Source organism: Mesorhizobium atlanticum, from assembly GCF_003289965.1.
GTDB classification, from domain to species: Bacteria; Pseudomonadota; Alphaproteobacteria; order Rhizobiales; family Rhizobiaceae; genus Mesorhizobium; species Mesorhizobium atlanticum.
Genome location: NZ_QMBQ01000002.1, coordinates 900,381 through 956,799, shown reverse-complemented (window position 1 = coordinate 956,799; position 56,419 = coordinate 900,381). Strand labels below are relative to the sequence as shown.

55 protein-coding genes (2 of these 55 only partly in view) are annotated in these 56,419 nt (G+C 65.0%); 23 read left to right on the top strand and 32 right to left on the bottom strand.

Annotation, left to right across the window (positions count from 1 at the left end):
- From DPM35_RS09645 to DPM35_RS09635, 3 genes are all read right to left on the bottom strand, one after another.
- Positions 1–345: the 5' end (the start) of an ABC transporter permease gene (locus DPM35_RS09645; RefSeq protein ID WP_112127012.1), read on the bottom strand. 1,779 nt of this gene lie to the left of the window's left edge; only the first 345 of its 2,124 coding nucleotides appear in the window; its start codon is at positions 343–345; the stop codon falls past the left edge of the window.
- Positions 346–423: 78 nt separating this feature from the next.
- A complete protein-coding gene (locus DPM35_RS09640) occupies positions 424–1,449 on the bottom strand; it encodes a sugar ABC transporter substrate-binding protein (RefSeq protein ID WP_112127011.1) in 1,026 nt (341 codons plus the stop codon).
- A gap of 87 nt (positions 1,450–1,536) precedes the next feature.
- The gene (locus DPM35_RS09635; RefSeq protein ID WP_112127010.1) at positions 1,537–2,523 is read right to left on the bottom strand and encodes an ABC transporter permease; all 987 of its coding nucleotides are present in this window, start codon (positions 2,521–2,523) and stop codon (positions 1,537–1,539) included.
- Between the two features lie 670 nt (positions 2,524–3,193).
- Here DPM35_RS09635 and DPM35_RS09625 point away from each other — a divergent pair.
- Positions 3,194–4,195, top strand: a complete 1,002-nt coding sequence (locus tag DPM35_RS09625; RefSeq protein ID WP_112127009.1) for an ornithine cyclodeaminase family protein — start codon at positions 3,194–3,196, stop codon at positions 4,193–4,195.
- Positions 4,192–5,688: an HAL/PAL/TAL family ammonia-lyase gene (locus DPM35_RS09620; protein WP_112127008.1), complete on the top strand. Its 1,497-nt coding sequence runs from the start codon at positions 4,192–4,194 to the stop codon at positions 5,686–5,688. Before DPM35_RS09625 ends, DPM35_RS09620 begins: the two co-directional genes overlap by 4 nt.
- 18 nt (positions 5,689–5,706) lie before the next feature.
- On the opposite strand, the gene DPM35_RS09615 is transcribed toward DPM35_RS09620, so the two are convergent.
- The 13 genes from DPM35_RS09615 to DPM35_RS09550 all read right to left on the bottom strand — a co-directional run bounded on the left by DPM35_RS09615 (position 5,707) and on the right by DPM35_RS09550 (position 17,867).
- Positions 5,707–6,510 carry a 3-methyl-2-oxobutanoate hydroxymethyltransferase gene (locus tag DPM35_RS09615; RefSeq protein WP_112127007.1) on the bottom strand — a complete coding sequence of 268 codons (804 nt, stop codon included), beginning with the start codon at positions 6,508–6,510 and terminating at the stop codon, positions 5,707–5,709.
- A gap of 29 nt (positions 6,511–6,539) precedes the next feature.
- Positions 6,540–6,854 carry a MocE family 2Fe-2S type ferredoxin gene (locus tag DPM35_RS09610; protein WP_112127006.1) on the bottom strand — a complete coding sequence of 105 codons (315 nt, stop codon included), beginning with the start codon at positions 6,852–6,854 and terminating at the stop codon, positions 6,540–6,542.
- A gap of 26 nt (positions 6,855–6,880) precedes the next feature.
- Positions 6,881–7,978 carry a fatty acid desaturase family protein gene (locus tag DPM35_RS09605; protein WP_181591979.1) on the bottom strand — a complete coding sequence of 366 codons (1,098 nt, stop codon included), beginning with the start codon at positions 7,976–7,978 and terminating at the stop codon, positions 6,881–6,883.
- Positions 7,979–7,991: 13 nt separating this feature from the next.
- Positions 7,992–8,906 carry a sugar phosphate isomerase/epimerase family protein gene (locus DPM35_RS09600; protein WP_112127004.1) on the bottom strand — a complete coding sequence of 305 codons (915 nt, stop codon included), beginning with the start codon at positions 8,904–8,906 and terminating at the stop codon, positions 7,992–7,994.
- Between the two features lie 51 nt (positions 8,907–8,957).
- Positions 8,958–10,046 carry a Gfo/Idh/MocA family protein gene (locus DPM35_RS09595; RefSeq protein WP_112127003.1) on the bottom strand — a complete coding sequence of 363 codons (1,089 nt, stop codon included), beginning with the start codon at positions 10,044–10,046 and terminating at the stop codon, positions 8,958–8,960.
- Positions 10,047–10,130: 84 nt separating this feature from the next.
- Positions 10,131–11,198: an ABC transporter ATP-binding protein gene (locus DPM35_RS09590; protein WP_112127002.1), complete on the bottom strand. Its 1,068-nt coding sequence runs from the start codon at positions 11,196–11,198 to the stop codon at positions 10,131–10,133.
- Positions 11,198–11,986: an ABC transporter permease gene (locus DPM35_RS09585; protein ID WP_112127001.1), complete on the bottom strand. Its 789-nt coding sequence runs from the start codon at positions 11,984–11,986 to the stop codon at positions 11,198–11,200. The genes DPM35_RS09590 and DPM35_RS09585 overlap by 1 nt, the downstream gene beginning before the upstream one ends.
- Positions 11,986–12,855, bottom strand: coding sequence for an ABC transporter permease (locus tag DPM35_RS09580; RefSeq protein ID WP_112127000.1), 870 nt, complete (start codon positions 12,853–12,855; stop codon positions 11,986–11,988). Before DPM35_RS09580 ends, DPM35_RS09585 begins: the two co-directional genes overlap by 1 nt.
- Before the next feature lie 28 nt (positions 12,856–12,883).
- Positions 12,884–13,948 (bottom strand): ABC transporter substrate-binding protein, encoded by a 1,065-nt coding sequence (locus DPM35_RS09575; protein WP_112126999.1) that lies wholly within the window; start codon positions 13,946–13,948, stop codon positions 12,884–12,886.
- A gap of 39 nt (positions 13,949–13,987) precedes the next feature.
- Positions 13,988–14,962: a PfkB family carbohydrate kinase gene (locus DPM35_RS09570; protein ID WP_112126998.1), complete on the bottom strand. Its 975-nt coding sequence runs from the start codon at positions 14,960–14,962 to the stop codon at positions 13,988–13,990.
- A complete protein-coding gene (locus DPM35_RS09565) occupies positions 14,959–15,990 on the bottom strand; it encodes an ADP-ribosylglycohydrolase family protein (protein ID WP_112126997.1) in 1,032 nt (343 codons plus the stop codon). The genes DPM35_RS09570 and DPM35_RS09565 overlap by 4 nt, the downstream gene beginning before the upstream one ends.
- A 2-nt stretch (positions 15,991–15,992) precedes the next feature.
- Positions 15,993–16,718 carry a GntR family transcriptional regulator gene (locus tag DPM35_RS09560; RefSeq protein ID WP_042647561.1) on the bottom strand — a complete coding sequence of 242 codons (726 nt, stop codon included), beginning with the start codon at positions 16,716–16,718 and terminating at the stop codon, positions 15,993–15,995.
- 378 nt (positions 16,719–17,096) lie between these two features.
- Complete coding sequence (locus DPM35_RS09550; RefSeq protein ID WP_112126996.1) at positions 17,097–17,867, bottom strand: IclR family transcriptional regulator domain-containing protein; 771 nt, start codon at positions 17,865–17,867, stop codon at positions 17,097–17,099.
- Positions 17,868–17,973: 106 nt separating this feature from the next.
- On the opposite strand from DPM35_RS09550, the gene DPM35_RS09545 reads away from it, so the two are divergent.
- From DPM35_RS09545 to pcaF, 3 genes are read left to right on the top strand one after another with little or no spacing between them, the layout of a single operon-like run.
- Entirely contained in the window at positions 17,974–18,831 is an 858-nt protein-coding gene (locus tag DPM35_RS09545; RefSeq protein WP_112126995.1) for a CoA transferase subunit A, read from the top strand.
- Entirely contained in the window at positions 18,828–19,622 is a 795-nt protein-coding gene (locus DPM35_RS09540; RefSeq protein ID WP_112126994.1) for a CoA-transferase subunit beta, read from the top strand. The genes DPM35_RS09545 and DPM35_RS09540 overlap by 4 nt, the downstream gene beginning before the upstream one ends.
- Entirely contained in the window at positions 19,623–20,828 is a 1,206-nt protein-coding gene (pcaF, locus tag DPM35_RS09535; RefSeq protein WP_112126993.1) for a 3-oxoadipyl-CoA thiolase, read from the top strand.
- Between the two features lie 13 nt (positions 20,829–20,841).
- Here pcaF and pobA read toward each other — a convergent pair whose 3' ends face one another.
- From pobA to pcaD, 6 genes are read right to left on the bottom strand one after another with little or no spacing between them, the layout of a single operon-like run.
- Positions 20,842–22,014, bottom strand: coding sequence for a 4-hydroxybenzoate 3-monooxygenase (gene pobA, locus DPM35_RS09530; protein WP_112126992.1), 1,173 nt, complete (start codon positions 22,012–22,014; stop codon positions 20,842–20,844).
- The gene (locus DPM35_RS09525; RefSeq protein ID WP_112126991.1) at positions 22,014–23,066 is read right to left on the bottom strand and encodes a 3-carboxy-cis,cis-muconate cycloisomerase; all 1,053 of its coding nucleotides are present in this window, start codon (positions 23,064–23,066) and stop codon (positions 22,014–22,016) included. Before DPM35_RS09525 ends, pobA begins: the two co-directional genes overlap by 1 nt.
- An 11-nt stretch (positions 23,067–23,077) precedes the next feature.
- On the bottom strand, positions 23,078–23,692 hold the full coding sequence (gene pcaG / locus DPM35_RS09520) for a protocatechuate 3,4-dioxygenase subunit alpha (RefSeq protein WP_112126990.1): 615 nt from the start codon (positions 23,690–23,692) through the stop codon (positions 23,078–23,080).
- Entirely contained in the window at positions 23,692–24,444 is a 753-nt protein-coding gene (pcaH, locus tag DPM35_RS09515; protein ID WP_112126989.1) for a protocatechuate 3,4-dioxygenase subunit beta, read from the bottom strand. The genes pcaG and pcaH overlap by 1 nt, the downstream gene beginning before the upstream one ends.
- Positions 24,437–24,841 carry a 4-carboxymuconolactone decarboxylase gene (gene pcaC / locus DPM35_RS09510; RefSeq protein ID WP_112126988.1) on the bottom strand — a complete coding sequence of 135 codons (405 nt, stop codon included), beginning with the start codon at positions 24,839–24,841 and terminating at the stop codon, positions 24,437–24,439. The genes pcaH and pcaC overlap by 8 nt, the downstream gene beginning before the upstream one ends.
- The gene (gene pcaD, locus DPM35_RS09505; RefSeq protein WP_112127129.1) at positions 24,834–25,646 is read right to left on the bottom strand and encodes a 3-oxoadipate enol-lactonase; all 813 of its coding nucleotides are present in this window, start codon (positions 25,644–25,646) and stop codon (positions 24,834–24,836) included. Before pcaD ends, pcaC begins: the two co-directional genes overlap by 8 nt.
- Before the next feature lie 92 nt (positions 25,647–25,738).
- Between pcaD and pcaQ the strand changes: the two genes are divergently transcribed.
- From pcaQ to DPM35_RS09465, 8 genes are all read left to right on the top strand, one after another.
- Complete coding sequence (gene pcaQ, locus DPM35_RS09500; RefSeq protein ID WP_112126987.1) at positions 25,739–26,656, top strand: pca operon transcription factor PcaQ; 918 nt, start codon at positions 25,739–25,741, stop codon at positions 26,654–26,656.
- 182 nt (positions 26,657–26,838) lie between these two features.
- Positions 26,839–28,155, top strand: a complete 1,317-nt coding sequence (locus DPM35_RS09495; RefSeq protein WP_112126986.1) for an ABC transporter substrate-binding protein — start codon at positions 26,839–26,841, stop codon at positions 28,153–28,155.
- 85 nt (positions 28,156–28,240) lie between these two features.
- The gene (locus DPM35_RS09490; RefSeq protein ID WP_281004589.1) at positions 28,241–28,915 is read left to right on the top strand and encodes an ABC transporter ATP-binding protein; all 675 of its coding nucleotides are present in this window, start codon (positions 28,241–28,243) and stop codon (positions 28,913–28,915) included.
- On the top strand, positions 28,912–29,640 hold the full coding sequence (locus tag DPM35_RS09485) for an ABC transporter ATP-binding protein (protein WP_112126984.1): 729 nt from the start codon (positions 28,912–28,914) through the stop codon (positions 29,638–29,640). Before DPM35_RS09490 ends, DPM35_RS09485 begins: the two co-directional genes overlap by 4 nt.
- Positions 29,637–30,533: a branched-chain amino acid ABC transporter permease gene (locus tag DPM35_RS09480; protein ID WP_112126983.1), complete on the top strand. Its 897-nt coding sequence runs from the start codon at positions 29,637–29,639 to the stop codon at positions 30,531–30,533. The genes DPM35_RS09485 and DPM35_RS09480 overlap by 4 nt, the downstream gene beginning before the upstream one ends.
- Positions 30,530–31,591, top strand: a complete 1,062-nt coding sequence (locus tag DPM35_RS09475) for a branched-chain amino acid ABC transporter permease (RefSeq protein ID WP_112126982.1) — start codon at positions 30,530–30,532, stop codon at positions 31,589–31,591. The genes DPM35_RS09480 and DPM35_RS09475 overlap by 4 nt, the downstream gene beginning before the upstream one ends.
- Before the next feature lie 2 nt (positions 31,592–31,593).
- Complete coding sequence (locus DPM35_RS09470) at positions 31,594–32,379, top strand: coniferyl-alcohol dehydrogenase (RefSeq protein WP_112126981.1); 786 nt, start codon at positions 31,594–31,596, stop codon at positions 32,377–32,379.
- Positions 32,380–32,414: 35 nt separating this feature from the next.
- Entirely contained in the window at positions 32,415–33,860 is a 1,446-nt protein-coding gene (locus DPM35_RS09465; protein ID WP_112126980.1) for an aldehyde dehydrogenase, read from the top strand.
- A 192-nt stretch (positions 33,861–34,052) separates the two neighbouring features.
- Here the strand turns inward: DPM35_RS09465 and DPM35_RS09460 are convergent, their stop codons facing one another.
- From DPM35_RS09460 to DPM35_RS09440, 5 genes are all read right to left on the bottom strand, one after another.
- Positions 34,053–34,907, bottom strand: coding sequence for a sugar phosphate isomerase/epimerase family protein (locus DPM35_RS09460; RefSeq protein WP_112126979.1), 855 nt, complete (start codon positions 34,905–34,907; stop codon positions 34,053–34,055).
- A gap of 1 nt (position 34,908) precedes the next feature.
- Positions 34,909–35,685, bottom strand: coding sequence for an ATP-binding cassette domain-containing protein (locus tag DPM35_RS09455; protein ID WP_112126978.1), 777 nt, complete (start codon positions 35,683–35,685; stop codon positions 34,909–34,911).
- A complete protein-coding gene (locus DPM35_RS09450; protein WP_112126977.1) occupies positions 35,682–36,668 on the bottom strand; it encodes an ABC transporter permease in 987 nt (328 codons plus the stop codon). Before DPM35_RS09450 ends, DPM35_RS09455 begins: the two co-directional genes overlap by 4 nt.
- Before the next feature lie 113 nt (positions 36,669–36,781).
- Entirely contained in the window at positions 36,782–37,771 is a 990-nt protein-coding gene (locus tag DPM35_RS09445) for a sugar ABC transporter substrate-binding protein (protein WP_245431481.1), read from the bottom strand.
- A gap of 77 nt (positions 37,772–37,848) precedes the next feature.
- Complete coding sequence (locus tag DPM35_RS09440; RefSeq protein WP_112126975.1) at positions 37,849–38,910, bottom strand: LacI family DNA-binding transcriptional regulator; 1,062 nt, start codon at positions 38,908–38,910, stop codon at positions 37,849–37,851.
- Positions 38,911–39,057: 147 nt separating this feature from the next.
- Between DPM35_RS09440 and DPM35_RS09435 the strand changes: the two genes are divergently transcribed.
- The 8 genes from DPM35_RS09435 (at position 39,058) to DPM35_RS09400 (ending at position 48,068) form a co-directional block, all read left to right on the top strand.
- Positions 39,058–40,089 (top strand): hydroxyacid dehydrogenase, encoded by a 1,032-nt coding sequence (locus DPM35_RS09435; RefSeq protein WP_112126974.1) that lies wholly within the window; start codon positions 39,058–39,060, stop codon positions 40,087–40,089.
- Between the two features lie 240 nt (positions 40,090–40,329).
- The gene (locus tag DPM35_RS09430; RefSeq protein WP_112126973.1) at positions 40,330–41,544 is read left to right on the top strand and encodes an ROK family transcriptional regulator; all 1,215 of its coding nucleotides are present in this window, start codon (positions 40,330–40,332) and stop codon (positions 41,542–41,544) included.
- Positions 41,541–42,794, top strand: a complete 1,254-nt coding sequence (locus tag DPM35_RS09425) for a M20 family metallopeptidase (protein ID WP_112126972.1) — start codon at positions 41,541–41,543, stop codon at positions 42,792–42,794. The genes DPM35_RS09430 and DPM35_RS09425 overlap by 4 nt, the downstream gene beginning before the upstream one ends.
- A 35-nt stretch (positions 42,795–42,829) precedes the next feature.
- Positions 42,830–43,891 carry a substrate-binding domain-containing protein gene (locus tag DPM35_RS09420; protein ID WP_112126971.1) on the top strand — a complete coding sequence of 354 codons (1,062 nt, stop codon included), beginning with the start codon at positions 42,830–42,832 and terminating at the stop codon, positions 43,889–43,891.
- Between the two features lie 64 nt (positions 43,892–43,955).
- Positions 43,956–45,017, top strand: a complete 1,062-nt coding sequence (locus tag DPM35_RS09415) for a substrate-binding domain-containing protein (protein ID WP_112126970.1) — start codon at positions 43,956–43,958, stop codon at positions 45,015–45,017.
- Between the two features lie 43 nt (positions 45,018–45,060).
- Entirely contained in the window at positions 45,061–46,032 is a 972-nt protein-coding gene (locus DPM35_RS09410; protein WP_112126969.1) for an ABC transporter permease, read from the top strand.
- A 12-nt stretch (positions 46,033–46,044) separates the two neighbouring features.
- Positions 46,045–47,244 (top strand): alanine racemase, encoded by a 1,200-nt coding sequence (locus DPM35_RS09405; protein WP_112126968.1) that lies wholly within the window; start codon positions 46,045–46,047, stop codon positions 47,242–47,244.
- An 86-nt stretch (positions 47,245–47,330) separates the two neighbouring features.
- The gene (locus DPM35_RS09400; RefSeq protein ID WP_112126967.1) at positions 47,331–48,068 is read left to right on the top strand and encodes an ATP-binding cassette domain-containing protein; all 738 of its coding nucleotides are present in this window, start codon (positions 47,331–47,333) and stop codon (positions 48,066–48,068) included.
- A gap of 20 nt (positions 48,069–48,088) precedes the next feature.
- Here DPM35_RS09400 and otsB read toward each other — a convergent pair whose 3' ends face one another.
- From otsB to DPM35_RS09380, 4 genes are all read right to left on the bottom strand, one after another.
- On the bottom strand, positions 48,089–48,871 hold the full coding sequence (otsB, locus tag DPM35_RS09395; RefSeq protein WP_112126966.1) for a trehalose-phosphatase: 783 nt from the start codon (positions 48,869–48,871) through the stop codon (positions 48,089–48,091).
- Positions 48,868–50,661 (bottom strand): alpha,alpha-trehalose-phosphate synthase (UDP-forming), encoded by a 1,794-nt coding sequence (locus DPM35_RS09390; RefSeq protein WP_112126965.1) that lies wholly within the window; start codon positions 50,659–50,661, stop codon positions 48,868–48,870. The genes otsB and DPM35_RS09390 overlap by 4 nt, the downstream gene beginning before the upstream one ends.
- A 148-nt stretch (positions 50,662–50,809) precedes the next feature.
- The gene (locus DPM35_RS09385) at positions 50,810–52,972 is read right to left on the bottom strand and encodes an amylo-alpha-1,6-glucosidase (RefSeq protein WP_112126964.1); all 2,163 of its coding nucleotides are present in this window, start codon (positions 52,970–52,972) and stop codon (positions 50,810–50,812) included.
- 153 nt (positions 52,973–53,125) lie between these two features.
- Positions 53,126–54,184, bottom strand: a complete 1,059-nt coding sequence (locus DPM35_RS09380) for a glycosyltransferase family 4 protein (RefSeq protein WP_112126963.1) — start codon at positions 54,182–54,184, stop codon at positions 53,126–53,128.
- A gap of 259 nt (positions 54,185–54,443) precedes the next feature.
- Here DPM35_RS09380 and DPM35_RS09375 point away from each other — a divergent pair, with 259 nt between their 5' ends.
- Positions 54,444–55,649, top strand: coding sequence for an ROK family transcriptional regulator (locus tag DPM35_RS09375; RefSeq protein ID WP_112126962.1), 1,206 nt, complete (start codon positions 54,444–54,446; stop codon positions 55,647–55,649).
- Between the two features lie 3 nt (positions 55,650–55,652).
- A complete protein-coding gene (locus DPM35_RS09370) occupies positions 55,653–56,150 on the top strand; it encodes a peptide deformylase (RefSeq protein ID WP_112126961.1) in 498 nt (165 codons plus the stop codon).
- A gap of 43 nt (positions 56,151–56,193) precedes the next feature.
- On the opposite strand, the gene fghA is transcribed toward DPM35_RS09370, so the two are convergent.
- Positions 56,194–56,419, bottom strand: the end of a protein-coding gene (gene fghA / locus DPM35_RS09365; RefSeq protein WP_112126960.1) for an S-formylglutathione hydrolase. The gene runs 608 nt beyond the window's last position; only the last 226 of its 834 coding nucleotides appear in the window; the start codon falls outside the window, past its right edge; its stop codon occupies positions 56,194–56,196.

Below are 56,419 nucleotides of genomic sequence, written 5' to 3'. Positions count from 1 at the left end.
GGCCAGGGCCAGCCAGATCGACTGCTCAAGGATGAAGAAGACATAGACGGCGGAAAAGCAGGACAGCGCGAAGATCGAGCCGACCGAGAGGTCGATGCCGCCGCCCAGCATCACCACGGTCATGCCGATGACCACCAGCGAGAACTCGCCCAATTGGCGGGTCGATTCCTGCAGCGAATTGAGCTTGAAGAAGCCCGGAATAATCGAGCCGAACACGCCGAGCGTCGCCACCAGCGCCAGGAACGGTATGGCATTGTCGGTCCAGCGCTTGGTCAGGATCTCCCCGACCAGATGATCGGGCACGAGATTGTAGCGCCAGGCCTGAAGGCGTTCACGAAAAGTCATCGGCTGCTGCTGTCATCAATGGGAAAGGGGCGGCCGGAACGATCCGGCCACCGCATGGGTGCTTTCGAACGAAGCGGCTTATTTCGCCGCAGCTTCCGCCTGCAACGCCTTCAGGTCCCAGCAGCTGTCGGGCTTGAGATCGGCCTTCGTCGTCGCCTTCTCCAGCGTGTATATATAAGTGTGCGATGTGCCGGCCGGCTGGCCGCTCTGCAGCAGGAACTTGATGATGGCGTTCATGTCGCCCGACTGGCGGGCAAGATCGGTCATCACCACGGCGCCGTAGGTGCCGTCGTTCAGCTTGTCGCAGTCAGCCGCCTTCTCGCCGCCGCCGGTGGTGACCAGGAACACCTTGCCGTCGAGCTTGGCGTCGCGGATCGCGGCCGAGGCGCCGGTGGCGTCGCCGTCCCAGAAGTCGATGATCGAGCAGATGTCGGGGTGCTGCTGCAGCATCGTCGTCGTCACGTTGCGCGACGTGGTCGCGTCCCAGTTGGAGTCCGGCTTGGCCACCACCTGGAAGTCGGGATGCTTCTCCAACACCTTCATGATGCCGGCATACTGATAGAGGCTCGACGAGTTCGCCTGGTCGCCCTGCACCAGCCCGATCTTCTTCGACGAGTTCTCGCCGCAACCCTTGATCGCCGCTTCGGCCTCGAGCTGGCCGAGCTTGTCCCAGTCGCTGCCGACGAAGGCATCGGCCGGGAAGTTGGCGGGATTGTCGACCAGCAGCACATAGGTGCCGGCGGCCTGCGCCTTCTTCATCAGCTTCGAGTAGGAGTTCAGGTCCGGCGCGTGGATGATCAGAACATCCGGCCTGGTATCGGAAGCGATGGCATCGGTGATCGCCTGCGCGCCGGCATCGACAACCCAGTTCGGGTCGCGAGTCTCGAACGTGCCGCCCCAGGCCTCGACTTCCTTCTTCAGGTAGTGCGCCCAGCCCTGCGCCAGGTCGAACCCCATCGCCAGCGGCACCAGCATGACGCGCTTGCCGTTGAGCGCCTTGGCGTAGGCGGCCGGGCCTGGATCGTCGGCGGCAAAGCTCGGCGCCGCAAAGGCGGTAACGGCGAGCGCCGTGGCGGCGGCCATCAATGTTCTGAGTAGTCTCATGTCACATCCTCTGGTTCGGTTTTCATTGCCGGGCGATCGTCGCGATCGCTCCGGGTACCCGAGAGCAGATGGGCCAGCCCATCGGCTCTAAATGTCGCCCTGCTGCGCGGTCTGTTCGTCGCGCGGATTGATGATGCCGTCGACGATGATGGCGCCAAGGAGGATCGCCGCCTTGATCAGGTTCTGGTAGAGCAGCGGAATGTCGATGATGGTCATGGCATTGAGCAGGATGCCGATCAGTGCCGCTCCGACCAGCACGTTGCGCACCCCGCCCCTGCCGCCCGAAAGGCCGATGCCGCCGATCACCGCCACCAGCACGATGTCGTAGAGCAGCGTCGAATTGACGACGCGCGTGTTGATCGAATGCAGGCTGGCCGCCGTGAGCAGTCCGGCGATCAGCGCCACCACCGCCGAAAGCGCGTAGCGCAGCACCAGCATCGGGCGTACCGGAATGCCGATGTTGCGCGCCGCGACCGGATTGTCGCCGGCGAAATAGATGAAACGGCCCCATTTGGTGTAGCGCAGGAACAGGAAGACCAGGAAGGCCAGTCCGGCGAAGACGAAGACCTCGACGGGGATGTCGAGGAAGCGCACGCCGCCGAGCAGCTCCACCCAATGGCCCTGCGGCACCGGAACGGCATCCTGCGTGATCAGTTGCGAGCGCACATAGCCGAAGACGAAGGAGCCGGTCGCCAAAGTGACGAAGATCGCCGGCACGTCGGCATAGGCGACGAGAAAGCCGTTGAGCAGGCCGATGGCTAAAACGCCCGCCAACACATAGGCGAAGGCCAGCCCGTCCGAGGTGCCGGTGTTGAGCAGTTGCAGGTACCAGGCGACGGACATCGCCATGATCGCGACCGCCGACAGGTCGATGCCACGGCCGATGATGACGAGAGCCATGCCGAGCGCTAGGATGCCCAGCACGGACACCGAGCGGACGATGGCGACCAGATTGTCGGCGGTCAGGAACCCGGGCAGGCCCAGCGCAGCGGCGGCGAACAAGAGGACCGCAATGGCAAAGACAATGCCTTCCTGATTGAGGCGCCTCCAGTTCGGCCAGCCGATCGCGTTCATAGCTTTTGTCTTTCGCCCCGATGGCAAGGCCTTGCCTGCCCTCACCCCGCACGAAAGCTAATCGGCCCAACAGCGGCTCGTCAAATGAATCCGCGTTCAAGAACCGCGCCTCTTCGACTATTTTCCGAGTGGACGCATCGATTGCCGTTTCTGGCGCAATAGACGGAAACTCTTGAGCTTTTTGGTAGTCGGTTGCCCGGATCGCGCGGCCGGCGCAAGAGCTCGTTCGAAGGCCGCGCGGCCGGCGCAATTTGAGTCCGCGAAATGCGTCCGGCGCGACGTCAATTGTTCGTCGGATGGCCTGAAACCTCGGCGCCGGCATTGGCAGCACCAGGAAGCGTAACGCCGCGGCGGGACCGAGCAGGCCGATCGCGACAAAGGTGATTCTGAACTCGACGAGGTCGGGCAAGGCGTCGCCCAGACGATCTGCGACAAGTTGAGGATCGCCGCCGCGATCGCGACGCCGAACAGCATCGATATCTGCTGCAGCATCTAGGAGAGCGTCGCTGCCGAGCTCCGTTGCGGCGCGCCGATGTCGGCGAAGGCCAGCGTGTTGAGCGCATCGAGCGCGCGAGCATAAGCCCGGTCCAGTCCAGAGCTTATCCAACAAACTTCCGTGTCCCGGTTTGGCCTGTTATGGATGAGCCGCGGGGGTGGCCGAGGAAAACGCATGAAGCCCATCTATATCGACTACCTCAATGCTCTCGACATCGAAGCGCTTGCCATGACCGACGCCGAGATCATCGGCGCCGTCGAAGCCGGGCTCGTCGCGCAGGGCAACGGCCAGACCGTTATCGAGCCGCGCGTCCATCTCGAGCCGGATCCCTCCTTCCACGGCCACTTCAACGTGCTGCGCGGCTATGTGGCGCCGCTCGACGCCGCCGGCGTGAAGATCGTCGGCGACTATGTCGACAACTACATGCACGGCCTGCCGTCGGAATTCGGCATCCTCAATCTTTTCGATCCGCGCACCGGCACGCCGCGGGCCATCCTCGACGCCACCGTCATCACCGACATGCGCACCGGCGCGGTCACCGCCATCGGCGCCAGGCATCTGGCTAAGAAATCGTCCAAGGTGCTCGCCCATATCGGCGCGCGCGGCACCGCCTATTGGAACGTGCGGCTGCTCGACCATCTTTTCGATTTCGACGAGATCCGCGTCCATTCGCGCCGGCCCGAAAGCCGCGACAGCTTTGCCGCGAAGCTGGCCGCCGATCTCGGCAAGCCGGTCCTGGCCGTGGCCGACTGGAAAAGCTGCGTCGAAGGCGCGGACATCGTCGTCGAGGCCTCGCGGCTGCCGGAACCGCAACCGCTGCTCAAGACCGAATGGATCAAGCGCGGCGCGCTGGTCGTGCCCTATGGCACGATGAGCGCGGTGGAGCTGTCGCTGACCGACATCATGCAGAAGATCGTCGTCGATGACTGGGGCCAGTGCAAAGGCGGCAAGTTTGGCTCGCTGCGCGCCCATGTCGAGACTGGACGGCTGAGCGAGGCGACGCTGCATGCCGAACTGGGCCAGATCGCGGCCGGCCTCAAGCCAGGCCGGCAAAGCGATGGCGAGACGATCCTGTTCTGGCATCGCGGCCTCTCGCTCTCCGACATCGCGCTCGGCAAGGCCATGCTCGCCAAGGCCGGTGAAAACGGCATCGGCCAGAGGCTCCGCTTCGCATGAGCCCGCTCGTTCTCACCGGCGCCGGCGTCAGCATCGACGATGTCGTTGCCGCCGCGCGCAATGCCTGCAGGGTCGAGGTCACGTCTGCCGTCCTCGAAAAGCTCCACAAGGCGCGTCAGGTCCTCGATGCCGCCGCGGCCGGCGGCCAGCAGATCTATGGGCTGAACACCGGGCTTGGCGCCAATCTCGTCACCGCCGTCGAAGGAGAGGCCAGCGCCTTCCAGCGCCAGTTGATCGAAGGCCGCAGCGCCGCGGTCGGCGAGGCTCTGCCGGTGGCCGCGGTGCGGGCCGCGATGTTTGCCCGAATTGCGATGCTCGCTTCCGGCGGCTCGGGCCTGTCGCCGCGCGTCTTCACGGCCCTGGTCGAGGCGCTCAATGCCGGCGTGCATCCGGTGATGCCGTCGCTGGGTTCGATCGGCGCCGGTGACCTTCTGCTGATGACGGCGATCGCCCGCATGCTGATCGGCGATGGCGAAGCTGAATACCAGGGCCGCCGCATGCCTGCCGCCAAGGCACTCATGATGGCGCGGCTCGCCCCGGTCACCCTCTGGCCGAAGGACGGTCTCTCCCTGATCAACGCCTCGGCTGTTTCCACCGGGACCGGAGCGCTGGCGCTGACCGATGCGCTGTCGGCGCTCGACCAGCAGCAGCAGGCCGGCGCGCTGACGATGGAAGGCATCGGTGCCAACCGCACCATCCTCGATCCGCGCCAGCATCAGGCGCGTCCAGGCGCCTGCCAGCAGCTTGCGGCGAAGGCGCTGCGCGACCTCCTGGCGCGCGAGGAAGCGCTGGCGCCGACCACCATCCAGGATCCATTGTCGATCCGCTGCATGCCCTCGATCCACGGCGCGCTGATCCAGGCGATCGACCATGCCAGACTCACTGTCGAGATCGAGCTCAACGCCGCCGCCGACAATCCGCTGGTGCTTGCCGAGGATGAGCTGGTCATGTCGACCGGCAATTTCCACACCGCCTCGCTGGCGCTCGCCTTCGAGACGCTCGGCCTGGCGATCACGCAATGCGCTGCCGCTTCCGCCGCGCGCTTCGTCCAGCTCACCGGCTCGACCCGTCACGGCCTGCCGAAATATCTCTCGCCGGTCGGCGGCGCCTCGGCCGGCTTCGTGCCGCTGCAAAAGACGGTGACGGCGATCCTGGCCGCGATCCGCCACAAGGCCAATCCGGTGATGCTCGATTTCCTGCCCGTATCCGAGGGCGTCGAGGATCACGCAACGCAGACACCGCTCGCGGTCGCGAAATGTGCGGAGATGATCGTGCTGTGGCGGCGGCTGATCGCCTTCGAGCTGATGGCTGCCGCGCAGGCCGTCGACTTACGCGAGGGGGCCACGCTGGCGCCGGCCACCGGCGCAATCCACGCGGCCGTGCGCTCGCATGTGGCGACACTCAAGGAAGACAGGCCGCTCGGGATTGATTCCGAAGCCCTCTATGCGGCGCTGGCCAGCGGAATCTGGCAAGGTCCGCCGGCTGCAGGCTGACGCTTTTCGACCCTTGGTTCAGGGCTTTGCTCCGACCTTGTTCATGAAGAGGGTGAGCTCGTCCGGATCCATGTGCACGATATGCCTGTCTTCGGGATAGGCGCCGCTGTTGACGTCGGCGACATATTCGGAAAACGCCGCGATGCGCTCCTGCTGCAACCGGTCATATTCGGCGGCAAAGTTGCGATAGACCTTCGAGTGGCGCGGCATGTGACCGCGATTGGCGCCGAGGATATCCTCGGCAAACAGGTATTGCGCGTCGCAGCCCGTGCCTGCGCCCATCGACAGCATGATCAGCGACGTGCGCTCGGAGATCGCCTTTGCCACCTCCACCGGCACCACTTCGATCTCGGCGCCGATTGCGCCGGCGGCTTCCAGCTGCTTGACCGCCTCGAACACCTGCATGGCCGTGTCGGCGGTCTTGCCGACGGCTTTGAAGCCGCCCGTCCAGGTCGCGCGCGAGGGAATGAGGCCGACATGGCCGATCACCGGAATGGCGTCGTCGGCCATGCGCTTGATCGTGGCGTAGCCGGCGCTGCAATAGACCGCGTCGGCGCCGGCCTTGTAGAGCCGGAACGACCAGCGCAGGAAATCGTCCGCCGTGCCGATCTCGTAGAAATTCTCGCCCGGCATGGTGAAGAGGCTGGGGGCCGCGTCGCGGTATTGCGGATTAAGCACCAGTTCCGGCGGCACCGAGACGATGTCGATGCCGGCGCGCTCGGCAGCCTCGGCCTCGTCCAGCGTCAGCACGCGCAGCATGGTCAATTGCCGCTTGCCCTTCATGGCGCGCAGATCGGCGACGGTTGGTCTCTTCCGGCTCATCGGACTTCGGTTCCCTCTATGTGTTGCTGTCAGCCGATATCGATCATCACTTTGCCGGCCTCGACCCGGACCGGATAGGTTTTGAGGTTGACGCAGACCGGCGCGCCTTTGGCCTGGCCGGTCTTGTAGTTGAAGCGGCCATTGTGCTTCGGACATTCGATGATGTCGTCCATCACCAGCCCGTCGGCGAGATGCGCTTTCTCATGCGTGCAGAAACCGTCGGTGGCGAAGAAGGTGTTCTCCGGCGAGCGGTAGATCGCGAAGCTGCGGCCGCCATGGTCGAAGCGGATCACATCCTCTTCATCCACGTCGTCGACCGCGCATGCCTCGACCCAGTCCGCCATCGTCTATCTCCGAGTTGTCGCGGCGCCTATTCGGCGGCCGCGGCCGTTATGTCGAGATCATGGAATTCGCCGCGATAAGGCTTGGCCGTCGGCGGCAATTCGCGCTTGAGGTAAAAATCCTCGTATTTCAGCTGCCTGAGCAGGACCGGCCAGACCTCGCGATAGGCGTGCCACATCGACGGGTTCGCCACCGGCAGATCGTGCTTGATCAGCTCATGCAGCTTCGGCAACGCATGGTAGGGCACCATCGGGAACATGTGGTGCTCCACATGGTAGTTCATGTTCCAGTAGATGAACCGGCTGACCGGGTTCATATAGACGGTGCGCGTGTTGAGCCGATGGTCGGTGACGTTGTCGGCGAGCCCGATATGCTGCAACAGCCCCGTCAGCACCATGTGCCAGGTGCCGTAGAGGCGCGGCAGGCCGATCAGCACCAGCGGTATCCATGATCGAAGCGCGATCGCGACAGCGATCGTCGCGGCATAGACGATCATGTGCCAGCGCGCGGCGATCACCGCTTTGTGCTGCTCCATCTGCGGGATGTAGCTCTTCTCGTCATCCGACAACGTGCCGAAAGCCTGGCGCACCAGCGTCGGCAGCGAATAGCGAAAGTCGAGGATGCCGGTGAAGGCCAAAGCCGCCTTGATGAGGTCCGGCGGCCGCATCACCGCGATCTCGGCGTCGCGGCCGACGATGATGGTGTCGGTGTGATGGCGCGCATGGCTCCAGCGCCACTGCACCGGATTGCGCATCAGCATGAAGGAGGCGATGTGATAAACGACATCGTTCATCCAGCGCGTGCGGAAGGCGGTTCCGTGGCCGCATTCGTGCCATCGCGAGTCGCTCGACGAGCCGTAGAGCACGCCATAGACGAACAGGAACGGCACCACCCACCACGTGCCCCAGAAGCGGACGATGCCGGCGGCCGAGCCCAGGATCGCGGCGATCCAGATGATGGTGTCGCGGATCGCCGGGCCGTCCGTGCGCTGCATCAATTCCTTCATGGTCTTGCGCGGTACGTCCGTGTGATACCACTCGGCCGAGGCGAGGCCGCTCTCGATCGCCCTTCGCGTGCTTTCGCCGACAAGGCTGTAGTCGCGCTTGGTGCTGGAGGCAGTCGTCATCATCCCTCCCCGATCAAAGCCCATTCGCGCGGAATTTCCCGTCGAGGAATGTCTTGGCGCGCGGCACGTCGTCCTCGGTCAGATGCTCGATGATCACCGGGATGTTCGGATGCTTCTCGCTGAGCCGCCTGAGGTAGAGGTCGTAGTTCAGCGCGCCGAGCCCCGGCGCCGGCAACTCGATCTCGCCGACGCCGCGGAAGGTCAGCCCCTCATGCGCGTCCGCGTCGCCGATATCGGCATGCTTTTCGCTCTTGTCCCCGCCAGAACGCTTCACGTCCTTGGCATGCGCGATCCTGATCTTGTCGGTCAGCGTGTCGAACACCTGGTTCAGCACCTGGTCCATGCGGTCGATATTGTGCGCCTCGAAATAGTTGGTCGGGTCCATCAGCAGGCCAAGGCCGGGATGGTCCACCTGCGCGAACATCCTCACCGTCTCCTCGACCGAGCCGACGACATTGTTGACATAGGTCTCGAGCAGGAACACAGCGCCGTGGTCGTAAGCCGTCTGCGCGAGGTCGGAGATCACCTTGCGGCATTCCTCGAAGCCTTCCTCGGTCTTGTTCTTGGGGTGATGGACCCAGTCGGACTCGGTGTTGTAGGTCCCCGTCTCGGAGATTACGTAAGGGCTACCGAAGTCGCGCGCGTTGCGGATGATCTCCTTGAGATAGGCAAGCCGCCTGTCCCGCTCTCCCTTGTCCGGATGGATGATGTTGGTGTAGCCGGACACGCAGCAGACCGGCAGGTTATGGTCGCGAAACGTGTCGCGCACCTTCCGCGCCTTGTCCTTTGTGATCTGCCCGGCCGACAGGTCGATGTCCTTGAAATGCAGGTCGAGCTGCACGGTGTTGAAGCCGAGCGCCCGGATGCGCCTTGCCGATTCCTCCAGCTCGTAGGGGAAGTAGCCTGTGAAGATACCTGCCTGCATCATGAGCTGAAGTCCTCCGGGTAAGCGATTCAGTTGCCGCGTCTTTCGGCTGCTTCAATCGACGCGGATTTCGGACAACTTGATCGTGCGGCCCTCGGCCATGGACCGGTAGCCCGCCTCGACCAGCGCCATCGTCTTGACGTTGTCGGCGACGGAGAGCGCCGGCGGCGTGCCGGTCTTCAGCGCATATTGCAGTTGCTCCATGACGCCGATGAAGGCGTGTGGAAACCACATCGTCTCCCAGCTTGGGCTGACCCATTTGCCGCCCGTCGCCTCGGTCGACGCGTAGGTCAGCGTCGAGGCGACGCCCTTCGGCCAGCCGATCGTGCCCTTGGCAACACCCTTGGTGCCGTCGACGCGCCAATTGATGTGCTGGTCGTCGTCGTAGCCCTCCTGGCGTGGACCGGACCAGACATCCTCCAGCGATACCGCGAGCACGCCGGACGGAAAGCGCAACGTCGACACGGTGATGCCGTCGGAATGGTCGAATTTCGTGCGCGGGTCCTTGCGCGTCAGCGTGGTGATCTCGTCCGGATCGCCGAACAGGAAGCGCAGCACGTCGAGATGATGCACGCTCATATTGGCGAGCGTCAGCCGGTCGTAATCGGCCAGGAAAGTCTGCCAGTGTGGGATCGCGTGCATGTCGATCTCGGCAAAGACGACCTCGCCAAGCGCGCCGCTGTCGATGATCTGCTTCAACACGCGCATCGACTGGTCGTAGCGCATGTTCTGGTTGACCGAGAGGATCTTGCCGGAGGCAGCCGACTCGTCGCGCAGCCTGACCGCCTCCTCGACCGACAGCGCCAGCGGCTTCTGCGCCAGGATCGCCTTGATGTGCTTCTGCTTCAGCGCATGGCGGATCAGCGCCGGCTGCTGGTCGGGCGGAAAGGCGAGGTCGACGATCTCGACGCGATCATCCTCGATCAATTGCTCAGGCGTGTCGTGGACGGTCGGGATATGCCAGCGATCCGCCACCTTCGCGGCATTCGCCTTGGTGCGTGAGGCGATCGCCACCACGGGAAAGCCGGCTTGCGCATAGGCGGCGAGATGGCATTCGGCCATGATCATGCCGGCGCCGATGCAGCCGATCCGGTAGTCCTTGACCCGGACTTTTACGTCAGGCTCGAAACCCGTACTCGCCATCCATTCCTCCCGTCGAGGACTGGATATAACGCGATGCTCCAGGCCTCAGCCAAGGCCCGCGCCATCATTTCCCATCAGCGGGCATCAGGCGGCCGCGATCAGCACCGTGCTGTCCGGCGACCAGCTGAGCACGACGGGCTGGCCCTCGGCCAGCCGCTCGGCGCCGGTGTTCTGGACGATCACCTTCAGCGTCTGGCCGTCGCGATCGACGAAATAGGTGCTGTTGTTGCCGGCGAAGATGCGCTTCGAGACTTGGCCCCTGAGCATGTTGGCATTGGCTGGATCGGGCTTTGCCGCACCTGTCGTAATCCGGATTCGCTCGGGCCGAACCGCACAGCTTGCCTTCGCGCCGGCCGGCACCGATGCGCCAGTCGAGGCCGCGATCGTCGTGCCGTCGGGCAGCTTGATCCCGGAGCCGGTGGCATTGCCGCGAAAGATGTTGGCGTCGCCGAGGAAGGTCGCGGCGAACTCGCTCTCCGGTCGGTCGTAGATTTCTTCCGGCGGTCCCTCCTGCACCAGCCTGCCATCACGAAGGATGCCGATGCGGTCGCTCATCGTCAGCGCCTCTTCCTGGTCGTGCGTGACGAAGATGGTGGTGATGCCGATCTCGCGCTGGATGCGCTTCAGCTCGATCTGCATGTCGACGCGCAGCGCCTTGTCGAGCGCGCCGAGCGGTTCGTCGAGCAACAGCACACGCGGCTTGGTGACGATGGCGCGCGCCAGCGCCACGCGCTGGCGCTGGCCGCCCGAAAGCTGATGCGGCTTTCGCCCGCCAAGCTTGCCGAGCTGCACGAGGTCGAGCGCGCGCTGTACTTCCGTCGCGATCGTCGCCTTCGGCTCGCCGCGCACCGAGAGGCCGAAAGCGACATTGTCGGCAACGCTCATATTCGGGAACAGCGCATAGTTCTGGAACACCATGCCGATGCGGCGCTTCTCGACCGGCACGCGCTCGACGCTTTCGCCGCCGATGGCGATACGGCCGCTATCGGGAAAATCGAAGCCGGCGATCTGGCGCAGCAGCGTGGTCTTGCCGCTGCCGGACGGTCCGAGCAGCGCATAGAAGCCGCCATCGGCGAAATCGATCGAGACATCGTCCAGCGCCTTGTGCGCGCCAAAACTGCGGGAGACGTTCGCGACCTGGACACCAGCCATTATTTCTCTCCGCCGAATTTGAAGAAGCGCGCCGTGAGCAGCATCAGTGCCATCGACACCACGATGATAATGGTCGAGACCGCGTTGATCTCGGGCGTAAAACCCTTGCGGATCGCGGCATAGATTTCGACCGGCAGCGTCGTCTGGCCGGGCGTCGACAGGAAATAAGAGACGACGAACTGGTCGAACGATACGGCGAAGGCGAACAGCCCGCCGGCGATCACACCGGGCATGATCCAGGGCAAGGTCACCCGCATGGTCACCTGCCACTGATTGGCGCCGAGCGAGCGCGCCGCCTCTTCCAGCTCCGGCGCGAAGGTCTGCAGCCGCGCCGAGACGACGACGATCACATAGGGCAGCGCCAGCGCGACATGGCCGAGCAGGATGGCGATAAGCCCACGGCCGATGCCGACGCCGAAGAAGAAGATCAGCATCGCCGTGCCGGTGATCAGCCACGGAATGGCGATCGGCGGGAAGAGCAGCGCCTGCAGGACTTTCTTGCCGCGGAACTCGTAGCGATAGAGCGCCAGCGAAGCCATCGAGCCGAGCACGGTCGAGATCAAAGTGGTGATGATGGCGATCTCGATGCTGTTCCAGGTCGCCGCGATCAGCTGGTCGTTCTGCCAGAGCGATTGATACCAGTCGGTCGTCCACTCGAACGGCAATTGATAGAAGGGCGAGGCGTTGAAGGACATCGCCGCCATGATGATGATCGGCAGATAGAGGAAGCCGAGCAAAAGCACGATGTAGAAGCGCCCGAGCCCCTCGAGGATGCGTGTCGTCGCCATCAAGCAGCCTTCCGCAGGACCGGCGCGGCCAGCGCCAGGATGATCAGCACGACCGCGAGCAGGATGAAGGAAAGTGCTGCGCCCAGCGGCCAGTTGAACACGGCGACGAACTGGTCCTCGATGACGGTGCCGTAGAAGGTGCCGGTGCGGCCGCCGAGGATGCGCGGTTCCATGAAGGAGCCGACCACCGGCACGAAGATCAGCGCGGCTCCGGCGATCAGCCCGGGCATCGACAGCGGGATGATCACGCGCCACAGCACCTGTCGCCGCGATGCGCCGAGCGAGCGGCCTGCCTCGATCAGCGAGTCGTCGATCGCCTGCAGCGTGAGGTAGCAGGTCAACACCATATAGGGCACATAGGAGTGCACCAGGCCGATGATGACGGCGGGATAGGAATACATGAGATCAATGTTGATCTTGAACGGCAGCACCGCGTTGAGCGCGGTGTCGAGGATGCCGCCTTCGCGCAGCACCATCGCCCAGGAGAAGATGCGCACCAGCCCGTTCGACCAGAACGGCAGGATGACGAGCAGGAAGATCGCCTCGCGGCTGCGCCCCTTCAGCACCTTGGCCAGCACATAGGCCGCCGGGTAACCGATGACGACGCACCACAGCGTCACTTCGAGGCCGAGCCGCAGCGACGCGAACAGAAGCGTCGAATAGAGGCTTTGCGAAAAGAACGCCGCGTAGTTGCCGAGCGTGAACGCCCACTCCTTGCCTGCCAGCGGCAGGTCGGTCATGAACGAGAAGAAGACCATGGCCGACAGCGGCAGGAAGATCGCCACCGTCAGCCACAGATAGGCGGGAAGGAGAAGCGGCAGGGCCGGCCTCAGTCCGCGGCGCGAACCGATCGCAAGCTGGTCAGCCATTCTGCCTCTCCTCCCCGAAAGACGTCGATTACTTCACGTTGACCTTCAGCTCCTGCCACAGCGCCAGATACTTCTCACGCTGCTCGTCGGTGACCGGCGCCTGGAACTGGATACGTTTGGCGACGTCCGGGCTACCCATGACCTTACGGTTGAAGGCGTCTTCCGGCAGCGCGTCGACAGCCTTGGTGTTGGCCGAGACCGGCGCGCCGACCTTGGTGACCCATTCGACATAGAATTTCGGGTCGATCATGTAGTTGATGAAGGCCTCGGCGCCGGCGACGTTCTTCGAGCCGACGGGGATCGAGAACGCATCGAGCCAGGCGACGGCACCTTCCTGCGGGATGACCAGCGAGACCGGCAGCTTGAAATGCGTCTTGGCGCGATCGGCCGAACCGCTCCAATAGGTGCCGATGTCGATCTGGTTAGAGGCGACCATCTGGTTCCAGTCGTTCTCCGAGCTCCAGAAGGTCTTGATCTGCGGCATCAGCGAGGTGAGCTTCGCCTTGACCGCGTCCATATCCTTGATGTCGTTGATGTTCTGACCCGAAGCGATCGCGCCGAACTGCACCGCCTCGACGGCGTCGTCGCGGATGATGACACGGCCCTTATGCGCCGGATCCCACATCTCGGCGATCGACGTCGGCGGCTTGTCGAAGGACTTTTCGTTGATGGCCAGCGCCGTCAGGCCCCACACCCACGGCACGCCATAGACCTTGCCGTCGTGGTTGAGCATCGGCGAGCCGGCCTTGTCCTTGGCGATGTCGGCGTAGTTGGAAAGCTTCGAGACATCGATCGGCTGGATCAGCTTGCCGGCCATCGCCTGGTCGTTGAAGGCGGCGTTGATCATGACGACGTCGTAGAGACCGGGATTGGTGCGGATCTTGGTCAGCATCTCCTGCTCGGAGTTGAAGAAATCGTTGACCACCTTGAAGCCGGTCGCCTTCTCGAAATTGGCGACCGCCCACGGCTCGTCGGCGCCGTAGCCTTTCCAGTTGAGCACATGCACTTCCTCGGCGGCTTGTGCGGCCAGTGTGAAGGCGGAGACGAAGACGGCGGTGGCCGTCAGGAAAGCGGTCAGTCTGGGCATGCGCATGATATTTTCCTCTCATTGTTTGCCCGATTGACGGGCTTGTTAAGTTGCAGTCGCTTCCGCCCGACCAGGCGCGGTCGTCGCTTCGCCGCGCTCAGCCAGGAATTCCAGGATTTCGGAATCGGTCGGCGCCGAAGACCCGCCCTGGCGGGTGACCGAAAGCGCGGCGGCGGCATTGGCGTAGCGAGCCGCCTCGCAGGGCGACTTGCTTTGCGACAATGCGCTGACGAAGGCGCCGATATGCGTGTCGCCTGCCCCGTTCGTATCGACCGCCTCCACCTTGAAACCGGGCACCGTGCGGGTGCCGCCGTCGGCCATACGCACCAGGCAGCCATGCGCGCCGGCGCGGATGACGACACCTTTGGCGCTGGGGCAATGCTCGGCCAGCAACCGGATGGCGACGGTCTGGGCGTCGCCGGCACCCGCTATTTCGGCTGCTTCATTGGTGTTGCAGCTCAGCCAGGTTGTACGCGCCAGCACCCTGTCCAGGATCGGTCGCGGAATATCGGCGATCACCGGCGTCGGATCGAAGACGAAAGGAATGCCGGCCGGCAGCGCCTCGATCCAAGCGGTGAGCGCATCGCGGCTGCCGGGATAGCTCAGCGTATAGCCCGAGGTGAAAACCCAGTCGTCCGAAAGGACTTGAACCGGCTTCATCATGTCCGGCGTCAGCCGGCTCTCGGCACCCGGCCAGGAGACGAAAGTGCGCTCCGCATCGCCGCTGATCATGGCGACGCAATTGCCGCTATCCATCAGGGGCGACGGCGGCGTCAGCGTCTCGATGCCTTCGGCCGCGAAAGCGGCGCGCAGGAAATCTCCGTCGGGCCCGGTGCCGAGCTGGCCGCCGAACACCACCTTCATGCCGGTGCGGCTTGCCGCGACCATCATGTTGAAGCCGCCGCCGGCGACGCGGGCGTAAGCTGACGCGGTCTTTTCCGTGCCGGCCGCCGGCAACGCATCGATGCGGTAGACGTAGTCCACCACGGCGCTGCCGACATGGACGAGCCGTCCGCTCATGCGGCGTCCTCCTTGCCTGGGCCGGATTTGGCGTCGCGTGCCGCGACCAGATCCGCAGCCAACGCGCGGACCTCCGCGATGTCGATGCCTTTCAGCTGCGCGATGCGATCCTGTGGCAGGTTCGACAGGCCGGCGCAGGCGCCCGCCATGCCGGCGGCAATCGCCCCAATCGTGTCGGTGTCGCCGCCGAGATTGGCGGCGATCACGGCTGCCCGCCAGGCGTCGCCCTGCGCGACCTCCAGCACCGCGAAGGCGGCCGGCACCGATTCCTGGCTGGCGACGCCGGTACCGATCAGGTCGACGATCAGCTTGATGGCTTCCTTCTCCGCCTTACCGCGGACAAGCTCCTGCGCCCAGAGGATGCGCGCTGCGACGTCGCCGCCGGTGACCCAATGGCCAAGCGTGGCGCCAAGTCTTGCCGCTACCACGGCGTGGCCGCAAGCGGCGCGCCAGTCGCCGCCAGAGACGCCGAGACTGACAGCGGCGGCAACCGCCGCCGCCGATGCAATAGCGATCGAGGTGTTGTGCGTGGCCCGGCAGGTTTCCGCCACCTTGGCGACCAGCGCGCCAAGCGGTTCCGGCGGCATCATGATGCCGACCGGCGCGATGCGCATCGCAGCGCCATTGGTGTCGCCGCCGCGCCCGGCCTCTTCGGCCGGCACGCCGCTGTTGATCGCGTCGATGGCGCGCTTGGTCGATGGTCCAAGCAGATCGTAGCTGCCGCGCGCCTTGACTTCGCGTTCCCAGCCGAGCAGCGCGTTGACCCAGCGCGCATGGTCGAAGCGCTCGCCGGATTCGACGAGGATGCGGCCAAGCAGCAACGCCTGCTCGGTGTCGTCGGTGATCGCGCCGGCCGGCAGCCCCTTCGACACCGGGTGATCGGCGGCGGGCGCGACGAAATCCTCGACATGGCCGTAAAGCTCGGCGATGCGGCTCGGCGACAGAAGCTGCGTCGGCATGCCCAGCGCATCGCCCAGCGCCCCGCCGATCAGCGCGCCCATTGCCCGATCTATCGCCTCCCCCGCCATGCTCAGAACTCCAGATGCAGCGCGAAATGTGCGGGGTTGAGCAGGCTGGTGACGAATTCGATGGCGCGCCCGTCGGCGGCGCGCGTCAGGCGGCGCGTGCGCAGGAACGGTGTGCCGGGCGCGCAGGCGAGGATCGCGGCGTCGGCCGCGCTCAGCATCTCGATGTCGACCCATTCCTCGCCGTGATCGGGAACGAGCCCGGCCCCACGCAGCGTCTGGTGCAGCGTGCCTTCGCGCAGGCCGCGCAACGGTATGTCTTCAAGTTCCGGCGACAACGGCAGGCGGCTGCGCTCGATCGAGATGGCATGGCCGTCATCGGCATTGGTGCGGGCGCGGTCGACGGCGATGAAGGACGGGCTCTCAACCCCGAGCCTGGCCGCCAGCTCCGCATCCTCGATGATCTCGAGCCGCAAGGTGCGGGTCTCGGCATTGGCGCCGGCATTGGCAAGCGCGCGCGACCAGCCGATCGCGTCGTCGACCGGCATGCCGTCGAAGGTGACGAAGGAGCCGATGCCGACCTTGGTGGTGATCAGTCCCCGGCTCGACAGTTCCTCGAGCCCCTTGCGCACCGTGTTGCGGCTGACGGAGAAGCGCTGGACGAGCTCGTTTTCGCTCTGCAGGCGGTCGCCGAAGCCGAGCACGCCCGAGCGTATCTCATGCTCCAGAACCGTCGCGATCTGCTCGGGCTTGCCCGTGCCGGGAGAGAGCTGCATCGCGCGACGGGCCATATCGATACCTGTTCAATGAACCTGTATAATCCTGTTCAATATTGGAAAAAAGAGAGGGAGTCAATGAGTTCGCAGTGAGCGGCTTTAGCGGTCTCCTGACGCCAAATTTCAAGCGTAGGCGCCGCCCCCCTCACCTGCCTGCCGGCATCCTCTTCCCGTATAGTGACGGCGAGAGAGGCGCTCTCATCAGCGATTTCGCCAATCGCCAACGTTGCAGGAAAAGTGCCGGCGTTGCGGCCAGCCCCCCTTCTCCCCGTCACTATACGGGGAGAAGTGCCCGGCAGGGCGATGAGGGGCAGCGCCGACTTTAGCGATTGGCGGCAGATTGGACGCTGACATGGTCACCTGCGACACATGTGGGCGAGATGTTGCAGAGGATCAAACGAAGAAAAATTCCTCCACCCGCTGCTTGGCCTGCCGCAGCACCGGCAGGATGTCGCGCTCCATCGCCTCGACCGAGAAACGCGCCGACTGCGTCGAGACATTGATGGCGGCGACTGTGCGGCCGGCGCGATCGACGATCGGCACCGCGATCGAGCGCAGGCCGAGTTCCAGTTCCTCGTCGACGATGGCGAAGCCGTCCGGTCTCGCCTTGTCGATGGCCTTGCCGAGCGCGGCCCGGTTGGTGATCGTCTTTGGCGTTCGCCGCTCGATGGTCGCTTGCGCCAGGAAGGCCTTCAAATCGTCCGCCGGCAGGCCGGAAAGCAGCACGCGTCCCATCGACGTGCAATAGGCCGGCAGCCTGGTGCCGACATCGAGCGCGACGCTTAAGATTCGCCGTCCAGGGATGCGCGCGACATAGACGACGTCCTCGCCCGAGAGCACAGCCGCATTGCAGGCTTCGTCGAATTTTCCGGCCACCTCGCGCATGATGGGTGCGGCGAAGGTCCAGAGCGACGCGCCGCCGAGCCAGGTCCGCGCGACCGTCAAAAGGCGCGGCGACAGCGAGAACAGCCGGCCGGACTGCGTCGCATAGCCCGTGGCGACCAACGTCAGCAGAAAGCGTCGGGCGCCTGCGCGGGTGAGGTCAGCCTCCTCGGCCATCTCGGTCAGCGTCATGCCACCCGGATGGCGCGCGAGGATTTCCATCACCGCCAGGCCGCGTTCCAGGGAGCCGACATGGTCGCGTGAAATGGATTCCTCTTCCACGAACCTCTCCAGGCCAGCGTTGACTCCAGGCAAAGTTTGGAGCTAAAAGTATCTCATACAAAACAGATGTTCGCAATACGAACTTTTTCAATCACGGAGCCTGGAGATGGTCAAGTTCCTGCCGCTGAAAGAGGCGGTCGCGGAAAACCTGCATGACGGCGACACCGTCGCCTTCGAGGGCTTCACCCATCTGATCCCCACCGCCGCCGCGCATGAGGCGATCCGCCAGGGCTTTCGCGACCTGACGCTGATCCGCATGACCCCCGACCTGATCTATGACCAGATGATCGGCATGGGCATGGCGAAGAAGATCATATTCTCCTATGTCGGCAATCCGGGCGTCGGCCTGCTGCGACGCGCCCGCGATGCCATCGAGAACGGCTTTCCGCGTGCCATCGAGGTCGAAGAGCACAGCCACGCCGGCATGGCCAACGCCTATGAGGCGGGCGCCGCCGGCCTGCCCTGCGCGGTGTTCCGCGGCTATCGCGGCGCCGGTCTCGCTTCGGTCAATCCGAACATCAAATCGATCACCTGCCCCTTCACCGGCGAGGTGCTGGCCGCCGTCCCGGCGATAAAGCCGGACGTCACCTTCATCCACGCGCAGAAGGCGGACCGGAAAGGCAATGTGCTGGTCGAGGGCATCATCGGCATCCAGAAGGAAGCGGTGCTGGCGGCAAAGCGCGCGGTCGTGACGGTCGAGCAAGTGGTCGAAAATTTCGACGATCTGCACCCCAACCTCACCGTGCTGCCAAGCTGGACGATCGCGGCGATTTCCGTTGTGCCGGGCGGCTCGCATCCCTCCTACACGCATGGCTACTATGAGCGCGACAACGCCGCCTATCTCGAATGGGACGAGATCGCCGCCGACCGCGACCGCTTCCAGGCGTGGATGCAGAAGAATGTCATCGAGAGCAGCGCCGACGACTTTGCCGGTCGCGTCGAGCATCTGAGGAAAGCCGCATGAGCGAACTCGGTTTTACCCCCAACGAGATGATGACGATCGCCGCCAGCCGCGCCTTGAAAAGCGACGATGTCTGCTTCGTCGGCATCGGCGCGCCGTCGGCCGCCTGCAACGTCGCGCGGCTGACGCACGCGCCCGACATCACGCTGATCTATGAGAGCGGAACCATCGGCACCGCGCCCGACGTGCTGCCGCTGTCGATCGGCGACGGCGAGTTGTGCGAGACGGCGGTCACCACGGTCGCGGTGCCAGAGATGTTCCGCTATTGGCTGCAGGGCGGCCGTATCTCGATCGGCTTCCTGGGCGCCGCCCAGCTCGACAAGTTCGGCAACATCAACACCACCGTCATCGGCGACTATGCGCATCCCAAGACCCGCCTGCCCGGCGGCGGCGGCGCGCCGGAGATCGCCACCTCGTCGAGGCAGGTCTACATCACCATGGCGCAGTCGAAGCGCGGCATGGTCGAGAAGATCGACTTCTTCACCTCCTTCGGCCATGGCGAAGGCCGCGATCATCGCAAGCGGCTCGGCATAGACACCGCCGGCCCGACGCTTTTGATCACCGACCTCGCCATCTGGAAGCCGGACCCGGTGACCAAGGAGTTCACCGTCGTGTCGCTGCATCCAGGCGTCACGCGCGAGCAGGTGCAGGAAACTTGTGGCTGGGTAGTAAAATTCGCCGAGGCCCTTGACGAGACGCCGGCGCCGACGGAACTCGAGCTGAAGACATTGCGCGACCTGCAAGCCCGCACCAAGGCGGCGCATCAAGGGACCGCGAAAGGGAAAGCTGCATAAATGGCTGAGGCCTTCATCTGCGATTACATCCGAACGCCCATCGGCCGCTTCGGCGGTTCGTTGTCCTCCGTGCGCGCCGACGATCTCGGCGCCATCCCGTTGAGAGCGCTGGTCGAGCGCAACAAGGGTCTCGACTGGACCGCCATTGACGACATCGTCTATGGCTGCGCCAACCAGGCCGGCGAGGACAACCGCAACGTGGCGCGCATGGCGCTGCTGCTTGCCGGCCTCCCGCAGGACATTCCCGGTTCGACGGTCAATCGCCTGTGCGGTTCGGGCATGGATGCCGTCACCATCGCCGCGCGCGCCATCAAATCACGCGAGGCCGAGCTGATGATCGCCGGCGGTGTGGAATCGATGAGCCGGGCGCCCTTCGTCATGCCGAAGGCCGACACGGCCTTCTCACGCAATGCCGAGATCTACGACACCACCATCGGCTGGCGCTTCGTCAACCCGCTGATGAAGAAGCAGTATGGCGTCGATTCCATGCCGGAGACCGGCGAGAATGTCGCCGAGGATTTTTCCGTCAGCAGGGCTGATCAGGACGCCTTCGCTATCCGCAGCCAAGACAAGGCGGTGGCCGCGCAAGAGAGCGGCCGGCTGGCGAAGGAGATCACCCCGGTGACCATCCCGCAGAGGAAGGGCGACGCGATCGTCGTTTCCAAGGACGAGCATCCACGCGCGGGCACGACCATCGAGGCATTGGCCAAATTGCCGACGCCGTTCCGCCAGGGCGGCACAGTGACCGCCGGCAACGCATCCGGCGTCAATGACGGCGCGGCCGCCCTCATCATCGCCTCCGAAGCAGCGGCGAAGAAGCACGGCCTGACGCCGATCGCCCGCATCCTCGGCGGCGGCGTCGCTGGCGTTGCGCCGCGCATCATGGGCATTGGACCGGCGCCGGCCACGAAGAAGCTTTGCGCCCGCCTCGGCCTGACGCCGGATCAATTCGACGTGGTCGAATTGAACGAGGCCTTCGCCTCGCAAGGCATCGCAGTGCTGCGCCAGCTCGGCATCGCCGAGGACGCCGCGCACGTCAATCCGAACGGCGGCGCGATCGCACTCGGGCACCCGCTCGGCATGTCGGGGGCACGCATCACCGGCACGGCGGCGCTGGAGCTGCGCGAGCGCGGCGGCAAGCTGGCTTTGGCTACCATGTGCATCGGCGTCGGCCAGGGGATTGCAATCGCGCTAGAGCGGGTCTGACCGCCCAGGCTAATCAATAAGGCAGACCGACGTAGTTTTCGGCCAGCGCCGTGGATGCAGCCTTGGAATGCACCAGATAGTCGAGCTCGGCCTCCTGGATGCGTTGGCCGAACTCGCCGGTCTCGGGAAAGCGGTGCAGCATCGTCGTCATCCACCAGGAGAAGCGCACGGCTTTCCACACACGCGCCAGCGCCTTGGCCGAATAGGCGTCGAGCCCGGCCCCTGACCTGTCACGGTAGAATTCACGAAGTCCGGCAAAGAGATAGCGCACGTCGCTGGCAGCGAGGTTGAGGCCCTTGGCGCCGGTCGGCGGCACGATGTGGGCGGCATCGCCGACCAGGAACAGTTTTCCGAAGCGCATCGGCTCGGCGACGAAGGAGCGCAGCGGCGCAATCGACTTCTCGAAAGACGGCCCGGTGGTGACGGCGGCGGCTATCTGCGCCGGCAGGCGGCGACGCAACTCGTCCCAGAAGCGCTCGTCGGACCAGTCCTCGACGCGCTCATCGGCGGGAACCTGCACATAGTAGCGGCTGCGCTGCGGCGAGCGCATCGAGCAGAGTGCAAAGCCGCGCTCGTGATTGGCATAGACCAGCTCGTGGTCCGCCGGCGGCACCTCGGCCAGCACGCCCAGCCAGCTGAACGCATACTGCCGCTCGAACGTCTTCAGTGCGCCCTCCGGCACCGACTTGCGGCTGACGCCGTGATAGCCGTCGCAGCCGGCGATGAAGTCGCAATCGATGCGATGCGTCGCGCCATCCTTGTCATAGGCGACAAAGGGAGACGCGCCATCGAAATCATGCAGCGCGACATTCGATGTTTCGAACACGGTGACCAGCCCGGCCGCCTCGCGCTTCTGCATCAGATCGAGCGTCACCTCGGTCTGGCCATAGACGGTGACATGCTTGCCGCCGGTGAGCGCGCTCATGTCGATGCGATGCGCGCGGCCGTCGAAGGCGAGCGAGATGCCTTCATGCGGCAGGCCCTGGGCATGCAGCCGGTCCGCCGCGCCCGCTTCGCCGAGCAGGTCGACCGTGCCCTGCTCCAGCACGCCGGCACGCACCCGCCCAAGCACATGCTCGCGACTCGACCGTTCGAGAATGATGGTCTCGACGCCGATGCCGGCGAGCAACTGGCCGAGCAGCAGGCCGGACGGCCCCGAGCCAACGATGACGACGTGTGTGCGCATCAGTGACCAAGGCTCTCGATCTGCGCGGTCAACTCGGCGGCAAGCCTGAGCGCGGCCGCCGTCGCCACCACCATTTGCGGCAGGATCAACCACTCCAGTGTCCAGGCCGCACCCGAGCGCTCCTGCTCATGCACCAGCGCCTGATGCATGCCGGAAAGCTGCACCGCATTGAAGCGCGCCAGCGCCACCAGCGCTTCGGCCTTCACCGGATTCTGCTTGTGCGACATGGCCGACGAGCCGCCACCGCCGGACAGCTTGATGTCGGAGCCAACCTCCGCCATCAGCGCAATGTCCTGCCCGAATTTGCCGAGGCCGCCGGTCACCAGCGACAGCCAACCGGCGAACTCAGCGAGCGCGTCGCGCTGGCTATGCCATTGCGGCGCATCGGCAAGACCAAGCTTCGCGGCAAGCGCTGAGCGCACGGCCGTGGCCTTGTCGCCGAGCTTTTCCAGCGTGCCGGCGGCGCCGCCGAACTGCACCACCAACAACCGGCTGGAGAGTTCCCCAAAGCGTTCCTGGTGACGTTCGAGCGGCGCCCTCCAGGAAGCAGTCCGATTGGTCACTGTGATCGGGATCGCCGGCTGCATGCGCGTCATCGCCATGAACTGACGTTCTCCGAACTCCAGCTCGAGTCCGGTAAGGCGCGCGACATTTTCGCCAAGCAGCAGGCCGATATGGTCACTGGCCTGCCGCAGGCGCAGCACAAGCGATGTGTCGATGACATCCTGGCTGGTGGCGCCGAAATGCACATATGCATCGTGCGGCGCGCCAACTGCAGCTTTGACCTGCCCAACCAGTTCCGGCACCACTACGCCGTCCCTGGCGACGCCGGCGCGCAGCTTCGCGGTGTCCGGCCGGAACGCTGCCAGCGCCTTCACGATCGCGGCCGCGGCATCGCGTGGGATTACGCCGTGTTCAGCCTCGGCTTCAGCCAGCGCCCGCTCGAAGGTGAGCATCGCATCGATGTCCGCTTCCAGGGAAAAATGCCGCGCCGCCTCCTCGTCGCCGAGCAGACCGGAAAGCAACGGATGATCGAAGGGCGAAACGGTCATAGCGGTTGCGGTCAGCTGTCGAAGAAGACCGTCTCCTTTTCGCCCTGCAAATGGACATCGAAAACATAGGCGTCGACCTGCCGCTCGGCGATCAGCGTCGGCACGCGCAGGCGATGCTCGATGCGGGCAAGGATCGGATCCTCGGCATTGGCCTTTTCCTCATCCGAAAAATAGAGCCGGGTGTGCAGGCCGACATTGATGCCGCGCGCCACGATCCACAGCGTGATATGCGGCGCCATCAGCCGCCCGTCGCGGAACGGCACGCGGCCCGGCTTGATCGTGTGGAACCGGCAGACGCCTGTTTCCATGTCGGTCGGCTGCCGGCCCCACCCTTGGAAATTAGGATCTGCCGCGCCGCGCAATTCTGCCGGCGAATTGTAAAGCCCGTCGGCATCAGCCTGCCAGATCTCGATCAGCGCATCCTTGAGCGGCGTGTCGGTGCCGTCGAGGACGCGGATGCGCAGCTCGATGCGCTCGCCCTTGGTCTCGCTGTTGACCATCGTCGAGCCGAGGTCGCTCTGATAGACGCCGCCGATGCCGCAGAAATTGGGCGTCAGCCCGATATGCACGTAAGGGCCTGCGGTCTGCGAAGGGCTCTCCTTCAGCCGGTCGAGCGACTGCGCCATCAATTGCCCTCCGGCCTGTTCTCGAACAGCGTCGAGCGGCGCCCGCGCAGCACGATGTCGAACTTGTAGGCGAGCGCGTCCATCGGGATCGTCGACTGCATATCGAGCCCGGCGATCAGCGCCTCGACCGCGGCCTTGTTGGAAATGCCGCCGACGATCGGGCAGCGCCAGATCAGCGGATCGCCCTCGAAATACATCTGCGTGATCAGCCGCTGCGCGAAGCCGTGGCCGAACACGGAAAAATGGATATGAGCCGGCCGCCAGTCGTTCGGACCGTTCGGCCACGGATAGGGCCCAGGCCTGACGGTGCGAAAGGCGTAGCCGCCATCCTCGCCGGTGATCGCGCGGCCGCAGCCGCCGAAATTCGGATCGAGCGGTGCGAGATAGCCGTCCTTCTTGTGACGGTAGCGGCCGCCCGCATTGGCCTGCCAGAATTCGAGCAGCGCGCCCGGCACGCCCTTGCCGCGCTCGTCGAGCACGCGTCCATGGACGATGATGCGCTCACCGATGGCGCTCTCGCCGGCCTTGGCGAAATTGTGGATCAGGTCATTGTCGAGCTCGCCCAGCATCGCGTGCCCGAACACTGGACCGGTCAGTTCCGACAGCGTGTTGTCGAACGACAACAACGCTTTCTGCGGCGAGCGCAGCACCGAGCTCTTGTAGTTCGGCGTGAAGGCCGCCGGATGCCACTGGCGGTCGCGCTGGAAGAAGGCGCCGGTTTCCGGCGCGCGGTTTGAGCCGGGCTCAGCCATGGGCGGTCTTGGCTCCGTCCATCTGCGCGAACACCTCCTTGGCGATCTTGAAGGCGCGGTTTGCGGCCGGCACGCCGGCATAGATCGCGACATGCAGGAAGGCCTCGCAGATGTCGTCTCGCGTGGCGCCTGTATTGGCGGTGGCGCGCACATGCATGGCGACTTCCTCGTCATGGCCAAGTGCCGCAAGCAGCGCCAGCGTCACGATCGAACGCTCGCGCTTCGACCAGCCCGGTCGCGCCCACACGGTTCCCCAGGCGGCTTCGGTGATCAGCTGCTGGAACGGGCGGTCGAAATCCGTGGCGGTATCCTCGGCACGGTCGACGTGGGGATCGCCGAGCACGGCGCGGCGGACCTCGAGACCGGTCCGGTAGCGGTTCTTCGTGACATCATCCATGAGCAGACTTTCCCTCGGGCAACGAGGCGACGAAATCGCGGATCAGACTGACGAGCGCTTCGGGCTGCTCGATGCACGGAATGTGTGCGGCATTGCGGATAACTTCGAAACGCGCGCCGGGGATCAGGCCGGCCAGCGAGCGGACCAGCTCCGGCGGCGTCGAACCATCCTGGTCGCCGACGATGCAGAGCGTCGGCACAGCGATGCGCCGCGCGCTGTCGGTGAAATCGGCGTCGCGCACCGCCTTGCATGTGCCGATATAGCCGGGCAGCGCCTGCCTGGTCAGCATGTTGCGGCAGCCGGCCAGATCGGCGGCGCGCGCTGCGTGGAATTCCGGTGTGAACCACACTTTCATGATGCCGTCGGCGATAACCTCGATGCCGTCGCGCTCGATGGTTGCGATGCGCGTGTTCCAGCTCTCTGCCGTGCCTATTTTGTGCGCGGTGTCGCTGAGGATCAGCGCCTCGACGCATTTTGGATGGCGGGTATAGAGCCGCTGCGCGATCAGGCCGCCGACCGACAGGCCGTAGAGCACGACCTTCCTGAAACCGAAATGATCGATGAGGCCCAGCAGGTCGTCGACATGGTCGTCGATCGAGCGCACGCCGCTGCCGATATCCGACAGCCCATGGCCGCGCTTGTCGTAGATCAGCATCGGCATTTCGCCCGTCAGTTTCGCGACGACGTCGTCCCAGATCCGGAAGTCGGTGCCCAACGAATTGATGAAGATGATCGGACGCGACGTGCCGGTCGCCTCGATATGGCGATGATGCAGCGTGACGCCGCCTATGCTGACGAATGGCACGATTTCGATCCTCCGAAGCCACATTGCACCAGCAGTTTGGTTCGGTAAAATGATATTTTGCGGCGTTTCATTAACTCTGAGGTTATCGAACCATGGCCGAAAGCCGGATCCGCTTCCGCCACCTCCAAGCGTTTCTCGAAGTCGCGCGGCAAGGCAGCGTCGCGCGCGCAGCCGACTTCCTGCATGTCAGCGCGCCCGCCGTCACCAAGACTTTGCGCGAGTTGGAGGAAGCGCTGGGCATCGCGGTGGTCGAGCGCGACGGGCGCGGCATTCGCGTCACGCGTCTCGGCGAGATCTTCCTTGGACATGCCGGCTCGGCGATTTCGGCGCTGAAGCGCGGCGTCGATTCCGTGCGCCAGGACGGCGCCCTCAATCGCGACCCGATCCGTATCGGCGCGCTGCCGACCGTGTCGGCGCGGGTGATGCCGCTCGCCATGAACCTGTTCCTCGAGGAGAACACCGGCGCCGCGCTCAAGATCGTCACCGGCGAGAATGCCGTGCTGCTCGAACAGTTGCGCGTCGGGGCGCTCGATCTCGTCGTCGGCCGCCTTGCCGCGCCGGAGCACATGACCGGCTTCTTTTTCGAACACCTCTATTCGGAGCAGGTGCTGTTCGTGGTGCGGGCCGGGCATCCCTTGTCGGAGCCAGGAACAGACATCTTCGCACGGCTCGACGAATTCCCCGTGCTGATGCCGACGCGCGAATCCGTCATCCGGCCTTTCGTCGACCGGCTCTTCATCACCAATGGCATGACCGCGCCGGCGACGGAAATCGAAACCGTTTCCGATTCCTTCGGCCGCTCCTTCATGCGCCAGAGCAACGCGGTGTGGATCATCTCTGCCGGCGTCGTCGCCAACGAGATCGCCAGCGGCGCCTTCGTCGCCCTGCCGGTCGATACGGAGGAGACCAAAGGGCCGGTGGGCTTGACCATGCGCACCGACACCGCGCCCTCGCCGGCCTTCACCATCCTCTTGCAGACGATCCGCGAGGCCTCGCGGCACCACGCCTGATGATCGGCCCTGGCAGAGTTCGAATTCCCTAACCCAGGGGTTAATAAAACACCGTAAAATATCATTTTACCGAACCAAACCGCTAGTGCAATGTGACCTCGGAGGATCGAAAGCCGTACTGTCCGGAGGCAAGCGGAAACCCGTTTCGCCGTCGTGTCGAACGGCCACTGAGGGAGGAGCAGATGTCTCGCATTATCGGCAGCAAACCCACTCTATCGGGCATTTCACGGCGCCAGTTCATCGCCACGTCGGTGGCAGGCGGCGCGGCACTGGCATTCGGCCGCGGCAAGGCCTTCGCGCAAAGTGCCGACACGCTCAAGGTGGGCTTCGTCAGTCCGCGCACCGGCCCGCTCGCCGGCTTCGGCGAGACCGACGGCTATGTGCTCGACCTCGCCCGCAAGGCTCTGGCCAATGGCATCGAGCTCGGCGGCAAGAAATACAGTGTCGAGATCCTCGACCAGGACACCCAGTCCGACCCGTCCCGCGCCGGCCAGTTGGCAAAAGACCTGATCAACAACCAGGCCATCGACCTGATGCTCGCCGTCTCCACGCCCGAGGTTATCAATCCGGTGGCGGATGCCTGCGAAGCAGCCGGTGTGCCCTGCCTGTCGACCGTCATGCCGTGGGAGGCCTGGTATTTCGGCCGTGGCGCCAAGCCCGGCGCGCCCTCGCCATTCAAATGGACCTATCATTTCGGCTTCGGTGTCGGCGAATTCTTCAAGACCTACATTTCGCAGTGGAACCTGATCGAGACCAACAAGAAGGTCGGCGTCATGTATCCGAACGACGCCGACGGTAACGCCATCCGCGCCAACCTCGCGCCGCTTCTGGCCAAGCAGGGTTTCACGATCGTCGATCCCGGCGCCTACGAGACCGGCACCACCGACTATTCCTCGCAGATCGCGCTGTTCAAGCAGGAGGGCGTCGAGATCTTCAACTCTTTCCCGATCCCGCCCGATTTCGCCGCCTTCTGGCGCCAGGCCGCGCAGCAGGGCCTGACAAGGCAGATCAAGATCGCCCAGGTCGCCAAGACCGGCCTGTTCCCCTCCGACATCGAGGCGCTGGGCGATCTCGGCATGAAGATTGCGAGTGCCGCCTACTGGCACAAGGCCTTCCCGTACAAGTCGCCGCTGACCGGCGTCTCGGGAACGGAACTGGCCGATGGCTACGAGGCGACAAGCGGCAAGCAGTGGACGCAGCAACTCGGCGCCTCGATGTCGCTGCTCGACGCCGGCTTCGAAGCCCTGAAGGCGAGCACCAACGCCAAGGACAAGGCGGCGGTGGCCAAGGCACTGAGCACGCTGAAGACCGAGACCATGATCGGCAAGGTCGACTTCACCAGCGGCCCGGTCGCCAACGTCTCGCCCGGCCCGATCATCGGCACGCAATGGGTCGCTGCCAAGGAAGGCTCGAAGTTCCCGCTCGACTATGTCGTGACCGAGAACGCCACCGATCCGAACGTGCCGGTCGGAGCCAAGCTCCAGCCTTATAACGGCTGACCTGTCGAGGGACCGCATCGTGAACGCCACGCCCAACGGTGCGATCCTCAGCGCCGCCGGCATCCACAAGCGCTTCGGCGCGCTTGTGGTGCTCGACGACATCGACTTTGCCATGGGCGCCGAAGAGGCAGTGGGCATCGTCGGCCCGAACGGCGCCGGCAAGACGACGCTGCTCAGCGTGCTTTCCGGCGCCTATCCACCAAGCGCCGGAACGATTGCCTTCAAGGGCGATGACGTGACGGTGCTGCCGGCGACGCAGCGCTGCCGGCTGGGCCTCGTCCGCACGCACCAGGTGCCAAAACCGTTCGGCGGCATGACAGCTTTCGAGAATGTCTTCGTCGCCGCCTCGCACGGCGCCGGCCTCGGCCGCGACGAGGCCTATGAGGAAGCGCTCAGCTCGCTGAAGCTCTGCGGCATGCTGGGCGTCGCGAACCGGCGCGCCGAGACGCTTGGCTTGCTCGATCGCAAGCGGCTGGAGCTGGCGCGCGCGCTGGCGGCGAAGCCGACGCTGCTTCTGCTCGACGAGATCGGCGGCGGCCTGACCGACGGCGAGGCCAGCGAGCTCGTCGAGACCATCGGCGAATTGCGCCGCCGCAGAATAGGCATTGTCTGGATCGAGCACATCGTCCACATCCTGCTGCAGGTGGCCGAGCGACTGATCTGCATGGATGCGGGAAAGATCATCGCCGACGGCGACCCGCAGGCGGTGATGGCCGACCCGCAGGTGATCAGCGCCTATCTCGGCGGAGGCCCGAAATGAGCCTGCTGTCGGTCGAGGATCTGGTCGTCCGGCATGGCCTGCTGCAGGCGGTGCGCGGCGTGAGCTTCGGTATCGAGCGCGGCGAGACGCTGGCGCTGGTCGGCGCCAACGGCGCCGGCAAGACGACATTGTTGAGAGCCATCGCCGGCGCGCATCAGGCAGCTTCGGGCCGCGTGGTCTTCGACGGCGCCGACCTTTCCGGCGTGCCTTCGCATGAGCGCGTCCGCAAGGGCATCGCGCTGGTGCCCGAAGGCCGGCGGCTGTTCGTGCAGATGACGGTCGAGGAGAACCTCCTGCTCGGCCGCGTCGCCGGCCGTCCGGGCGACTGGAGCGTCGACAAGGTGCTCGACACCTTCCCCAACCTCAAGCCGCGCCGCCACGCCAAGGCGGGTCATCTCTCCGGCGGCGAGCAGCAGGCGACGGCAATCGGCCGCGCGCTGATGAGCAATCCCGACCTGCTCCTGCTCGACGAGGTCTCGCTCGGCCTGTCGCCGCTGGTCGTCGACCGCGTCTACGCCTCGCTGCAGGGGCTGATCAACTCCGGCACGACGATCATCCTTGTCGAGCAGGACCTCAACCGCGCGCTCTCCGTCTCCGACAAGGTCATCTGCATGCTGGAGGGCCGGATCGTGCTTGCGGGCGACAGCAAGAGCGTTTCGCGCGACGAGGTGACCAAAGCCTATTTCGGCCTGCACCGCAAAGGCGCCGGAGGCGTGCCGGCATGACCAACCAGATCGTCCAGGGCATCTTGCTTGGCGGCTATTACGCGCTGATCGCCTGCGGCCTCTCCTTCATGTTCTCGGTGATGCGCATCATCAACCTGGCGCATGGCAGCCTTGCCGTGCTGTCGGCCTTCGCGCTGTGGCTGCTCGCCTCGCACCTCCACGTCCCGCCTTTCCTGGGCCTCGCCATCGTGCTGCCGCTGATGGCCGTGATCGGCTGGGCCTTGCAGCGCTTCCTGCTCGAGCGGAGCGCCCGCGGCGGCGCGCTCTTACCGATCCTCACCACCTTCGGCCTCGCCATCGTCATCGACAATGTGCTGTTCGAGCAGTTCGGCGCCGACACGCGCTCGCTGGCGCCCTTTATCGGCAGCCTGTCCTACGATTCCTGGGAATGGCCGGGCAGCATCTATGTCGGCAAGCTCGCGGTGATCATCTTCGCCACCGCCGTCGTCCTGCTCGGCGGGCTACAGCTGTTCCTTACCCGCACCGGGCTCGGCCGCTCGATCCGCGCCACTTCGGAAGACCCCGACACCGCCGGCCTCGTCGGCGTCGACGCGCGCCGCGCCAACGCCCTGGCCGCCGCCATTGCCATGGTCACGGTCGGTCTCGCCGGCGCCTTTCTCGGCATGCGCGCTACCTTCGATCCCTATGCCGGCGCGACGCAACTTCTGTTCGCCTTCGAGGCGGCCGTCATTGGCGGTGCCGGTTCGCTCTGGGGCACGCTGGTCGGCGGCATCGTGCTGGCGCTCGCCCAAACGCTCGGCGCCAAGGTACACCCGCAAGGCTTTCTCATCGGCGGCCATGTCGCCTTCCTGATCGTGCTGTTCATCCGGCTCTACACTTCCGGCCTCGGCCTGCGCGGCTTGCTGCGGTTCTCAACGGGGAAGGTGTCATGAGCGCCGCCTCCCCCGTCATCGAGCGCGGCACGGCCGCCTCGCGCATCGCCGGCTTCGGCGTCGCGATCATCATCCTGCTGCTTGCCGTCGCGCCGCAGTTCCTCTCCGCCGGCGCGGTCGACCGCATGACCGCTTTGTTCATCTATGTGATCCTCGCCGCGATGTGGAATGCGCTCGCCGGCTTCGGCGGTCTGGTCTCGGTCGGCCAGCAGGTGTTCTTCGGCCTCGGCGCTTACTTCGCCATCCGCCTCGCCAATGCCGGGCTCAATCCGTTCGTCTCGCTGTTCGTTTCGGCGGTCATCGTCGGCGCCGTGTCCTGGCCGATCTCGCTGTTCATGCTGCGCTTGAGGAACGGCGAGTTCGCCATCGGCATGTGGGTGATAGCGGCACTCACCCACCTTCTCGTCAATCTCGACCGGTTGATCCAGGGCGAGACCGGCACCTCGCTGATCTCGCTCAACGTCTACGACGCGTCGACAAGGCGCGTTGCGATCTACTGGCTGGCACTGGCCTCGATGACGGCGCTGCTCGCCGTCCTGTTCGGCTTGCTGCGCGGCAGCACGGGCGCCGCAATCCGCGCCATCCGCGACAATGAGGACGCGGCAGCCTCCATCGGCGTGCGCGTCACCGGCACCAAGCGGCTGCTCTTCGTGCTCGCCGCCTTCGGCATCGGCGTCGCCGGCGCGCTGTGGCTGGCGACCGCGATCACCTTCCAGCCGAAAACCTATTTCAGCGTGCAGTGGACGGCCTACATGATCTTCATGGTGCTGGTCGGCGGCATCGGCACCTTCGAGGGCGCCATCCTCGGCGCGCTGCTGTTCTTTATCATCGAGACGTGGTTCGGCGGCACCGGCGTCTGGTACCTGATCGGCCTCGGCGCCACGGCGCTGGTCTTCTCGCTGCTGTTGCCGCGCGGTCTGTGGGGCACGCTCGAAGAACGCTTCGGCTGGCGCCTATTGCCGGTCGGCTACCGCGTCAGGCTTCCCGTCAACGCAAGCGTCACGACCGGTGGGACCGCTCCGCCGGCACAGGTAACAACATCTCGGGAGAAAGCGTAAGCATGCTGTTCGGCAAGACGATCCTCATCACCGGCGTCGCCTCGGGCATCGGCGCCCGCACGGCGGAACTGGCGGGCCAACTTGGCGCCGATGTGATCGGCGTCGACATGCGCGAGCCAGTCGATCATCAGGGCATCTTCGTCAAGGCCGACATCTCGTCCAAAGCCGGCGTCGACGATCTTGTCGCGCGACTGCCGCAGCGTCTGGATGCGCTGTGCAACGTCGCCGGCCTCTCCGGCAACACCGGCGCTGCGCCGACGCTCGCCGTCAATTTCTACGGCCTGCGCGCGCTCTCGGAGGCGCTGGCGCCGAAACTTCGCGAGGGCGGTGCCATCGTCAACGTCGCCTCGATTGCCGGCTATGGCTGGCGCGCCAATCTGAACCGCGCAGCCTCTATGGTCAGCGTCGAAGGTTTTCCCGATGTCCCGAGGGTGATTGCCGACCACGCAGTCAAGAACGAGGAAGGCTATCCGGTCTCGAAGGAGCTCTTGCTCCTGTGGACCTTCCGCGCCGCGCATCAGGAGCTGTTCAAGAGCCGCGGCATCCGCATCAACGCGGTGAGCCCGGGCCCGGTGGAGACGCCGATCCTCAAACAGTTCCGCAGCGTGCTGGGCGACGCGAAGGTCGACAGCGACATCGCCCGGGTCGGCCGAGCCGGCACATCGGGCGACATCGCGCCAGTCGTGCTGTTCCTGTGCTCGGACGGCGCGCGCTGGATCAACGGCGCCAACGTGCCCGTCGACGGCGGCCTCGAGGCGTCGATCAACGCGGAAGTGCTTGGCTTCTGATTTTGTAACGCTCCACGGGAGCGAGGGAGAAACCCATGGACATCGGACTTCTGATTGACGGCGACGAAAGGGCGGCAACCGGCAAGGCGTCCTATGAACGTCTCGACCCCTTCACCGGCAAGCTCGCGACGCGCGCCGCCGCTGCAAGCATCGCCGACGCCAACGCGGCCGCCGATGCGGCGGCCGCTGCTTTCGATGCCTGGTCGAAGACCGGGCCCGGTGAACGTCGTGCGCTGCTTTCCAAGGCTGCCGATGTCATGGCCTCGAAGGTCGGCGAATTCACGAAGCTGATGATGGAAGAGACCGGCGCCACCGGACCCTGGGCCGGCTTCAATGTCATGCTGGCGTCCAACATGCTGCGCGAGGCGGCCGCGATGACCACGCAGATTTCCGGCGAGGTCATTCCGTCCGACAAGCCCGGCACGCTCGCCATGGCGATCCGTCAGCCGGCCGGCGTCTGCCTCGGTATCGCGCCGTGGAATGCGCCGGTGATCCTCGGCACGCGTGCGCTCGCAATGCCGCTCGCCTGCGGCAACACGGTGGTGTTGAAGGCGTCGGAAATGTGCCCGGGCACGCATCGCCTGATCGGCCAGGTGCTGGTCGAGGCCGGCCTGCCCAAAGGCGTCGTCAATGTCGTCACCAACGACCCAAAGGACGCGGCGGCAATCGTCGAGGCGCTGATCGCGCATCCGGCGGTGAAGCGCGTCAATTTCACGGGTTCAACCAAGGTCGGCCGCATCATCGCCGAGCTCTCCGGACGGCATCTCAAGCCGGCCCTGCTCGAGCTCGGCGGCAAGGCGCCACTGGTCGTGCTCGACGACGCCGACATCGATGCGGCGGTCAATGCCGCTGTTTTCGGCGCCTTCATGCATCAGGGCCAGATCTGCATGTCGACCGAGCGCCTGATCGTCGACGAAAAGATCGCCGACGCTTTCGTCGCCAAGCTCGCCGCGCGTGCCTCGCAACTGCCGGCCGGCGACCCGCGCGGCCATGTCGTGCTCGGCTCGCTGATCAGCAGCCAGGCCGCCGACAAGATGGAAGAGCTGATCGCCGACGCGACCGCCAAGGGCGCCAAGCTTGCCGCCGGCGGCAAGCGCACGGGAACGGTCGTGGAAGCCACGCTCCTCGATCACGTGACGCCCGTCATGCGCGTCTATGCGGAAGAATCCTTCGGCCCGGTGAAGCCGGTCATTCGCGTCAAAGGGGAGGACGAAGCGGTACGCGTGGCCAACGACACCGAATACGGCCTGTCCTCCGCTGTCTTCAGCCGGGACATTCGCCGCGCCATGGCTGTCGCCGCGCGCATCCAGGCCGGCATCTGCCACATCAACGGCCCGACCGTCGGCGACGAGGCGCAGATGCCGTTCGGCGGCGTCAAGGGTTCGGGCTATGGCCGCTTCGGCGGCAAGGCCTCGATCGCCGAGTTCACCGACCTGCGCTGGGTGACGATCGAGGATCCGGGCCAGCACTACCCGTTTTGATTCTTCCTTCCCCCTTGTGGGGGAAGGTGGCCGCGAAGCGGCCGGTTGAGGGGTGCTCCAAGGAAAGCCGACGTCCGTGAAATATGCATGGCGAAACAATCGCCAACGTCTCACTCCGCTGGAACACCCCTCATCCGTCTCGGCGCTTCGCGCCGATCCACCTTCTCCCGCAAGGGGAGAAGGTAAGAACCCTCACCCCAGCGTCAGTCCTGCCTTCCTCGCCTCCTCGCGCAGGAATGGCAGGCCGACCTCGATCACGTCGCGCGGATCCTCGGCCACCGGCCGCCATACGGCGAGCCCGCCGGCAATGTCGACATCGACATGGTTCATGCTTTCAAGCGTGATCGCGCCCTGATAGCAGATGTCGGCGATCGCCTTCATGCAGGCCGCCCAGTTGAGCATGCCGCGCCCCGGCACGCCGCGATTGGCTTCCGACACATGCACATAGCCAAGATACGGTGCCGCCGCCTCGAAGCCGGCGGCAAAGCTCTCTTCCTCGATATGCATGTGGTAGGTGTCGAGATGGATGAAGATGTTGTCGGCGCCGACGCGCTCGATGATGCGCACCGCGTCGATGCCGCGATTGATCAGATGGGTCTCATAGCGGTTGCAGGGCTCGATGCCGAGCTTGAGGCTGCGCGACTTCGCCGACTTCGCCGCCCGTTCGAGGAAGCGGCACATGCCGTCGATCTCGCGCTGCGTCGGCGCCCGTCCTGTGGTCTTGCCGATCGTGCCGTAGGTGACGCCGCCAAGCGCCTCGGCGCCCACCTCGTTGCAGACCTTGAAGGCCGGCTGCAGGAAGTCGAGCGCCTCGTCGGGCCGCTCGACCACATCGAGCGCTCGCGGCAGGCCAAGCGACGGGATGAGCTCGACGCCATAGTGATTGGCAAAGCCGCGCGTGCGCTTGGTGTCGATCTCCTCGGGGCGCAGCAGCGGGATCTCCATCAGCCCGATGCCGAGTTCCTTCAGCCGATCCATCTGCGGCTCGATGCGGGCGAGGTCCCAGACCGGCGCGATGGCGAAAGTGTGCAGTCCGAAGGTATTCATATCAGCCTCGTTGCTCATGCGCCGCCGCGGCGGCAATGTCGCCGCCGCCGACGATGCGGCTGACGACTTCGTTCATATTGGTCCTGGCGGTGACGAGATCGGCGTCCGCCCTGCCGTGGCGCAGCACGACGATGCGGTCGGTGACCGACAGCACGTCGTTCAGCCGGTGCGAGATCAGGATGACGGCGATACCTTCCGACTTCAGCCGCCGGATGAGATCGAGCACGCTCTGCACCTCGCGCACGGCAAGCGCCGCCGTCGGCTCATCCATGATGACGAGCTTCGGATTGAAGGTGAGCGCCCGCGCGATCGCCACCGTCTGCTGCTGGCCGCCGGAAAACGAGCCGACCGACCGGTTTATCGACGGCAGATGCGCGCCGAGCCGCTCGATCATTTTCGCGGCCTGGCGGTCCATCTCGCCTTTGTCGACGAAGCCCGGGAACAGGCCGAACAGGCGCTTCGTCGGCTCGCGGCCAAGGAAGATGTTGGACGCCACGTCCTGCTGCTTGGCCAGCGACAGATCCTGGTAGATCATCTCGATGCCGAGTTGGCGTCGCTGACCCGGGTCAAGGGCAAGAATGTCCTTGCCGTCGAACTCGATCGAGCCGGTGTCGGCGCGGTAGATGCCGGTGATGGTCTTCATCAGCGTCGACTTGCCGGCGCCGTTGTCGCCGACCAGCCCGACCACCTCGCCGGCCGCGACGGACAGATCGACGCCGTGCAAAACGTCGACCGCGCCGAAGCTCTTGCGGATGCCGTGAAGCGAAAGCAGGGTCATACGCGTGACTCCTTCCGCACCTGGTATTGGTCGATGAACACGGCGAGGATCAGCACCGCGCCTATCGCCATCTGCTGGTAATAGGATTGCACCGCAAGCAGCGTCAGCCCATTCTGCAGCACGCCCATGATCAGCGCGCCGATCATGGTGCCGAGGATCGAGGCGCGGCCGCCGAACAGATTGGTACCGCCGATGATTGCCGCCGTGATCGCGGTAAGCTCGTAGTTGATGCCGGCGGTCGGGTCACCCGCATTGACGCGGGCAGTGAAGAGCAGGCCGGCAAGTCCGGCCAGCGCGCCGGACAGCGTGTAGATGATGCGGCGGTGATGCTCGACGCGGATGCCGGCCGCGCGGGCAGCACCCTCACTATCGCCCAGCGCCAGCGTGTGACGGCCGAAGCGCGTATAGGCGAGCACCGCATGCGCCACGATCGCGGTGAGCACGAAGATGATCACCGGCATCGGAATGCCGAACGGCCGCCCCTGGCCGATATAGACGATCTCCGGCGGCAGGCCGTAGATCGCCCTGCCCTGCGAGATGACCAGCGCCAACCCGCGCGCCAGGCCCAGCATGCCGAGCGTGACGATGAAAGCCGGCACGAAAGCGCGGGTGACCAGTTGCCCGTTGATGTAGCCCGCAATCGCGCCGGCCAGGATGCAGGCGATCACCGCGAGCACCGACGGCCAGCCGAGATTCACCGCAACGAAGGCGCCCGCGACGCCGGCAAGGCCCATGACCGAGCCGAGCGACAGATCGAGCCCGCCGGAGCCGATGACGAAGGTGGCGGCAATCGCCAGCACGCCGATCGTCGAGGTCGCGAGCAAGATGTTGAGGAAATTGCTGAGCGACAGGAAATAGGGCGACAGCAGCGCCATCGCCGTGCCCAACGCCAGAAGCACCACCAGCGACTCCAGCCTGATGTGGAGCCTTTCGACGGATGCGCGCTGCACCCGAGCCCAGAAGCCGGGCTGTTCAGAAGCCATATCATTGCACCTTTAAGAGCGGGCAGTAGGCAGTAGGGCTTAGGCAGTATTGAATAACAGAGCGATCCGAGGTGCGAACCGCTCGCCTCCCCTACTGCCTACTGCCTATTCCCTCACTTCACATACTGCAGCATCGGCTCCTTGCCGGCGTCGATCACGTCCTTGGTCAGCACCAGCGTCGGCACGGCGATGCTTTCCTCGACCTTCTCGCCGGCGAGCGCCTTCTTGACGTTCTCGACCGCCTGCTTGCCGACGAGATAGGGAAGCTGCGCGACGGAAGCGTTGAGCCGGCCTTCCTTGATCGACTTCACGGCATCGACATTGCCGTCGACGCCGATGATCGTCACCTGCGGCCCCTTGCCGGCCGCGTAAACCGACTCCACTGCGCCGAGTGCCATGCCGTCATTGGCGCAGAAGATGGCGACGAGATCGGGATGGGCGGTCAGCGTGTCGGTGGCGATCGAGGCGGCCTTGCCGCGATCCCAGTCGCCCGGCAGCGAGGCGACAATCTGGAGGCCCGGCGCCAGTTCCTTCAGCTTGTCGGCAAAGCCCTTGGCGCGCTTCTCGCCGGTGATGTTGCCGGAGAGGCCTTCGATCACCAGCACCGGACCCTTGGCGTCCTTGCCGAGCTTGGAGACGAGATATTCCGCGCCCTGCGCGCCGGCGGCGATATTGTCGGAGCCGATATGGAAGGTGACCTTGACGCCTTCCTTGTCGAGCACCGCCTGATCAAGATTGTTGTCGAGGTCGACGATCTTGATGCCGGCCTCCTGCGCCGACTTAAGACAAGGCAGGAGATTGGTCGAGTTGATGGCGGCGGTGATCATCGCCACCGGCTTGCGCTCCAGCATCGTGTTGCACAGGTTAAGCTGCGGCTCGGCCGCCTGGTCGCTCTCGGCCGCCTGCTGGAAATATTTCACCCCGGCTTCCTTGGCGCCGTCCGCGACGCCCTGCGCCATCGCGCCCCAGAACGGGTTGGCCAGCGTCTTCATCAGCACGCCATATTCGCCATCCTCCGCTTTAGCGATGCCGATGACCGAAAACGCCAGAACTACGCCCAATGCGAGCGTAAATCGATTTATCTTCAGGGTAAGCGATGTCATTCCAGTCCTCCTTCTGATCTGACGTGCCGGATGCCTTGGCCAGGCCGGCACCGTCCTTCCGTTGTCGACAATGGGGGCTATTGTCGGTCTCCTCCCCCGGAGTGCGGGCCGCTGCCTGGCGAGCCAACGGATTCCCGCTCCAACACCTGACAGGGTTCGAGCCGTGCCGTGGGCGGTCCCATGGCGCCCTCGACCCTGCGAAACAAAAGGTTCATCGCCTCGCTGGCGATCCGGTGCACCGGCTGCACCACGGCGGCGATCGCCGGCCATGTCACCTGCATCCATTCGGCGTCGTCGAAGCCGACCAGCGAGATATCGTCCGGGCAGTGCCAACCGCGCCGGCGGAATTCGGACAGCGCCACAAGCGTGCCCTTGAGCAGCAGCGAATAGACGGCGGTCGGCCGCTCGCCTCGCCCGAAATAATCGCGCAGCGACGATCTGAGCGGCTCGACGCTGACCTCCGAGGTGATCACGTCGATGCGGATGGACGGGTCGAGCGCCAGCGCCTGGGCGCGAAAACCCTCCAGGCGGGCACGCACGGTTGCCGCGCCTTCGGCGAGGCCGATGATCAGGATGTGCTTGTGGCCCTTGCCGACCAGCATCCGCGCAACCTCGGCGCTGGCGGCGGCGCTGTCGGCCGAAACGGTATCGAAAGCATCGTCGGACAAGACGCGGTCGATCAGCACGCCGGTCATGCCGTTGGCTTTCATGAAAGCAGCCGCCGGCCCGTGCTCGTTGCGCACAGGCGCCAGTACCACGCCGGCAACGCGCCAGTCATGCATGCGGGCCAGGATCTCCTTTTCGCGCGCTTCCGATTCACGGCTCGACGCCGCGACCAGCGTGTAGCCGCGCTGCTCGGCAAGGCCCTCCAGCTCGGTGACCATCTGGCCGAAGAACTCACTTTCGAATTCCGGCATGATGGCGCCGATGATGCGGCGCTTGGCGCGGCGCATGTCGGACGCCAAAGGATCGACGCGATAGCCCAGGCGTTCCACGGCATCGAAGACGCGCTGCGCGTTTTCAGGCTTCACCGTGGTGACGCCTGCCAGCACCTTGGAGACCGTGGCCGCGGACACGCCGGCATGGCTCGCCACGTCGTGGATCGACGCACGCCGCTGCTTGGCCTCCTGTTGCGCCATTGACCTCCTCCCGAGGGCAGGCAGCTGGTTTTACTGCCTCGCTACTCCAATCGATAAATCGATTTTTCGTCCTTGTAAATCGTTTCACCGGGAGTAAGACTGGAAAGATGCGATTGACGCGATCCAACCGCGTCCCGGGAGGAAAACATGTCCGACAACGCCTTGCCGCTGGTCATCAGCGCGCCGGAACCGCGCACGCTCGACCTGATCTTCACGCCGCCGCAACTGGCGCTGTTTCGCAAAAAATATCGCATCGTCGAGACAACGCCGGAAGGCGTCGCAAAGTTGCCCGCGAATGTGCTGGCCGAAGCGCGCTACATCGTTGGCCAGCCGCCCATCGCCTCGGAAACGCTGCAGAAAATGACAGCGCTGCGCTGCATCTTCAATGTCGAGACCAACCTGCTCAACAACATGCCTTATGAGACGCTGTTCGCGCGCGGCATTCATGTCGTCACCACCGGGTTGGTTTTTGCCGAGCCGGTGGCCGAGCTTGGCCTCGCCATGGCGCTCAATTTGGCCCGCAACATCGTCGACGCCGACCTTGCCTTCCGGCAGGGCAAGGAACTCTGGGGCGGCGACGGCAACCAGACGGCGCGGCTCCTCTCCGGCGCCGATGTCGGCATCATCGGCTTCGGCGACCTCGGCCGGGCCCTTAACCGCCTGCTGACCGGCTTCCGCACCCGCAGCAGGGTCTACGATCCGTGGCTGCCGCCGTCGATCCTGGTCGACAATGGTGTCGAGCCGGCCTCGCTGGACGAGGTGCTGTCGCAAAGCGATTTCGTCTTTGTCGTCGCTTCCGTCACCAGCGAGAACCAGGGTTTCCTCGACGCGGACTCTTTTGCCAAAATGCGCAAGGGCGCCGCCTTCATCCTGCTCAGCCGCGCCGGCGTCGTCGATTTCGACGCGTTGATGCAAGCGGTGAGGAGCGGCCACATCGTCGCCGCAAGCGACGTCTTTCCGGAAGAGCCGCTGGCCAAGGACCATCCCGTCCGCGCCCTCCCCGGCTTCCTGCGCTCGGCGCATCGCGCCGGCGCCCTCGACATCGCCTTCAAGCGCATGGGCGACATGGTTCTGGAAGACATGGACCTCGTCGACCGCGGCCTGCCGCCGCTGCGCTCCAAGCGTGCCGAACGCGAGACGGTGTCGCGCATGCGCTCCAAGCCGGTCGACAGGAACTGAGGCTGGCTCGCCTCACTGGCCAGCGCGCGCATGTTCGGAACCGGCTTGATCGTTCGCTTCCGCCGGCCCGAACTATGAGCGATCTTGATTTCGCCGCGGTTGCCGACTCGGTGCGGCAGCTGGCAGCCGAGTAAACCACCCCCCCTTGCGATTGCGGTCTCCGACAAATGCGACGTGATCGTTGACAAGGCGTCGTTCCGTCAATAAGTTCGGTGACAGAACGAATTAATCGAGGCGTATGTGAGCGACCTGCCGCGTATCTCCCGCCAATTCTCCCAACGCTCGGTCATGGAGGCGATCGTCCAGGGTGGGCCGATCTCGCGCGCCTCGATCTCGAAGCTCACCGGCCTGTCGAAGCAGACGATCTCCGAGATCGTGCGCGGGCTCGAGCAGGAAGGCTGGGTGCAGGAGACCGGCCGCACCAGCGGCCATGTCGGGCGCACCGCCGTCACCTACGAGCTCGTGCACGACGCCGCCTACATCATTGCCGTCGACCTGGGCGGCACCAAGGTGCGGGTGGCGCTGACCGACCTCGCCTGCCAGATTTTCGCGGAGGCAGCGACGCCGACCGATCCGCGCGGCGGCCAGTTCGTCATCGACCAGATCGCGGCGCTTGCCTTCCAGGCCGCCGCCCGCGAGCGCATCCCGCGCAAGAAGATCCGCCTTGCCGTGATCGGCGCGCCGGGCGCGCCCGACCCCGCGACCGGCCGCATCCTGCTTGCGCCCAACATTGCCGGCTTCGACGCCATGAATGTCCTCGACGCGTTCGAAAAAGCGCTCGGCGTCGCGGTGATGATCGAGAACGACGTCAATCTCGCCGTGCTTGGCGAGAATTGGCTGGGCCAGGGCCAGGGCATCGACAATCTCGCCTATATCGCGCTTGGCACCGGCGTCGGCAGCGGCCTGATGCTGGGCGGCCATCTGGTGCGCGGCGCCACCCATGCCGCGGGCGAAATCGGCTTCATGCCGATCGGCGCCGATCCGTTCGCGGCGGAATCGCTGCGCACCGGCGCATTCGAGCGAGCAGTGGCGACCCATGCGATAACCGAACGCTACAGGTCCCTGACCGGTACCCAGGTCGCGGTTCCCGCAATCTTCGAGAATGCGGCAGCCGGCGACAAGGGAGCGCTTGCCGTGCTCGATGAAACGGCGCGTTATCTGGCGCAGGGCATTGCGGCGATCGCCGCCGTCGCCAATCCCGAAAAGGTCATACTTGGCGGCTCGATCGGCCTCAGGCCGGAGATCCTCTCGCGCGTCAAGGCCCTGATGCCGCTGTGCTTCCCCTACCCCGTTACCGTCGAGGCCGGCGAGTTGGGCGCGCGCGCCGCGCTGATCGGCGCGGCCGCCATCGGTCTCGGCCAGTTGCACAACACGCTGTTCGGCGTCGACGCGCCGGACGGCCGCATTTCGCTTCCCACCGCCCAGGCGGCTGCCTTGAAGGAGGTCGTGCTGTGACCGCAGATATCGTGACCAGGCTGCGAGCCGCTCTCGATCACGACAAGGCGCTGGCGCTGTTCAGGGGCGCCATCGGCCGCGAAAGCATCACCGGCAACGAAGCGAATGTCGTCGACTTCCTCGAAACGAAAATGCGCGAGCTGCGGCTGAGCGGCCTGAGCCGCGCGGACTTCCTGCCCGGCAGGCCGAACATCTGGGGCGAGCGCAAGGGTGCCGGCGATGGCAAGCGCCTGCTCTTCATCGGCCACACCGACACCGTCCATGTCGACGGCTGGCGCGAGCACTGGGCCGGGACCGAGCGGGAAGACCCGTTCGCCGGACCCATCATCGACGGGGCGGTCTGGGGCCGCGGCTCCGGCGATTTAAAGGCCGGCATCACCGCTTCCCTGGCGGCGCTCTCGTTGCTCGACAAGGCCGGCATCCGCCTCAAGGGAGATGTGGCCTTCGCTTTCGTCGGCGACGAGGAGAGCGGCCAGCCCGGCACCGGCGTCTCCGCCGGCATCAAGCATTTCGTCGGCCGCATCGAGGCTGGCGAGGTCCCGGCGCCCGATTTCACCGTCTATGTCGAGCCGACGCGGCTCGCCGTCTACGCCGCGCAGATCGGCTTCTTCATCACCGACATCACGATCACCGGCAAGTCGGCCTATTTCGGCGTGCCGGAGCTCGGCAAGGACGCGTTGCGCGCCGCTCATGCCGCCATGACGGCGCTGTGGAAGCACTCGGATGAGGTGGCCGCCCGCGCCGAGCACAAGCTCACCGGGCGCGGCTTCCTGCTGATCACCGGCCTCACCGGCGGCGGCTACATCGCCGTGCCCGAGCGGTGCACGCTGTCGCTGATCCGCAAGCTCCTGCCGGGCGAGGACCTCGACACGGCGGCCGCGGAGATCGAGGCCGCGGTGCGCGGCGCCATCACCGATTCCGAGATCACGGTGGAGTTTTGCTATCCGGCCGGACGCGATCACAGGCTGGGCGGCACCGCCGCCGAGATCGACGAGACACGCGCCGAAGTCGCCATGCTTTCGCAATCGATGGCGGGTGCCATGGGCGGCCGCGGCGTGATCGAGGGCGCGCCCTTCTGGTCGGAATCGTCGTTCTTCGTCAACCGGCTCGGCATCCCCACCGTCTATTGCGCGCCGGGCGATATCCGCAACTGCCACACTTTCGAGGAGCACGTCGATGTCGAGGAATACCTCGCCGGCATCGTCGGCTTCGCAGCCTTCATGGCCCGCTATTGCGGCGTGGCCGACTGAACGACCAACGAAGCAGAAAATGGGAGACTAAAAACATGCTGATGAAGAAATGGATTGCCGCCGCCTTGGCCGGCGGATTGATGCTCGCCTACGGCGCGGCTCACGCGCAGACGGTCGGACCGCAGGGCGAGACCGCCACCCCGAGCTCCAGCCTGACGTTGAGCGACGCCGACATCGCGGCGCTGAAGGACAAGGGCTACAAGGCAGCCCTTCTGTGGCACACCTCTTCCGACTTCACCAATGCGGTGACCGCGGGCGCCACCGACGAGTTCGCCCGCGCCGGCATCTCGATCGCGGTCAAGACCGACGCGCAGTTCGACGCCGCCCGCCAGCGCAGCGACATCGAAACCGCCTTAGCCGCCAAGCCGAACGTCATCCTGGCATTGCCGCTCGACCCGGTCACCTCCGCCGAAGCGTTCCGCCAGGCGGTCAAGGACGGTGTCAAGCTGGTGTTCCTGTCGAACCTGCCCAAGGACTACAAGCAAGGCACAGACTATGCCTCGATCGTCACCGACGATCTCTACCAGATGGGCAAGCAGGCGGCCGACGCGATGGCCAAGGCCATCGGTGGCAAGGGCAAGGTGGGCTATATCTTCCACGATGCCAACTACTACGTCACCAACCAGCGCGACCAGTCCTTCAAGAAGACCATCGAGAAGGACTATCCCGACATCAAGATCGTCGCCGAACAGGGCATATCCGACCCGGCCCGGGCCGAGGAACTGGCCAATGCCATGCTGCTGCAGCATCCCGATCTCGACGGCATCTACGTGACCTGGGCCGAGCCGGCCGACGGCGTGCTTTCAGCGCTGCGCGGCGCCGGCAACACCCACACCAAGATCGTCACACTCGACCTTGCCGAGCCGGTCGCGCTCGACATGGTCAAGGGCGGCAACGTCGCCGCACTTGTGGCCGACAAGGCCTATGAGCTCGGCCGCGCCATGGCCGCCTCCGGCATCAAGTCGCTGCTTGGCCAGCAGACGCCCGCCTTCGTCGTCGCGCCGGCGCTGACGGTGACCAAGGAGAACGTCTCCCAGGGCTGGAAGGATTCACTCAACCGCGACGCGCCGCAGTCGGTGCTCGACGCGGCGAAGTGAAGCCGAGGTTCCGGCCCGGCTTGCCGGGCCGGAACTCTCTTATTGAACAAAAAGGGGAACGGATATGCGCAAAGCATTGAGCATCATCACTGTATTGGCGAGCCTATGCGCCGCCCATGCCTTCGCCGCCGAAGGCGTCACCACGGGCCCGAACGGTGAGAAGCCGGTTCCAGCGGCCTCGCTCACGCTGACAGCGGCGCAGGAGCAGCAGATCAAGGATGGCAAGTTCACCGCGGCTCTCGTCTGGCACGAGATGAGCGAATACACCAACGCCGTCAACGCGGGGGCGCGTGACGAATTCAAGCGTCTCGGCATCGAGGTGGTGGCGCAGACCGACGCCGGCTTCGACGCCGCCCGCCAGAAGGCCGATGTCGAGACGGTAATGGCCAAGAAGCCGTCGATCATCCTGTCGCTTCCGGTCGACCCTGCGACCGCGGCCTCCGTCTACGACCCGGCGCGCCAGGCCGGCGTCAAGCTCGGCTTCGTCGACAATTGCCCGGCCGGCTACAAGCAGGGCACGGATTACGTCGCCATCGTCTCCGACGACCTCTTCCAGATGGGCAACAAGGCCGGCATCGCCATGGCCGAAGCGCTCGGCAAGAAGGGCAAGGTCGGCTACATCTTCCACGACGCCGACTTCTACGTCACCAACCAGCGTGACGGCGCCTTCAAGAAGACCATCGAGCAGGACTATCCCGACATGAAGATCGCCGCCGAGGCCGGCATGGCCGACCCGGCGCGCTCAGAGGATATCGCGCAGGCGATGATCACCCAGCACCCGGACCTCGACGGCATCTATGTCACCTGGGCCGAGCCGGCTCTCAGCGTGCTCTCCACGCTGCGCGCCGCCGGCAACACGCACACCAAGATCGTCACGCTCGACCTCAACGAACCGGCCGCGCTCGACATGGTCAAAGGCGGCAACATCGCGGCGCTTGTCGCCGACGAGGCCTACTCGATCGGCGTGACGCTGGCCCGCGCCTCGGCGGGTTCCCTGGTCGGCCTGAAGGCCGAGCCTTTCTACGCGGTCGATTCCATCGCCGTCACCAAGGACACGGTGAAGGACGGCTGGAAGAAGTCGCTCAACAAGGACGTGCCCGCGACCATCGCGGACGCCATGAAGTAAACAGCATGGCAGGCTGCGAAGCGCAAACCATCGGAGATCGAACATGACCAGCGCCAACACCGGCACCGAGGTGGGCAGCTTCGCAAGCCGCTTCAATCTGCAGCAATATGTCGTCTATCTCGGCTTCCTGGCGATCTTCCTGTTCTTCGCCTTCATGTTGCGGGACAGTGGCTTCCTCACCGTCCGCAACCTCTCCAACATCGTGCTGCAGACGGCGCCGGTGACGATCATGGCGATCGGCCTCGTCTTCGTCATGTCGGCCGGCGAGATCGACCTTTCGATCGGCTCGATCGTGGCGGTATCGGCGCTCACCGCCGCCGTCACCATCGCCTCCTATGGGATGGCGGCAGGCATCGTCGCCGGCCTGGGCGCCGGCATCCTGATCGGCCTCATCAACGGCGCGCTGGTCGCCTATGTCAGGCTGCCGTCCTTCCTGGTGACGCTGGCGACCATGGGTCTGTTTGCCGGTGTCTCGCGCTCGATGACCGACCTGCGTTCGATCTCGGTCACCAACGAGGCCTTCACCGGCTTCTTCGGTTCGGGCTCGCTGCTCGGCGTGCCGTCGCTGATCTGGTGGACGGTGATTGCCATCGCCGTCGGCCACCTCATCTACCGCGAGACGCGCTTCGGCGCGCATGTGCTGGCGACCGGCGACAATGCCCGCGCGGCGAGCGTTTCGGGCATCAGCGTGCCCAAGATCAGGCTCGCCGTGCTCACCATCAGCGGCGGTCTCGCGGGGCTTGCGGGTCTGCTCTATGCCGGCCGCCTGCAGGCGGCGAAATACACGCTTGGTGAAACGGATCTGATGACGGTCATCGCCGCCGTCATCGTCGGCGGCACACTGCTCAATGGCGGCAAGGGCTCGATTGTCGGCGCCCTCGTCGGCTCGCTGATGATGGGCATGCTGAACAACGGGCTGATCCTGATGGGCCTTTCGGTCTCCGACCAGATGATCGTGCGCGGCCTGATCATCCTCACCGCCGTCGCCGTGTCGCTGCGCGACAAATCCCGCTGAAGGAATCATCCCATGTTTCTCGACGTTCTGCGCCGCCGCAACCCCGCCTTCATCGAAGCGGCGATCGGCCTTCACCAGCAGGGCAAGCTGCCGGCCAACGCCTATGTGCTCGATCTCGATACGGTCGAGCACAATGCAAAGATCCTCAAACAGGAAGCCGATCGGCTCGGCTTGAAGATCTTCGCCATGACCAAGCAGGTCGGGCGGTCCAGTTCCTTCTGCAAGGCGGTGATGCGCGGCGGCATCGAACGCGCTGTCGCCGTCGACATGGCCTGCGCGCGCGCCACCCACAAGGCCGGCATGAAGCTTGGCCATCTCGGCCATCTGCAGCAGATCGCGAAATTCGAGGCGGACGCGGCGGCGAGGACCTTCAAGCCGGACTACTGGACCGTCTTCAACGACACCAAGGCCGAGGAAGCGGGCATGGGCGCCAAGGCGGCCGGCTATGTCCAGGACCTGCTGGCCCGTATCGCCGCCGAGGGCGACATTTTCTACCGCGGCCATGAAGGCGGCTTCGACGCCCGCGAAATTGTCGCCGTCGCCGACCGGCTCGACGCCGTTCCAGGCGGCCGCTTCGCCGGCATCACCACCTTCCCTGCCCTGCTCTTCGACCATGCCGCGCGAAAGCTGTTGCCGACACCCAATCTGGCGACGCTGAGCAAGGCCGCCGAGGCGCTTGCCAAGGCCGGCCGCAAGGAGATCGAGATCAACGCGCCGGGCACCACGTCGAGCGTCATGCTGGCCGCGCTGGCGGAAGCCGGCGCCACGCAGTGCGAACCCGGCAACGGTCTGCACGGCACCACGGCGCTGCATGTCATGGAAGACCTGCCGGAACTGCCTGCCGTGCTCTATCTCACCGAAGTGTCGCATCTGTCTGGCGGCAAGGCCTACTGCTTCGGCGGCGGCTTCTATATCGATCCGATCTTCCCGGACTACGACGTCAAGGCGATCGTCTCGGCCGAGCCGACCACCGCCGCGTCGGCGCTCAAAAGCGTCGAAGTGCCGCCACCTTCGGCGATCGACTACTACGCCATGATCGACGCGTCCGGTGCCGGCGTGCCGAGGCCCGGCGACAGCGCCGTCTTCGGTTTCCGCGGCCAGGCCTTCGTCACCCGCGCCTATGTCGTCGGCGTCTCCGGCATCTCGAAGGGCAAGCCAGTGGTTGAAACGATCGAGAACGGGTTCGGCGAAGCCTATGCCTGGCCGGTTTAGAGCATGATCCCGAACCGAAGGACCGCGTCAGCGAAAAGTGGGAACCGGTTTTCGGACAAGACCATGCTCCAACGAAGGAGAATGCGATGAGCGCCCCCATCCTGCAGCTTCAGGACATCCGCAAAAATTTCGGCGGCCTCACCGCGATCGAGAATTTCTCGCTCGAGGTCTTTCCTGGCGAGATCGTCGCGCTTGTCGGCGACAACGGCGCCGGCAAATCGACGCTGGTCAAGATCATTTCCGGCGTGCACCCACCCTCCTCGGGCACGATCACGATCGAGGGCAAGCCGGTGACGATGTCGAACGCGACGATGGGGCGCGCGCACGGCATTGAGGTGGTCTACCAGGATCTCGCTTTGGCCGACCAGCAGACGGTCTACATGAACATGTTCCTCGGCCGAGAGCCGCTGAACCGCTTCGGCCTGCTCGACCGCCGCCGCATGATCGACGAGACGGAGAAGCTGGTGAAGGAGCTCGACGTGCGCATCCCTTCCGCGCACGCCACCATCCGCGACCTTTCCGGCGGTCAGCGCCAGGGAGTCGCGATCGCCAGGGCGACGCACTGGGCAAGCAAGCTGATCCTGCTCGACGAGCCGACAGCCGCGCTCGGCGTCGCCGAGACGGCCAAGGTGGAAGCGATCGTTCAGTCGCTCGAGCAGCGTAATGTCGGCATCCTGATCATCAGCCACAGCCTCGACCAGGTGTTCAAGCTGTCGGACCGCATCTGCGTCCTGAGGCGCGGCAAGCAGATCGGCGTGCGCGAGACCAAAAAGACCGACAAGAACGAGATCATCGCCATGATCACGGGCCTGCAGCAGCAGTAGCTGTGGAGCAGCTGGCCGGTCTAGGCAACGAGATTGCGGCTGGACGCCTGCGCGGCAGGCTCGACGAAATTGGCTTCGAGCCAGGCGATCGCGCTGGCGACATCTTCAATTGCGAAGCGGGCCGCCGTCTCGCCCTGCGGCTTGACGCGGATCGAGATTCCGCCCGCGGCATTGACCGTCTCGAAGCCGTTCTCGTCGGACGTATCGTCGCCGAGGAACACCGGACGCCTGCCGGTGAAAGGATCGAGCTGCATGAACCGCCGGATCGCGGCGCCCTTGGCGGCTTCGAGCGGCATCAGCTCGACCCCCGCATTGCCGGCGATCACGCGGTAGCCCTTCGGCAGGCGCTCAAGCGCAGCCTCGACCAGCTCCGTCGCCCGCGCCAGAAGCTGCGGCGCTGCTCTCGTATGGATCGCGAGCACCGGCCCCTTGCGTTCGACATAGACGGCCTGGCTTGCCAACTCCAGTTCGATCTCGTCGGCAAGTGCGGCCATATCCGCCGGCTCGTCGGCGGCCTCGATCGGTCCGTCCGGCACAAGTCGGTGCTCCAGCCCGTAGAGGCCGGCAATCCGGAGTTTCAAGGGGGCGAACAGATGGTCGACGGCCGCGATCGAGCGCCCGGTGATGAAGGCGAGCGCACCGTCCAACCGCCGCTCGATTGTCTGCAGAAGAACGCGCAATTCCTCGCTGACCAAGACGGCGTCGGGATGCGCCGCGTGCTCCAGCAAAGTGCCGTCGATGTCGAGGAAAAGCGCCCACCGGCCTTCTGGAAGCGGCGGGGTGAGGTCTGCCTGGATGTTCATCGGAATCCGACTGCCTGTTTGCGTTCGAACATGGAAACGACATTGTCTCCGGTGAGGCCTGTGGGCCGCTCGTATAAGGCCGTGACCCGATCCAGGTCGCCCCGCTTCCTCAGCCGCGCCGCGTCGAGCAGCATGCTGCCGGCCCAGCGATAGACATTGTTGTCGCGCACGATCTCGCGCATGCGCCGCATGCGCTCATGCTGCTCGTCCGGCCCCATGGTCAGCGCCTGCAGCATCGCCTCGCTCATCATCGCCGCATCGTAAGGGTTGACGATCAGAGCCTCCAGCAACTCGCGCGAGGCACCGGCGAAGGTGCTGAGCAAAAGCACGCCCTGCTCGTCGTCGCGCGACGCGACGAACTCCTTGGCGACCAGGTTCATGCCGTCATGCAGGCTGGTGACAAGGCAGATGTCGGCGGCGCGATAGAGTTCATAGACCGCGGCTTGCGAATGGTGCTCTGCCACCATGACGACCGGCCGATAGGACTCGCTGCCATAGCGCTGGTTGATCTCCTCGGCACAGCGCAGGCATTCCTCATGCAGATGCTTGTATGCCGGCAGCGTGCCCCGGCTAGGCGCCGCGATCTGCAGGAACACAACGTTGCCCACCATTTCCGGATGACGGATGAACAGCTCCTCCAGCGCGTGGAAGCGATCGAGGATGCCCTTGGTGTAGTCGAGACGCTCGACGCCGACGCACAGCTTGGCGCTGGCTGGAATCCTGAACCGTTTGCGAACGCGTACCCGGCATTCCTCGACACTGGGCAAGGATTTCAAGAGCTCGACCGGCCATTCGATCGAGATCGGATAGGAATGCACCAGCGTCACCTGGCCGCCATAGGAAATGGCGGCATCGGCACGCTCGATACGGCTTTCCATGAAGCGGTCGACGCTCTCGGTGAAGTTGTTGGCATGGAACTGGGTGTGGAAGCCGACGATCGAGCTGCCGAGCAAGCCGTCCAGTATGCGCTCGCGCCACGGGCAGATGCTGAACACTTCCGAATTCGGCCAGGGGATATGCCAGAAGGTGATGACGATCGCCTCGGGCAGACGCTCGCGGATCATGCGCGGCAGAAGCGCGAAGTGATAGTCCTGGACAAGCACGATCGGTCGCTCGTTGCGAGCCTCGGCAACCACCGTGTCGGCAAACTTGCGGTTGACGGCTTCATAGGCCTCCCAGTCCGACTCGCGAAAAATCGGCCGTGTGAAGGCGATATGGCAGAGCGGCCACAAGCCTTCATTGGCAAAGCCGAGATAGTAGCCTTGATATTCCTCGTCGCTCAACCAGACACGACGCAGCGTGTAGGAGGGATGGCCAGGCGGCACCTGCACGCGGTCGTGTTCGTCGACCACCGTCCGGTCGGCGCTGCCACCGCCATAGGCGATCCAGGTGCCCGCGCAGGCGCGTGTTATCGGCTCCAGCGCGGAAACCAGGCCGCTCGCCGGCACCACCAATTCGACCTCGCCGTCATTGGTCTCGTTGTGGATATACGGCTCGCGATTGGAGACCACGATGACCTGCGCATCCGGCAGGTCCTCGGCAAGGATCTTGCGCAGGGTATCGGGCGACCAGCTAACGAGAGCCGCATCGACCGACTGTCCGTTCTTCTCGAATTCGCGCAGCACCTTGCGCGCGCCTTCGGTGGCGGAGTCGTCGCCGGAAGCCGGCACAGCCAACGCTCTTGGATGATTGCGACGGTACCGAGATATCGAAATGAAAATCGCTAGTGCGGACAGTCCAAGGCTTGCGAGAATAAGGACCAGTAGCAGGTCGACGCCGTATTGTGTCATTGAAGTGCCAGGTTGCCTCCGGCCGTCCGTTCATTGTTTTCGTTCGTGCCGGCCGCGGACGGGCAGACCGGCTTAGGTCTGCAACGCACGAACCAGCGATCAGTTCCGACACTTTTCGATTGTTGGACGTGGGCTTGCAGCGCTTTGTTTACGTGCGAACGATAAGCGGTACCTGCCCCTCGTGGCGGTCGGACAGGAAAGCGACGACGCGGTCGCCGACGCGCTGGAAGGTTAGATCGACCGCCTTGTCCCCGACGCTGAGATGCCGAAGCGTCAGCATGTCGATACCGATCGGAAGCCTTGGTCGAGTGACATGCAATTCGCCCTCCCAGCCATCAATCTCCAGGCCCAGGCACGCCTGCATCAGCATGAAGGTGGAACCTGCCGACCAGGCCTGCGGCAGGCAGGCGACGGGATAAGCGATCGGCGCCTCGCCGGGCGCGCGGGTGAAGCCGCAGAACAGTTCCGGCAGCCGCATGTTGAAATGCACGGCCGACTCGAATGTGCCGCTCATCAGCCGCACCACGCTGTCGCGTTCGCCGTAGCGCGCCAGGCCGACCCCGCAGAGCGCCGTATCGTGCGGCCAGATCGAGCCGTTGTGGTAGGACATCGGGTTGAAGAACACCGCGTCGTCGGCGAGCGTGCGCAGTCCCCAGCCTGAATGGAATGAGGCGGAGAGCAGTTGGTCGGCGACGAGCTTCGCCCGCTCGGGCTGTGGCAGCCCGACGAAAAGCAGGTGTCCGGCGTTTGTCGTTCGCACCTTGCACGGCTGGCCCTCGCCATCGATGGCCAGAGCGTAGAAATTCATGTCGTCCTGCCAAAAATCCCGTTCCACCGCGACCCGCATTTCCTCGGCGCGGTTATCCCAGTGCTCGGCGTCGGCGAATTCGCCGCGGCGGCGCGCCAGCGCCGCCAGGCCCCGAAAGGCGGCAAAGACATAGCCCTGCACCTCGACCAGCGCGATCGGCCCTTTTGGAATGCGGCCGTCGGCGTGGAACACCGAATCGAAACTGTCCTTCCAGCCCTGGTTGGCCAGACCAGACTCGGCGGCGCGCTGGTAGGTGACGAAGCCGGTGGCGCGGCTCGCCTCCTCCGTCCATTCGGCGGCGGCCTTGAGCGAAGGCCAAAGCTTGTCGATGAAGGCCATGTCGCCGGTGCGGTCGGCATAGGCGGAAGCGAGATGAATATAGAGCGGCGTGGTGTCGACGCCGCCATAGTAGCGCCCGAACGGAAGCTCGCGCAGCGCTGCCATTTCGCCCTTGCGCGTCTCATGCATGATCTTGCCCGGCTGGGAATCCGAAAAGGGCGACGTTTCCGTCGCCTGGTGCTCGGCCAGAAATGCCAGCACGCCGCGCGCCAGGCCCGGATTGAGCCAAAGCATCTGCAGGCTGGAGATCACCCCGTCGCGGCCGAACGCCGTCGAGAACCACGGAATGCCGGCATAGGGATAAGGTCCCGTCGAAAGCTCGGTGGTGAGCAGTGCAACGTCGGCGCGAGCGCGCTCGACCCAGTCGTTGAAGACGCGGCCCGAGCTGTGCACCGTGGCGCCATGCCTGCGCTTGGCGCGCATGCCGAAGCGCGCCCGCGCCGCAGCCGCGCGGAAGCGGTCGCGGTCGGGCGCATCGGCGACCTCGGGACCGACTTCGACATAGAGCACTTTCTGGCTGCGCTTGGTCACCGCGATGAGGAAATCGGCGCGATTGTCGCTCAGCTGATCTGGCGCCTGCGAAAAGGAGATTGCGGAAAGCCGCGGCAGGCCGTCGAGGCCATCATAGCCGAGCAGCACCGAGGTCTTGTCGGTCTTGGCGACATGTATCGTGCCGCGCTTCACCCGCGTCGAGCCGCGCACCTCGAACATGTCGCGAAAATCGGCGGCGAAATGCAGCGAGGCGGTGATCGTCGAATGCTCGCGGCTGTAGTTGGACAGCGTGATCCGCTCGAACAGCCTGTCCTGCCAGATCAGCCTCACGCGTTCGATATGGATCGCGCCCTGCGGGATGTCGCGACCAGCGGCGCTCTGGATCGGCAGGTTGGTCAGGTTGGACGTGAACAGCACATTGTCCTGGCTGAGCGAAGCGCCGAGCAGCGACATCTGCCTGCCGCCGATGGTCAGCCGGAATTCGGAGAGCACGCGCGTGTCGTCGCGAAAGAAGCCGTCGCCCGCCCCTCTGATGTCGCCATAGGCGTCGGCGACCGCGAAGCAATCCCCCTGCTTGAGGGCAAAAAGCCGGTGCGGTTCGCGCGGCGCGGTCTCGTCGAGTGAAGAAAGGGCTACGGCAGGATCGAGCTTGCGCTCGTCGAGCTCCGTCATTCGTCACCTCTTCGTTTTGCCCCGCCCTAGAGCATGATGCCGAAAAGTGTGAAGCGGTTTTCGGGCGACATTATGCTCTATCTCTTTGATTTGGAGCCGGATTCAGATTTCACGTCGAACGGACCTGAAATCATCCGGCTCCAGGCATCAAGGTCAGGAGGCTTTGGCCTCCGGCATGCCGGTCAGACGCATATAGGCAGCAACATAGTCGCCAGCCATTCTTGCCGCCGAGAACCTTTTCTCGAACACCGCCCTCACCTGCCGCCGGTCCAGCTCGAGAAGCGCGGGCATCGACTCGACTGCAGCGTCCACACTGTCCACGACGAAGCCGGTGATGCCGTCGTCGACGATTTCCGGCAAGGCGCCCTGGTCCCAGGCGATCACCGGCGTGCCGCAGGCCATGGCCTCGATCGCGACGAGGCCAAACGGCTCCGGCCAGTCGATTGGGAACAGCAGGCCTGCCGCATTGCCGAGGAATTCGGCCTTCTCGTCCTCGGTGATCTCGCCGACATAGTCGATGCGGTCGCCGTCGATGAGCGTCTCGATGTTGTCGCGGAAATATGCGCGGTCGTCGTCACCGATCTTGGCTGCCAGCTTCAGCTTCAACCCGGACCGTCGCGCGATCTCGATGGCGCGGTCCGGCCGCTTGTCGCGCGACAGGCGCCCGAGGAAGGCGAGGTATGGTTCTTCCGCCCGCGGCTCATAAGTCGGTTGATAGGCATCGAGCGGCAATCCGTGATGGATCGTGGCGAGCCAATTCGCGTCCGGCAAACCGCGCTTCTGGCTGTGCGAAATCGAGATCATCGGGAAACGCGGAAAGCGCTTATAGGCCGGCGCCAGATCCACGTAGTCGAGCCGGCCATGCGGCGTCGTCACCGTCCGCCCTGCGATCTCTTCGAAGAAAGGAAAATGCAGGAAGTGGCTGAGATGGAAATGGATGACGTCGAACTCTTGGGCGCGCGCGCGCACATCGGCGAGCATGGCTAGATGCGCGGCGATCTCCGATTTCTTTGGCCGCGGGTCGAGGCGTATGGCCTGGTCACGCGCGGATACCAGCCGCACCGAGGTCTTGCTGTCGCCACTCGCGAACAGCGTCACATCGTGGCCGAGCCCGACCAGCGCTTCGGTGATGTAGAAGACGATCCGCTCGGTCCCGCCATAGAGTTTCGGCGGCACCGATTCATAGAGCGGCGCGACATGGGCAATGCGCATCGGGTCCCTCGGCTGCTGACGGGAAGCAGAATGCGTCAGCCGCCAGATCGTTCCTGCCCAATTGGTGGAGGTGCCGTTGGCCACCGATTTTGTCGCGCCACACTTCGCCCAGGTGATCGCGCCGGGCGACCCGTATTTCCAGAAATGTCGACCCCTCGGCTGGCCCAAGCTTCGGACTGCCGAGCGCCAAGCCCGTATAATTAAATCAACTTGAGTTTCTGAAGTGACATTCTAGAGTTTCGGGACTGGCAATGACCGCATGACCCTCAAGAAAGCCATCTCCGGCACCAACCTCGAGCAGGCGAAATCCCACAACCGGCGTGTGGTGATCGAAGCGATCCGCACCAACGGCGCGCTTTCGCGCGCCGCCATCGCGAGGCTGACGGCGCTGTCCTCGCAGACCATCTCCAACATCGTCGAGGAACTGGAAGAAGCCGGACTGCTGCGGCCTGAGGCAACGCTCAAGGGCGCGCGCGGCCAGCCTGCCGTCCCCTATTCCATCAACCCCGATGGCGGCTATTCTATCGGTCTCCAGCTCGATCACCAGCTTGCCGTCGGCGTCGTCAGCGATCTCTCAGGCACGATGCGCGCTCGCATCGAGAGAAATGTCGACCGTCCCACGCCCGCCGAGGCGATGCCGCTGCTCGCCGCGATCTGCGACGACCTGATTGCAAACTGCCGGCTGGACCGGAAAAAGCTGCTCGGCATCGGCATGGCGATGCCCGGGCCGTTCGGCGTCGAAGGCATGACGTCGGTCGGCCCGACTGCCCTGCCCGGCTGGCAGGGCTTTCCGGTGGCCGACGAACTGGAACGGCTGACCGGTATCGCCGTCACCGTCGAGAACGACGCCACCGCGGCGGCAATAGGCGAGCGGCTCTATGGCGTCGCCCGCAACCTTGGCAGCTTCGTCTATCTCTTCATCGGCACGGGCCTTGGCGCCGGGCTTTTCCTCGACGGCCATCTCTACAAGGGCAGCCGCCACAACGCCGGCGAGATCGGCCACATCATCGTCAGGCCTGGCGGCCTGGCCTGCGGCTGCGGTAAGCGCGGCTGCCTGGAGCGCTATGTCTCGCTGCGTGCGGCCTATGACAAGCTTGACCTGCCGGATCCCGACCACGCCTCCCCCGCCCTGCTGGAAGAGCTCCTGGCGGACGGCGACAGCCGTTTCGAGGCCTGGCTCGCCGAGGCGGTCGAGCCATTGCGGCAGGCGATCGACATCCTGGAAATGGCGCTCGATCCCGAAACCGTCGTGCTCGGCGGCTTCATGCCGCTGCCGGTGATCGAGGCACTGGCCGGCCGGCTGGAACCGCTCCATCTCTCGGTGAGCTCGACCAGCGCCCGTACCACGCCGCGAGTCCTGGTCGGCGCCGCGGGCAAGGATACCTCCGTGCTCGGCGCCGCGGCCTTGCCGATCTTCTCCGAAACCAACCCGCAATTCGACGTCCTTCAGAAGCCGGTAGCCTGACACATGGCAATCCGGCCGGTCATTAAATTTCCCGATCCGCTCCTCCACTCTGTCGCGGATCGCGTGGAGCTTTTCGACAGCGATCTGCGCAACCTGGCCGGCGACCTCATCGACACCATGCACGCGGCGCCCGGGATCGGCATAACCGCCCCGCATATCGGCATCTTGAAACGCCTAGTCGTGATCCAGGTGCCTCCTGCCGCAAGGCCGGCGATCTATGTGAATCCGGCGATTGTCGAGGCCTCGACCGAAACGATCCGCCATACGGAAGGCAGCGTTTCGATGCCCGGTGTCACCGAAGAGGTTGAGCGGCACGCCCGCGTACGGGTTCGCTACCAGGATCTCGAAGGCAAAGAGCAGTTCGAAGATGCCGAAGGCCTGCTGGCGGTTTGCCACCAACACGAGATCGATCAGCTGGACGGCCTCTTCTGGATACACAGGCTATCGCGCCTGAAGCGCGAGCGCCTGATCAAACGCTACGGCAAGCTGACGCGGTCATGATGCCGCATCATTGTGGCCGTCGCGCAGTCTCCTATGGACGACTTCACCCAAGGCGGCGCGCATGCCATCTCAGATGATCGTCCATGAAGGTCGAAATGAAATTGTAGGAGTGGTCGTAGCCTTCCCGCATGTTGAGGGTGAGGTCGATCCTTGCCTTCTTGCAGGCTTCTTCCAGCAGCCATGGCCGAAGGCCCTCCTCCAGGAAACCGTCCGCCGTGCCCTGGTCGACCAGGAATTCCGCAAACCGCCTGCCGTCCTCGATCAGCAGC

Coding starts and splice junctions, on each gene's coding strand:
- DPM35_RS09640 (WP_112127011.1), bottom strand. CDS start 1,449: ATGAGACTACTCAGAACATTGATGGCCGCCGCCACGGCGCTCGCCGTT.
- DPM35_RS09635 (WP_112127010.1), bottom strand. CDS start 2,523: ATGAACGCGATCGGCTGGCCGAACTGGAGGCGCCTCAATCAGGAAGGC.
- DPM35_RS09625 (WP_112127009.1), top strand. CDS start 3,194: ATGAAGCCCATCTATATCGACTACCTCAATGCTCTCGACATCGAAGCG.
- DPM35_RS09620 (WP_112127008.1), top strand. CDS start 4,192: ATGAGCCCGCTCGTTCTCACCGGCGCCGGCGTCAGCATCGACGATGTC.
- DPM35_RS09615 (WP_112127007.1), bottom strand. CDS start 6,510: ATGAGCCGGAAGAGACCAACCGTCGCCGATCTGCGCGCCATGAAGGGC.
- DPM35_RS09610 (WP_112127006.1), bottom strand. CDS start 6,854: ATGGCGGACTGGGTCGAGGCATGCGCGGTCGACGACGTGGATGAAGAG.
- DPM35_RS09605 (WP_181591979.1), bottom strand. CDS start 7,978: ATGACGACTGCCTCCAGCACCAAGCGCGACTACAGCCTTGTCGGCGAA.
- DPM35_RS09600 (WP_112127004.1), bottom strand. CDS start 8,906: ATGATGCAGGCAGGTATCTTCACAGGCTACTTCCCCTACGAGCTGGAG.
- DPM35_RS09595 (WP_112127003.1), bottom strand. CDS start 10,046: ATGGCGAGTACGGGTTTCGAGCCTGACGTAAAAGTCCGGGTCAAGGAC.
- DPM35_RS09590 (WP_112127002.1), bottom strand. CDS start 11,198: ATGGCTGGTGTCCAGGTCGCGAACGTCTCCCGCAGTTTTGGCGCGCAC.
- DPM35_RS09585 (WP_112127001.1), bottom strand. CDS start 11,986: ATGGCGACGACACGCATCCTCGAGGGGCTCGGGCGCTTCTACATCGTG.
- DPM35_RS09580 (WP_112127000.1), bottom strand. CDS start 12,855: ATGGCTGACCAGCTTGCGATCGGTTCGCGCCGCGGACTGAGGCCGGCC.
- DPM35_RS09575 (WP_112126999.1), bottom strand. CDS start 13,948: ATGCGCATGCCCAGACTGACCGCTTTCCTGACGGCCACCGCCGTCTTC.
- DPM35_RS09570 (WP_112126998.1), bottom strand. CDS start 14,962: ATGAGCGGACGGCTCGTCCATGTCGGCAGCGCCGTGGTGGACTACGTC.
- DPM35_RS09565 (WP_112126997.1), bottom strand. CDS start 15,990: ATGGCGGGGGAGGCGATAGATCGGGCAATGGGCGCGCTGATCGGCGGG.
- DPM35_RS09560 (WP_042647561.1), bottom strand. CDS start 16,718: ATGGCCCGTCGCGCGATGCAGCTCTCTCCCGGCACGGGCAAGCCCGAG.
- DPM35_RS09545 (WP_112126995.1), top strand. CDS start 17,974: ATGGTCAAGTTCCTGCCGCTGAAAGAGGCGGTCGCGGAAAACCTGCAT.
- DPM35_RS09540 (WP_112126994.1), top strand. CDS start 18,828: ATGAGCGAACTCGGTTTTACCCCCAACGAGATGATGACGATCGCCGCC.
- pcaF (WP_112126993.1), top strand. CDS start 19,623: ATGGCTGAGGCCTTCATCTGCGATTACATCCGAACGCCCATCGGCCGC.
- pobA (WP_112126992.1), bottom strand. CDS start 22,014: ATGCGCACACACGTCGTCATCGTTGGCTCGGGGCCGTCCGGCCTGCTG.
- DPM35_RS09525 (WP_112126991.1), bottom strand. CDS start 23,066: ATGACCGTTTCGCCCTTCGATCATCCGTTGCTTTCCGGTCTGCTCGGC.
- pcaG (WP_112126990.1), bottom strand. CDS start 23,692: ATGGCGCAGTCGCTCGACCGGCTGAAGGAGAGCCCTTCGCAGACCGCA.
- pcaH (WP_112126989.1), bottom strand. CDS start 24,444: ATGGCTGAGCCCGGCTCAAACCGCGCGCCGGAAACCGGCGCCTTCTTC.
- pcaC (WP_112126988.1), bottom strand. CDS start 24,841: ATGGATGATGTCACGAAGAACCGCTACCGGACCGGTCTCGAGGTCCGC.
- pcaQ (WP_112126987.1), top strand. CDS start 25,739: ATGGCCGAAAGCCGGATCCGCTTCCGCCACCTCCAAGCGTTTCTCGAA.
- DPM35_RS09495 (WP_112126986.1), top strand. CDS start 26,839: ATGTCTCGCATTATCGGCAGCAAACCCACTCTATCGGGCATTTCACGG.
- DPM35_RS09485 (WP_112126984.1), top strand. CDS start 28,912: ATGAGCCTGCTGTCGGTCGAGGATCTGGTCGTCCGGCATGGCCTGCTG.
- DPM35_RS09480 (WP_112126983.1), top strand. CDS start 29,637: ATGACCAACCAGATCGTCCAGGGCATCTTGCTTGGCGGCTATTACGCG.
- DPM35_RS09475 (WP_112126982.1), top strand. CDS start 30,530: ATGAGCGCCGCCTCCCCCGTCATCGAGCGCGGCACGGCCGCCTCGCGC.
- DPM35_RS09470 (WP_112126981.1), top strand. CDS start 31,594: ATGCTGTTCGGCAAGACGATCCTCATCACCGGCGTCGCCTCGGGCATC.
- DPM35_RS09465 (WP_112126980.1), top strand. CDS start 32,415: ATGGACATCGGACTTCTGATTGACGGCGACGAAAGGGCGGCAACCGGC.
- DPM35_RS09460 (WP_112126979.1), bottom strand. CDS start 34,907: ATGAATACCTTCGGACTGCACACTTTCGCCATCGCGCCGGTCTGGGAC.
- DPM35_RS09455 (WP_112126978.1), bottom strand. CDS start 35,685: ATGACCCTGCTTTCGCTTCACGGCATCCGCAAGAGCTTCGGCGCGGTC.
- DPM35_RS09450 (WP_112126977.1), bottom strand. CDS start 36,668: ATGGCTTCTGAACAGCCCGGCTTCTGGGCTCGGGTGCAGCGCGCATCC.
- DPM35_RS09445 (WP_245431481.1), bottom strand. CDS start 37,771: ATGACATCGCTTACCCTGAAGATAAATCGATTTACGCTCGCATTGGGC.
- DPM35_RS09440 (WP_112126975.1), bottom strand. CDS start 38,910: ATGGCGCAACAGGAGGCCAAGCAGCGGCGTGCGTCGATCCACGACGTG.
- DPM35_RS09435 (WP_112126974.1), top strand. CDS start 39,058: ATGTCCGACAACGCCTTGCCGCTGGTCATCAGCGCGCCGGAACCGCGC.
- DPM35_RS09420 (WP_112126971.1), top strand. CDS start 42,830: ATGCTGATGAAGAAATGGATTGCCGCCGCCTTGGCCGGCGGATTGATG.
- DPM35_RS09415 (WP_112126970.1), top strand. CDS start 43,956: ATGCGCAAAGCATTGAGCATCATCACTGTATTGGCGAGCCTATGCGCC.
- DPM35_RS09410 (WP_112126969.1), top strand. CDS start 45,061: ATGACCAGCGCCAACACCGGCACCGAGGTGGGCAGCTTCGCAAGCCGC.
- DPM35_RS09405 (WP_112126968.1), top strand. CDS start 46,045: ATGTTTCTCGACGTTCTGCGCCGCCGCAACCCCGCCTTCATCGAAGCG.
- DPM35_RS09400 (WP_112126967.1), top strand. CDS start 47,331: ATGAGCGCCCCCATCCTGCAGCTTCAGGACATCCGCAAAAATTTCGGC.
- otsB (WP_112126966.1), bottom strand. CDS start 48,871: ATGAACATCCAGGCAGACCTCACCCCGCCGCTTCCAGAAGGCCGGTGG.
- DPM35_RS09390 (WP_112126965.1), bottom strand. CDS start 50,661: ATGACACAATACGGCGTCGACCTGCTACTGGTCCTTATTCTCGCAAGC.
- DPM35_RS09385 (WP_112126964.1), bottom strand. CDS start 52,972: ATGACGGAGCTCGACGAGCGCAAGCTCGATCCTGCCGTAGCCCTTTCT.
- DPM35_RS09380 (WP_112126963.1), bottom strand. CDS start 54,184: ATGCGCATTGCCCATGTCGCGCCGCTCTATGAATCGGTGCCGCCGAAA.
- DPM35_RS09375 (WP_112126962.1), top strand. CDS start 54,444: ATGACCCTCAAGAAAGCCATCTCCGGCACCAACCTCGAGCAGGCGAAA.
- DPM35_RS09370 (WP_112126961.1), top strand. CDS start 55,653: ATGGCAATCCGGCCGGTCATTAAATTTCCCGATCCGCTCCTCCACTCT.